Origin of the sequence: Streptomyces blattellae (genome assembly GCF_009709555.1) — a bacterium.
Taxonomy (GTDB): Bacteria; Actinomycetota; Actinomycetes; order Streptomycetales; family Streptomycetaceae; genus Streptomyces; species Streptomyces blattellae.
Window position 1 is genome coordinate 1 of record NZ_WJBG01000227.1, and the last position, 56,515, is coordinate 56,515.

General features: G+C 70.2%; 50 protein-coding genes, 1 tRNA gene, 4 pseudogenes and 1 riboswitch (1 of these 56 cut by a window edge). Of the genes and pseudogenes, 27 read left to right on the forward strand and 28 right to left on the reverse strand.

Annotated features, from left to right (window positions below):
- Nucleotides 1-492: helix-turn-helix domain-containing protein (locus GFH49_RS33125; RefSeq protein ID WP_155059756.1), on the reverse strand; the 492-nt coding region annotated here is incomplete at its 3' end.
- A 226-nt stretch (nt 493-718) separates the two neighbouring features.
- Nucleotides 719-990: pseudogene (locus GFH49_RS33130) on the reverse strand (low temperature requirement protein A); the annotation flags it as partial.
- A 194-nt stretch (nt 991-1,184) separates the two neighbouring features.
- Between GFH49_RS33130 and GFH49_RS33135 the strand changes: the two are divergent.
- The gene (locus GFH49_RS33135) at nt 1,185-1,400 is read left to right on the forward strand and encodes a hypothetical protein (RefSeq protein WP_408055981.1); all 216 of its coding nucleotides are present in this window, start codon (nt 1,185-1,187) and stop codon (nt 1,398-1,400) included.
- Between the two features lie 52 nt (nt 1,401-1,452).
- Here GFH49_RS33135 and mscL read toward each other — a convergent pair whose 3' ends face one another.
- The 6 genes from mscL to GFH49_RS33165 form a co-directional block, all read right to left on the reverse strand.
- Entirely contained in the window at nt 1,453-1,911 is a 459-nt protein-coding gene (mscL, locus tag GFH49_RS33140; RefSeq protein ID WP_155059757.1) for a large conductance mechanosensitive channel protein MscL, read from the reverse strand.
- Between the two features lie 138 nt (nt 1,912-2,049).
- A complete protein-coding gene (locus GFH49_RS33145) occupies nt 2,050-2,664 on the reverse strand; it encodes a CpaB family protein (RefSeq protein ID WP_230396639.1) in 615 nt (204 codons plus the stop codon).
- A gap of 183 nt (nt 2,665-2,847) precedes the next feature.
- Nucleotides 2,848-3,681 carry an S-methyl-5'-thioadenosine phosphorylase gene (locus GFH49_RS33150; protein WP_155059758.1) on the reverse strand — a complete coding sequence of 278 codons (834 nt, stop codon included), beginning with the start codon at nt 3,679-3,681 and terminating at the stop codon, nt 2,848-2,850.
- A gap of 181 nt (nt 3,682-3,862) precedes the next feature.
- Complete coding sequence (locus tag GFH49_RS33155) at nt 3,863-4,216, reverse strand: FmdB family zinc ribbon protein (protein ID WP_155059759.1); 354 nt, start codon at nt 4,214-4,216, stop codon at nt 3,863-3,865.
- Between the two features lie 215 nt (nt 4,217-4,431).
- The gene (locus tag GFH49_RS33160; RefSeq protein WP_155059760.1) at nt 4,432-5,736 is read right to left on the reverse strand and encodes an MFS transporter; all 1,305 of its coding nucleotides are present in this window, start codon (nt 5,734-5,736) and stop codon (nt 4,432-4,434) included.
- A gap of 235 nt (nt 5,737-5,971) precedes the next feature.
- Nucleotides 5,972-7,501: a potassium/proton antiporter gene (locus tag GFH49_RS33165; protein WP_408055979.1), complete on the reverse strand. Its 1,530-nt coding sequence runs from the start codon at nt 7,499-7,501 to the stop codon at nt 5,972-5,974.
- A 253-nt stretch (nt 7,502-7,754) separates the two neighbouring features.
- On the opposite strand from GFH49_RS33165, the gene GFH49_RS33170 reads away from it, so the two are divergent.
- On the forward strand, nt 7,755-10,514 hold the full coding sequence (locus GFH49_RS33170) for a penicillin acylase family protein (RefSeq protein WP_155059762.1): 2,760 nt from the start codon (nt 7,755-7,757) through the stop codon (nt 10,512-10,514).
- Between the two features lie 63 nt (nt 10,515-10,577).
- On the opposite strand, the gene GFH49_RS33175 is transcribed toward GFH49_RS33170, so the two are convergent.
- A complete protein-coding gene (locus tag GFH49_RS33175; RefSeq protein WP_155059763.1) occupies nt 10,578-11,198 on the reverse strand; it encodes a 5-formyltetrahydrofolate cyclo-ligase in 621 nt (206 codons plus the stop codon).
- A 94-nt stretch (nt 11,199-11,292) separates the two neighbouring features.
- Here GFH49_RS33175 and galU point away from each other — a divergent pair, with 94 nt between their 5' ends.
- The 7 genes from galU (at nt 11,293) to GFH49_RS33210 (ending at nt 16,976) form a co-directional block, all read left to right on the forward strand.
- Nucleotides 11,293-12,219, forward strand: a complete 927-nt coding sequence (galU, locus tag GFH49_RS33180) for a UTP--glucose-1-phosphate uridylyltransferase GalU (RefSeq protein ID WP_155059764.1) — start codon at nt 11,293-11,295, stop codon at nt 12,217-12,219.
- Between the two features lie 5 nt (nt 12,220-12,224).
- Nucleotides 12,225-13,547: a molybdotransferase-like divisome protein Glp gene (glp, locus tag GFH49_RS33185; protein WP_155059765.1), complete on the forward strand. Its 1,323-nt coding sequence runs from the start codon at nt 12,225-12,227 to the stop codon at nt 13,545-13,547.
- Nucleotides 13,548-13,629: 82 nt separating this feature from the next.
- Nucleotides 13,630-14,142 carry a cyclic pyranopterin monophosphate synthase MoaC gene (gene moaC, locus GFH49_RS33190; RefSeq protein ID WP_155059766.1) on the forward strand — a complete coding sequence of 171 codons (513 nt, stop codon included), beginning with the start codon at nt 13,630-13,632 and terminating at the stop codon, nt 14,140-14,142.
- A complete protein-coding gene (locus GFH49_RS33195) occupies nt 14,139-14,645 on the forward strand; it encodes a MogA/MoaB family molybdenum cofactor biosynthesis protein (protein ID WP_155059767.1) in 507 nt (168 codons plus the stop codon). Before moaC ends, GFH49_RS33195 begins: the two co-directional genes overlap by 4 nt.
- A 20-nt stretch (nt 14,646-14,665) precedes the next feature.
- On the forward strand, nt 14,666-15,304 hold the full coding sequence (locus GFH49_RS33200; RefSeq protein ID WP_196218204.1) for a GNAT family N-acetyltransferase: 639 nt from the start codon (nt 14,666-14,668) through the stop codon (nt 15,302-15,304).
- 199 nt (nt 15,305-15,503) lie between these two features.
- Nucleotides 15,504-16,808 (forward strand): divisome protein SepX/GlpR, encoded by a 1,305-nt coding sequence (gene sepX / locus GFH49_RS33205; RefSeq protein ID WP_155059769.1) that lies wholly within the window; start codon nt 15,504-15,506, stop codon nt 16,806-16,808.
- Between the two features lie 94 nt (nt 16,809-16,902).
- A tRNA-Ala gene (locus GFH49_RS33210) sits at nt 16,903-16,976 on the forward strand.
- 229 nt (nt 16,977-17,205) lie between these two features.
- On the opposite strand, the gene GFH49_RS33215 is transcribed toward GFH49_RS33210, so the two are convergent.
- A complete protein-coding gene (locus GFH49_RS33215; protein WP_155059770.1) occupies nt 17,206-18,243 on the reverse strand; it encodes a hypothetical protein in 1,038 nt (345 codons plus the stop codon).
- A 113-nt stretch (nt 18,244-18,356) separates the two neighbouring features.
- On the opposite strand from GFH49_RS33215, the pseudogene GFH49_RS33220 reads away from it, so the two are divergent.
- Nucleotides 18,357-18,941: pseudogene (locus GFH49_RS33220) on the forward strand (class I SAM-dependent methyltransferase); the annotation flags it as partial.
- A gap of 74 nt (nt 18,942-19,015) precedes the next feature.
- Here GFH49_RS33220 and GFH49_RS33225 read toward each other — a convergent pair.
- A pseudogene (locus tag GFH49_RS33225) lies at nt 19,016-19,294 on the reverse strand (IS5-like element IS4811 family transposase); the annotation flags it as partial.
- A 141-nt stretch (nt 19,295-19,435) separates the two neighbouring features.
- On the opposite strand from GFH49_RS33225, the pseudogene GFH49_RS33230 reads away from it, so the two are divergent.
- Nucleotides 19,436-19,843, forward strand: a pseudogene (locus GFH49_RS33230) (nuclear transport factor 2 family protein); the annotation flags it as partial.
- Nucleotides 19,844-20,247: 404 nt separating this feature from the next.
- On the opposite strand, the gene GFH49_RS33235 reads toward GFH49_RS33230, so the two are convergent.
- Complete coding sequence (locus GFH49_RS33235; RefSeq protein WP_230396640.1) at nt 20,248-21,423, reverse strand: amidohydrolase family protein; 1,176 nt, start codon at nt 21,421-21,423, stop codon at nt 20,248-20,250.
- A gap of 800 nt (nt 21,424-22,223) precedes the next feature.
- Nucleotides 22,224-22,310, forward strand: a riboswitch (ZMP/ZTP riboswitch).
- Between the two features lie 22 nt (nt 22,311-22,332).
- On the opposite strand from GFH49_RS33235, the gene GFH49_RS33240 reads away from it, so the two are divergent.
- Nucleotides 22,333-23,199 carry a bifunctional 5,10-methylenetetrahydrofolate dehydrogenase/5,10-methenyltetrahydrofolate cyclohydrolase gene (locus GFH49_RS33240; protein WP_155059772.1) on the forward strand — a complete coding sequence of 289 codons (867 nt, stop codon included), beginning with the start codon at nt 22,333-22,335 and terminating at the stop codon, nt 23,197-23,199.
- Between the two features lie 226 nt (nt 23,200-23,425).
- Here the strand turns inward: GFH49_RS33240 and GFH49_RS33245 are convergent, their stop codons facing one another.
- The gene (locus GFH49_RS33245) at nt 23,426-26,137 is read right to left on the reverse strand and encodes a SpoIIE family protein phosphatase (RefSeq protein WP_230396641.1); all 2,712 of its coding nucleotides are present in this window, start codon (nt 26,135-26,137) and stop codon (nt 23,426-23,428) included.
- A 37-nt stretch (nt 26,138-26,174) separates the two neighbouring features.
- Complete coding sequence (locus GFH49_RS33250) at nt 26,175-26,666, reverse strand: GNAT family N-acetyltransferase (RefSeq protein ID WP_196218206.1); 492 nt, start codon at nt 26,664-26,666, stop codon at nt 26,175-26,177.
- A gap of 69 nt (nt 26,667-26,735) precedes the next feature.
- On the opposite strand from GFH49_RS33250, the gene GFH49_RS33255 reads away from it, so the two are divergent.
- A complete protein-coding gene (locus GFH49_RS33255; RefSeq protein WP_155059773.1) occupies nt 26,736-27,527 on the forward strand; it encodes an exodeoxyribonuclease III in 792 nt (263 codons plus the stop codon).
- A 50-nt stretch (nt 27,528-27,577) separates the two neighbouring features.
- Nucleotides 27,578-28,177 (forward strand): DinB family protein, encoded by a 600-nt coding sequence (locus tag GFH49_RS33260; RefSeq protein ID WP_155059774.1) that lies wholly within the window; start codon nt 27,578-27,580, stop codon nt 28,175-28,177.
- A gap of 70 nt (nt 28,178-28,247) precedes the next feature.
- Here GFH49_RS33260 and GFH49_RS33265 read toward each other — a convergent pair whose 3' ends face one another.
- Nucleotides 28,248-28,868 (reverse strand): MerR family transcriptional regulator, encoded by a 621-nt coding sequence (locus GFH49_RS33265; RefSeq protein ID WP_155059811.1) that lies wholly within the window; start codon nt 28,866-28,868, stop codon nt 28,248-28,250.
- A 172-nt stretch (nt 28,869-29,040) separates the two neighbouring features.
- Here GFH49_RS33265 and GFH49_RS33270 point away from each other — a divergent pair, with 172 nt between their 5' ends.
- From GFH49_RS33270 to GFH49_RS33285, 4 genes are all read left to right on the forward strand, one after another.
- Entirely contained in the window at nt 29,041-30,564 is a 1,524-nt protein-coding gene (locus GFH49_RS33270) for a flavin-containing monooxygenase (RefSeq protein ID WP_155059812.1), read from the forward strand.
- Nucleotides 30,561-31,490, forward strand: a complete 930-nt coding sequence (locus GFH49_RS33275) for an alpha/beta fold hydrolase (protein WP_155059775.1) — start codon at nt 30,561-30,563, stop codon at nt 31,488-31,490. Before GFH49_RS33270 ends, GFH49_RS33275 begins: the two co-directional genes overlap by 4 nt.
- Nucleotides 31,487-32,371, forward strand: coding sequence for an SDR family oxidoreductase (locus tag GFH49_RS33280; protein WP_155059776.1), 885 nt, complete (start codon nt 31,487-31,489; stop codon nt 32,369-32,371). Before GFH49_RS33275 ends, GFH49_RS33280 begins: the two co-directional genes overlap by 4 nt.
- 77 nt (nt 32,372-32,448) lie before the next feature.
- Nucleotides 32,449-32,685 (forward strand): hypothetical protein, encoded by a 237-nt coding sequence (locus GFH49_RS33285; RefSeq protein WP_155059777.1) that lies wholly within the window; start codon nt 32,449-32,451, stop codon nt 32,683-32,685.
- A 162-nt stretch (nt 32,686-32,847) separates the two neighbouring features.
- Here the strand turns inward: GFH49_RS33285 and GFH49_RS33290 are convergent, their stop codons facing one another.
- Nucleotides 32,848-36,075, reverse strand: a complete 3,228-nt coding sequence (locus GFH49_RS33290) for a S41 family peptidase (RefSeq protein WP_155059778.1) — start codon at nt 36,073-36,075, stop codon at nt 32,848-32,850.
- Nucleotides 36,076-36,268: 193 nt separating this feature from the next.
- On the opposite strand from GFH49_RS33290, the gene GFH49_RS33295 reads away from it, so the two are divergent.
- On the forward strand, nt 36,269-36,871 hold the full coding sequence (locus GFH49_RS33295; protein WP_155059779.1) for a TetR/AcrR family transcriptional regulator: 603 nt from the start codon (nt 36,269-36,271) through the stop codon (nt 36,869-36,871).
- Nucleotides 36,872-37,055: 184 nt separating this feature from the next.
- On the opposite strand, the gene GFH49_RS33300 is transcribed toward GFH49_RS33295, so the two are convergent.
- Nucleotides 37,056-37,700, reverse strand: a complete 645-nt coding sequence (locus GFH49_RS33300) for a GNAT family N-acetyltransferase (RefSeq protein ID WP_155059780.1) — start codon at nt 37,698-37,700, stop codon at nt 37,056-37,058.
- An 84-nt stretch (nt 37,701-37,784) separates the two neighbouring features.
- Between GFH49_RS33300 and GFH49_RS33305 the strand changes: the two genes are divergently transcribed.
- The gene (locus tag GFH49_RS33305) at nt 37,785-38,360 is read left to right on the forward strand and encodes a YceI family protein (protein ID WP_155059781.1); all 576 of its coding nucleotides are present in this window, start codon (nt 37,785-37,787) and stop codon (nt 38,358-38,360) included.
- Between the two features lie 37 nt (nt 38,361-38,397).
- Here the strand turns inward: GFH49_RS33305 and GFH49_RS33310 are convergent, their stop codons facing one another.
- Complete coding sequence (locus GFH49_RS33310; protein ID WP_155059782.1) at nt 38,398-39,093, reverse strand: maleylpyruvate isomerase N-terminal domain-containing protein; 696 nt, start codon at nt 39,091-39,093, stop codon at nt 38,398-38,400.
- A gap of 73 nt (nt 39,094-39,166) precedes the next feature.
- Nucleotides 39,167-40,684: a purple acid phosphatase family protein gene (locus tag GFH49_RS33315; protein WP_155059783.1), complete on the reverse strand. Its 1,518-nt coding sequence runs from the start codon at nt 40,682-40,684 to the stop codon at nt 39,167-39,169.
- 186 nt (nt 40,685-40,870) lie between these two features.
- Here GFH49_RS33315 and GFH49_RS33320 point away from each other — a divergent pair, with 186 nt between their 5' ends.
- Nucleotides 40,871-41,146, forward strand: a complete 276-nt coding sequence (locus tag GFH49_RS33320) for a DUF1876 domain-containing protein (protein WP_155059784.1) — start codon at nt 40,871-40,873, stop codon at nt 41,144-41,146.
- Nucleotides 41,147-41,278: 132 nt separating this feature from the next.
- A complete protein-coding gene (locus tag GFH49_RS33325) occupies nt 41,279-41,833 on the forward strand; it encodes a twin-arginine translocation signal domain-containing protein (RefSeq protein WP_155059785.1) in 555 nt (184 codons plus the stop codon).
- A 24-nt stretch (nt 41,834-41,857) separates the two neighbouring features.
- Here the strand turns inward: GFH49_RS33325 and GFH49_RS33330 are convergent, their stop codons facing one another.
- The 6 genes from GFH49_RS33330 to GFH49_RS33355 all read right to left on the reverse strand — a co-directional run bounded on the left by GFH49_RS33330 (nt 41,858) and on the right by GFH49_RS33355 (nt 46,764).
- Nucleotides 41,858-43,030: a serine hydrolase domain-containing protein gene (locus GFH49_RS33330; RefSeq protein ID WP_155059786.1), complete on the reverse strand. Its 1,173-nt coding sequence runs from the start codon at nt 43,028-43,030 to the stop codon at nt 41,858-41,860.
- A gap of 87 nt (nt 43,031-43,117) precedes the next feature.
- Nucleotides 43,118-43,588, reverse strand: coding sequence for an organic hydroperoxide resistance protein (locus GFH49_RS33335; RefSeq protein WP_155059787.1), 471 nt, complete (start codon nt 43,586-43,588; stop codon nt 43,118-43,120).
- Between the two features lie 91 nt (nt 43,589-43,679).
- Entirely contained in the window at nt 43,680-44,141 is a 462-nt protein-coding gene (locus tag GFH49_RS33340; protein ID WP_155059788.1) for a MarR family winged helix-turn-helix transcriptional regulator, read from the reverse strand.
- 46 nt (nt 44,142-44,187) lie between these two features.
- Nucleotides 44,188-44,955 (reverse strand): energy-coupling factor ABC transporter ATP-binding protein, encoded by a 768-nt coding sequence (locus GFH49_RS33345; RefSeq protein ID WP_155059789.1) that lies wholly within the window; start codon nt 44,953-44,955, stop codon nt 44,188-44,190.
- Entirely contained in the window at nt 44,943-45,704 is a 762-nt protein-coding gene (gene cbiQ / locus GFH49_RS33350) for a cobalt ECF transporter T component CbiQ (RefSeq protein WP_155059790.1), read from the reverse strand. Before cbiQ ends, GFH49_RS33345 begins: the two co-directional genes overlap by 13 nt.
- A 1-nt stretch (nt 45,705) precedes the next feature.
- Nucleotides 45,706-46,764: an energy-coupling factor ABC transporter permease gene (locus GFH49_RS33355; RefSeq protein ID WP_155059791.1), complete on the reverse strand. Its 1,059-nt coding sequence runs from the start codon at nt 46,762-46,764 to the stop codon at nt 45,706-45,708.
- A 177-nt stretch (nt 46,765-46,941) separates the two neighbouring features.
- Here GFH49_RS33355 and GFH49_RS33360 point away from each other — a divergent pair, with 177 nt between their 5' ends.
- Nucleotides 46,942-47,289 (forward strand): SsgA family sporulation/cell division regulator, encoded by a 348-nt coding sequence (locus GFH49_RS33360; protein ID WP_155059792.1) that lies wholly within the window; start codon nt 46,942-46,944, stop codon nt 47,287-47,289.
- Between the two features lie 154 nt (nt 47,290-47,443).
- Here GFH49_RS33360 and GFH49_RS33365 read toward each other — a convergent pair whose 3' ends face one another.
- From GFH49_RS33365 to GFH49_RS33375, 3 genes are all read right to left on the reverse strand, one after another.
- On the reverse strand, nt 47,444-49,126 hold the full coding sequence (locus tag GFH49_RS33365; RefSeq protein ID WP_155059793.1) for a penicillin-binding transpeptidase domain-containing protein: 1,683 nt from the start codon (nt 49,124-49,126) through the stop codon (nt 47,444-47,446).
- Nucleotides 49,127-49,237: 111 nt separating this feature from the next.
- Nucleotides 49,238-50,866, reverse strand: a complete 1,629-nt coding sequence (locus GFH49_RS33370; protein ID WP_155059794.1) for a penicillin-binding transpeptidase domain-containing protein — start codon at nt 50,864-50,866, stop codon at nt 49,238-49,240.
- A 91-nt stretch (nt 50,867-50,957) separates the two neighbouring features.
- Nucleotides 50,958-52,700, reverse strand: coding sequence for a dolichyl-phosphate-mannose--protein mannosyltransferase (locus GFH49_RS33375; RefSeq protein ID WP_155059795.1), 1,743 nt, complete (start codon nt 52,698-52,700; stop codon nt 50,958-50,960).
- Between the two features lie 62 nt (nt 52,701-52,762).
- Here GFH49_RS33375 and rsmI point away from each other — a divergent pair, with 62 nt between their 5' ends.
- From rsmI to GFH49_RS33395, 4 genes are all read left to right on the forward strand, one after another.
- Nucleotides 52,763-53,620 (forward strand): 16S rRNA (cytidine(1402)-2'-O)-methyltransferase, encoded by an 858-nt coding sequence (gene rsmI, locus GFH49_RS33380; RefSeq protein ID WP_155059796.1) that lies wholly within the window; start codon nt 52,763-52,765, stop codon nt 53,618-53,620.
- Between the two features lie 253 nt (nt 53,621-53,873).
- Complete coding sequence (locus GFH49_RS33385; RefSeq protein ID WP_155059797.1) at nt 53,874-54,305, forward strand: hypothetical protein; 432 nt, start codon at nt 53,874-53,876, stop codon at nt 54,303-54,305.
- A 47-nt stretch (nt 54,306-54,352) separates the two neighbouring features.
- Nucleotides 54,353-55,234, forward strand: a complete 882-nt coding sequence (locus GFH49_RS33390) for a TatD family hydrolase (RefSeq protein WP_155059798.1) — start codon at nt 54,353-54,355, stop codon at nt 55,232-55,234.
- 228 nt (nt 55,235-55,462) lie between these two features.
- Nucleotides 55,463-56,515, forward strand: partial view of a resuscitation-promoting factor gene (locus tag GFH49_RS33395; RefSeq protein WP_456243060.1) — the 5' portion only. The gene runs 348 nt beyond the window's last position; only the first 1,053 of its 1,401 coding nucleotides appear in the window; the start codon lies at nt 55,463-55,465; its stop codon lies off the right edge, out of view.

Below are 56,515 nucleotides of genomic sequence, written 5' to 3' on the forward strand. Positions count from 1 at the left end.
GGTGACGTGCCGGCCGTCCGGCTCGACACGGATCGTGCCGGTGGTGAACCGGCAGGCCAGACGGGCCTTCCGCTTCGGCTTGCGGCGCGGGATGCCCACCCTGGCACCCTTGCGCTTGCCCTGCTTGGACCTGGCGTAGTTGTCGAACGCGGCAGCCGCGTTCGCCAGGCCGGTGCTGTAGGCCTCCTTGGAGTTCTCCTGCCACCAGTCGGCGAATCTCGGGTCGGCGGTCTTGATGCGGTTGAACTCCTTGCGCAGCGCGGGCAGCGACCACGGTCGCCACGGGGTGAGTTCGTCTTCACTGATGCCGTAGGTGGCTTCGGCCTTGCGCTGCCACCATGCGGCGGTCACCCAGGACACGGCCCAGTTGTAGGCGGCGCGGGCGGCACCGCAGTGCGAGCGCAGCGCCCGCTCCTGCCCGGTGTTCGGATCGAGAGCGAACTTGTAGGCCTGCACCACACAGCCGGACCGCGGCCGGAACTTCGCCCTCACTCGACACCCCCCGTTTCGTAGATCCCCTCACCGCACCCAACGAGCACCCGGCCCGAAGGTCACGCATTCGGTGAAGGAACCCTTGTTCCCCTCCAGAGTGAAAGACCCGGACCACACCGGGCAGGGCACTCCACGACGCCCCATCCCTCACTCGGAGAGTTCACGCCAGCACGACACGAGCCGACAGAGGCTGAGATGCGCTGATGGACCGTTCAGCAGCTGTCAGCCCCCACAGGAACGCCTGCCCGTTGGACCGCAGGTGGCCGTGGATCGGCACCACGAAGTAGATCCACCGCGCGGCGAAGATGATCAGCAGCCCCCCGCCGCGATCGGCACCAGTTCGCCCAGCGCGTCGTTCTCGTCGATCCCGGTCTTCACCCCGATCGTGGCCGCCGCGGTCGTCTCGCCCAGCACGATCATGGTGAACAGCCCGTACCGCTCGGAGATGTGGTGTGGATGCCATGACGTGGTGAAGTCCTTCTCCGCATACGGCGGTACCCCCAGAGGCGGGCCCCAGAGTTCCCGCGAAAGGCCAGGTCAGCCGCGATATGGGCGGGAGCGGTCGCACCCCGCCGTACTCTGAAGGCATGAGCACCGCCCCCGATCCCATGAGCACCGGATCCGACCCAATGAGCACGGGATCCGACCCCATGAGCACCGGCCCCGACCCCATGAGCACGGGATCCGACCCCATGAGCACCGGCCCCGACCCCATGGGCACCGAATCCGACCGGTGCTCCGACCCCGGGCAGCCCGCCCCGAGGCCCGCGTTGATCTTCGACGACCCGCTGGACCAGCAGTCCCCGGACGACACGGACCGCGGCTGGGGCGAGTGGCCCGGCGCCGGCGGCGGCAGCGCGGCAGACCTGAGGCGCTTCCTGGACGAGAAGCCGCCGCACCACCTCTGAGTCCGGCGGGCCCAGCACGCCCGCGCCCGCCGGATCTCCCGCACCAGTGCTGCTACTGCTCGTTGTGCCCCGAGCCGCGCTGTGCGACCAGCGCGTCGCGGATCTCCTTGAGCACCTCCAGCTCGGTCACCTCGATGACCTCGTGTGTGCCTTCCTTGGCCTTCCGGCGGGCCTCCATGCGGGCCAAGTACTTCGCCATCGGCAGCACCATCAGGAAGTAGACGACCGCCGCGGTGATCACAAAGCTCAGGGTCGCGCCGAGGACCGAGCCCCACAGCAGCCGGATCCCCTGATCGCCCTGGCAGTTGTCGCTCAGGCAGGAGCTGTAGTTGTCCAGGTTCTTCGTGCCGATCGCTCCGACCAGCGGGTTGATGAGCCCCCTCACCACCGCGTTGACGATGTTGGTGAAGGCGGCCCCGATGACCACCGCGACCGCCAGGTCGACCACGTTCCCGCGCATCAGGAAGGCCTTGAAGCCGTCCCAGACGCTCGGTTCCTTCTTCTCGCTCACCGCGGAGCCTCTCCTCACACACACAGGCTGTGGAACAAAACGCTCCGCAACTTACGTCAGCCCGCGGCGGCCCTGTCCAATTGGCTAGTGGGAACGCGGGACTTGACACCCGTACACGCAGAAAGCGCACCAACCGGCTCAGCACAGCGTCACCGCCAGCCGCGCCATCGTGCTCGCACCGGCGAGACGCGCCGCCGTGGAGCGCGGCACCGAGAGGACGACCAGCGCCCCGCTCTCGGTGGCGCCGTCCAGCGGCTCGGGCACCTTCGTCACCCGCGCCCCGCGAGCGACCACGCGTGCGTCACCGCCCGTCGCGGTCTCCTCGGCGGCGATGACATCCACCCGGTCGCCGGGCCGCAGCAGCCGGACCGTCTCCGCGTCGGCGATCCGCACCGGTGCCGTCACCGACTCGACGGCGTGGTGTTGCCGTACCGGCTCGGACACCGGGTGCCCGCGCGCCCGATCGGCCTCCCGCGGGCCCGCCGCCACGAGCGCCGCTGCGGTGACGGCGAGCCCGGCTGCCACGGCCCGCCTCCGGTGCCGTACGAGACGGCGCAGTTGATAGCGACCGCCGCGCACCCGCACCGGGGCGAAGTGCGGCACCTCGCAGGTGGCGGGGGCGTCGGTGCCGAGAGGACGAGGCGAAATATGAGCGGGTGAGGGAGAGGACAGAGAAGACGGCAAGGGCAGAGAAGACGGCAAGGACGGGGAAGAAGGAGAGGACGACGAAGAGGGCGAAGGAGCGAAGGACATGCGGATCACCACCCGTGACGAGGAATCGGCTTCCACGCCACGATGAGGCTTCGCGCCGTCGCCCGCTGACGCCGGTGCGCTACTGGCCGGTTGTGGACAACTCCCTCACCCGAAGGGGAAGTTCCGCCCTCAGACGGTCGGCAGCAGAGTGGTCTACAGCAGAGTGCCTCCAGGCAGAGTGGTCTACGGCAGCGCGAACCCCGGATCCACCCCACCCAGCGCCGCCGTGCACAGGCAGTCCCGCTCCCCGGTGGCGGGCAGCGCGGCGACGGCGTCGAACAGTACGCCGCGCAGCCGGTCCACATTCGCCGCGAACACCCGCAGAACCTCGTCGTGCGAGACGCCTTCGCCGGTCTCGGCGCCCGCGTCGAGGTCGGTGACCAGCGTCATCGAGGTGTAGCAGAGTTCGAGTTCACGGGCCAGCGCAGCCTCGGGATGCCCGGTCATCCCCACCACGGACCAGCCCTGCGCCTGGTGCCACAACGATTCGGCACGGGTCGAGAAGCGCGGCCCCTCGATCACCACCAGTGTGCCGCCGTCCGCCGCCTCCCAGTCGCGCCCCCGCGCCGCCTTCAGCGCCGCCGTCCGTCCGGTGGGGCAGTAGGGGTCGGCCAGGGACACATGCACCACGTTCGGCGAGGTGCCGTCGGGCAGCGGAAACCCGTCGAAGTACGTCCCCACCCGGGACTTCGTACGGTCGACCAGCTGATCCGGCACGAGCAGCGTGCCGGGTCCGTACTCGGGGCGCAGGCCGCCCACCGCACAGGGGCCGAGGACCTGACGTACGCCGACCGACCGCAGCGCCCACAGGTTGGCCCGGTAGTTGATGCGGTGCGGCGGCAGATGGTGGCCGCGTCCGTGCCGGGGCAGGAAGGCGACCTGCCGCCCGGCCACCTCGCCGAGGAAGAGAGAGTCACTGGGCGCACCGTAAGGGGTGTCCACCTGGATCTCGGTCACGTCGTCGAGGAACGAATAGAAGCCGGAGCCCCCGATTACACCGATCTCTGCGTTCGCCATGACCAGCACACTAGCTGGCCCCGGCCGGGCGTAGAGAGGGGCCCGGGAAATGCCGGGAACCCTGCCGTCGTACGACGACAGGGTCCGGTGAGCGGGTCTTGCGCGCCTACAGGCATTGCACGCCTACGTGCATGCACGCCTACGCGCCTTGCACGCCTACAGGCATTGCGCGCTACACCCCTTACGCGGCGGAGCTGCTGCTGGACGAGGTCCCGGAACTCGACGAGGTGCCGGTGCCCGACGACTTCGTGTCCGAGGACGACGAGCTGGTCGAGCCGGTCGAGGAGGATGAGGAGTCCGAGGAGTCCGACGAGGACGCCGACGGCTTCGACGACGCCGGGGAGCTGCTCGACGAGGAGCCGCGGCTGTCGTTGCGGTAGAAGCCGGAGCCCTTGAAGACGATGCCGACCGCGGAGAACACCTTCTTGAGGCGGCCCTGGCAACTGGGGCACTCGGTCAGGGCGTCGTCGGTGAACTTCTGCACCGCCTCAAGGCCCTCGCCGCACTCGGTGCACTGGTATTGGTAGGTGGGCACTGTCTTCCTCCTGGCACTCTCACTCGATGAGTGCTAACGATCGTCCATACTAACCCGCGCCGCCAGCAAATGGAGTAACGCGCGTCACCTGCTACAAGGCAGCGGTCAGGGCTTGACCGCCGCGAGGGTACTTGTGCCCAAGGGGGAAGCCGTGCAGCGGCGGAGTCACAGTGACGTATTCCTCGGGAATGGGAATGCGGGAATGAATTGGTGATTCACCGTCGCATCTCGCCGATCGCGACAGGCTCGCGATGGGCCGCGCCGCGAGCGACCACTTTGGTCGCGCGCGGCGGCACCAGCCGCGAGCGCAGCGCCAGAAGGGCCACGAGGGCGAGCGCGGTGCCGCCCATCGGGACGAGGAACCCGGCACCGTCCCAGAAGCGGTCCTCGAACTGGCCGGCGGCCGTGACGGCGGCCGCCTGCCCGAGGGCCACCGCGCCGGTGAGCCAGGTGAAGGCCTCGGTGCGGGCGCCGGCCGGGACGAGGCCCTCGACCAGCGTGTAGCCGGTGATCAGCGCGGGCGCGATGCACATGCCCACGAGCAGTCCGAGGCCCGCGAGGACGGGCACGGAGTGCGCGGCCCACAGACCGGAGGCGGTCAGGGCGAGCGCGCCGTAGGCCACCAGGAGGCGGCGCTGCGGAGCGGCCTTCCAGGCGATCGCGCCGCAGACGAGGCCGGAGAGCATGTTGCCCGCGGCGAAAACGCCGTACAGGACGCCGTTCAGGCCGGGTTCGCCGATCGACTCGCTGAACGCGGCAAGTGAGACCTGCATGCCGCCGAAGACGGCGCCGATGCCGAGGAACGTCATGATCAGCACGCGCACTCCAGGGACGCGCAGCGCGGAAGCGTGCGCCACGCGCGCGTGCCCGGCTGCCGTGACGCGGGGCTGGGTGCTCTTCCGCGCGGCGAACAGCAGTCCGCCGATGAGCGTCAGGGCCGCCTCGGCCACCAGGCCCGCGGCGGGGTCGACGGTCGTGCACAGGGCGGTCGCCAGCAGGGGGCCGACGACGAAGGTCAGCTCGTCGGTGACGGACTCGAAGGCCGCCGCGGTCGTCATCAGGGGCGAGTCCTGGAGCTTCACGCCCCAGCGGGCCCGCACCATGGGCCCGATCTGCGGCACGGAGGCGCCCATGGGCACGGCCGCCGCGAACAGCGCCCACAGGGGCGCTTGTGCGAGCGCGAGGGCCGTCAGGGTCAGGCCCGACAGTGTGTGCGCCAGCACGCCGGGGATCAGTACGGCGCGCTGTCCGCAGCGGTCCGCAAGGCGCCCGGTGCAGGGCGCGAACACTGCCATGGAGACACCGGTGGCCGCCGCGACGGCGCCCGCGGCACCGTACGAGCCGGTGGTGTGCTGCACCAGCAGCACGATGGAGAGGGTGAGCATCGCGAACGGCTGGCGTGCGGCGAAGCCGGGGAGCAGGAACGTCCAGGCGCCGGGGGTGCGCAGCAGTTGCCCGTAGCCCGGGCGGGAGGAGGCCGGCGAGTCCTTCGACGGCTCGGTGGTGACCGTGGATGCCACGGTCCTTGCCTTTCTGCCACCTGGTAGCGCGCCCTGCGAGTGGGGGGCGGCGCCGAGAGCTGTCCTCTTGCGCGGAACTGCGGTAGATGCCGGGCGCTCACTGCTTGAGGGCGTCCCGGCCGCCATACGGTCGCGCCAGCTCTGCGTCAGGCAGAGTTGGTTCGATCAAGGTGCGCCTTCATCGTACAGGGATCAGTGGCTGGTGCACCTGTGAAAGTGAGCACCATGGCGGTGTTCACCTGTCATTGTTGTCACCGTTGGCCCCCAGCCACCCGGCCAGCTTGCCGCCGTGTCCCACCGCCCGCAGCCGTCGCTCCGCCGCGTCCCGAACGGGGTCGGTGGCGACCACGAGCAGTTCGTCCCCGTGCCGCAGCACGGTCGTCGGCAGCGGAACAAACGATTTTCCGTCACGTACGACAAGCGTGACGGCGGCCCCGGCCGGCAGCCGCAGCTCGTTGATCTCCACGCCGTGCATCCTCGACCCCTCGGGGATCGACAGGGACAGCAGGTGCCCGCGCAGCCGCTCCAGCGGCGCCGACTCGATGCCGAGGTCGGCGGCCTCGGCCTCCTCGCCCAGATGCAGCCTGCGGGCCAGCCACGGCAGCGTCGGCCCCTGGATCAGGGTGTAGACGACGACCAGGACGAAGACGATATTGAAGATGCGGCGGCTGGCGTCGACGCCCTCCACCATGGGGATCGTCGCCAGGATGATGGGCACGGCGCCGCGCAGCCCGGCCCAGGACATCAGCGCCTGCTCCGTCCACGGCACCCGGAACGGCACCAGGCAGAGCACCACGCTCAGCGGACGCGCCACCATGGTCAGCACCAGCCCGATGACCAGCGCAGGCCAGATGTCGTCGCCCAGCTCGTGCGGGGTGACCAGCAGGCCGAGCAGGACGAACATGCCGATCTGCGCGATCCAGCCGAGCCCGTCCGCGAAACCGCGCGTGGCGGGCCAGTGCGGCAGCTTCGCGTTGCCCATGACCATCGAGGCGAGGTACACGCCGAGGAAGCCGCTGCCGTGGGCCATGGCGCCGGCCGCATACGCGGTGACGGCGATGGCCATGACGGCGATCGGGTAGAGGCCGGAGGCGGGCAGTGCCACGTGCCGGAGCCCCCAGGAGCCCAGCCAGCCGACCGCGAGACCGATGGCGGCGCCGATGGCCAGTTCCAGGAGTATTTCGCCCAGCAGCACATACCAGTGCTCGATCGGTCCCGCCGTGGAGAAGGCGATCACCAGGATGACCACGGGGGCGTCGTTGAAGCCGGACTCGGCCTCCAGGGTGCCGGTCACGCGCGCGGGGAGGGGGATTTTCCGCAGCACCGAGAAGACGGCCGCCGCGTCCGTCGACGAGACCACCGCGCCGATGATCAGTGCCTGACGCCACTCCAGCCCGATCAGATGGTGCGCGGCCGTCGCCGTGATGCCGACGCTGACCGCGACCCCGACGAGGGCCAGCAGGGTGGCGGCCGGCAAAGCCGGCTTGATCTCTTTCCACTTCGTGCCGAGACCGCCTTCGGCGAGGATCACGACCAGTGCCGCATACCCGATCACCTGCGTCAGCTCGGCGTCGTTGAAGTGGATGTCACCGATGCCGTCCTGGCCCATGAGGATGCCGATGCCCAGGTAGACGAGCAGGCCGGGGAGCCCGCTGCGCGAGGAGATCCGGACCGCTGCGACGGCGACGAGCAGGACGAGCGAGCAGACGAGCAGAAGTTCGTTGAGTTCGTGGACTGTCAGCGGCCGTTCCCTTTCCTGGCTCACACACGGCACGCGCGCGTGGGCGTCAGCTCATGTACATCGGACACGAATGTGCGGTGCTCCGTACCCAAGTACTTCGTTACCTTACCTAACTCTTGGCGATTTCTTGACGTTCCGGGGGCGGGATCGAACGCTCATCCGCCCCGGTTCCCCACTCCGCGTCAAGTGGCGCCGGGCCCTGCGCCTATGGTTGCTCCAGCGCTCATTCAAAAGGACAGCCGGCCCTGCCGCTCGCGTAAGGACAGCAAGGACAGCGATGCCCCCCAATACCACCGCCTCATCGGGTCAGCAGCCCGGCAAGTCCCGGAGGAAGAAGGGGCGCACAGCCCGTCTGATCGTCCTCGTCCTCGTGCTGGCCGTCGTCGGAGGCGTCGCCTACGGGGGGTACTGGTCCATCAGCACCGTCCGCGCCTCCTTCCCGCAGACCAAGGGCTCAATCTCGCTCGACGGCCTGTCGGCGCCCGTCGACGTCAAGCGTGACGGCAACGGCATCCCGCAGATCTACGCCTCCACCGACGAGGACCTGTTCATGGCGCAGGGCTTCGTCCAGGCGCAGGACCGGTTCTACGAGATGGACGTGCGCCGGCACATGACCTCCGGTCGTCTGTCGGAGATGTTCGGCAAGGACCAGGTCGACAACGACGAGTTTCTGCGCACCCTGGGCTGGGACCGCGTGGCGAAGGAGGAGTACGACACCAAGCTGTCGCCCGCCTCGAAGAAGTACCTCCAGGCGTACTCCAAGGGAGTCAACGCCTACCTGGAGGGCAAGGAAGGCAAGGAAATCTCCCTGGAGTACGCGGCTCTCGGGTTCAGCAACGACTACAAGCCGGAGCAGTGGACCCCGGTCGACTCGGTCGCCTGGCTGAAGGCGATGGGCTGGGACCTGCGCGGCAACATGCAGGACGAGATCGACCGCGCCCTGATGACCAGTCGGCTGGGACCCCAGCAGATCGAGGACCTGTACCCGGAGTACCCGTACAGCCGGAACCAGGCGATCGTCGAGGAGGGCCAGTACGACGACCTCACGCAGACCTTCGAGCAGAGCGACAGCGCGAGCGGCACGTCAGGGACGTCCACGAGCGGCACGACGGGCCAGACCTCCGACACGGCCTCCTCGGCCCTCCAGACCCAGCTGTCGGGCCTCTACGACGCCCTGGACGACCTCCCCGCGGCAGTCGGCGTGAACGGCAGCGGCATCGGCTCCAACGCCTGGGTCGTCTCCGGCCAGCACACCATCACCGGCAAGCCGCTGCTGGCCAACGACCCGCACCTGTCGGCCTCGCTGCCGTCCGTCTGGTACCAGATGGGCCTGCACTGCCGCAGCGTCTCCAGCAAGTGCCAGTACGACGTCAGCGGCTACACCTTCGCGGGCATGCCCGGCGTGATCATCGGCCACAACCAGGACATCTCCTGGGGCATGACCAACTCCGGCGTCGATGTCACCGACCTCTACCTGGAGAAGCTCACCGGCGACGGCTACCTGTACGACGACAAGGTCAAGCCGTTCACCACGCGTGAGGAGACCATCAAGGTCGCCGGCGGCCCCTCCAAGAAGATCGTCGTCCGTGAGACCAACAACGGGCCCCTGCTGTCCGACCGCGACGACGAGCTGGTGAAGGTCGGCAAGAAGGCCACCGTCGACACCGCCGCCCCCGACCGCGGCGACGGCTACGGCGTCTCCCTGCGCTGGACCGCCCTGGATGCGGGCACCACCATGGACGCCGTCTTCGCCATGAACAAGGCGGCCGACTGGGACGAATTCCGTGAGGCGGCCGAGTTGTTCGAGGTGCCCTCGCAGAACCTGGTCTACGCCGACACCGAGGGCAACATCGGCTACACGCTGCCCGGAAAGATCCCCACGCGCTCCGCGGAGCACACCGGCGCGATCCCGGCGCCGGGCTGGGACCCCGCGTACCGGTGGACCGGCTACATCGACCAGGACGAACTGCCCTACGAGCTCAACCCCCAACGCGGCTACATCGTCACCGCCAACCAGGCCGTCATCGATCCGGACAGGTATCCCTACACGCTCACCACGGACTGGGGCTACGGCACCCGCAGCCAGCGGATCACCGACCTGATCCAGTCGAAGATCGACGACGGCGGCAAGATCTCCACCGACGACATGCGCCAGATGCAGCTCGACAACAGCAGTGAGATCGCCAAGCTGCTCGTGCCTCAGCTGCTGAAGATCGACGTCGCCGACAAGGACGTCCGCGAGGCCCAGAAGCTCCTCGAAGGCTGGGACTACACCCAGGACTCCGACTCGGCGGCGGCCGCCTACTTCAACTCGGTCTGGCGCAACATCCTCAAGCTCGCCTTTGGCAACAAGCTGCCCAAGGAGCTGCGGGTCGAGGGCCAGTGCCTGTGGGTCGACCCGGTCGACACCACCGGCCCGGCGGACGAGACCCGGAAGGTGCGCGAGTGCGGCCAGCGCGATGCCTCCCAGGCACAGCCGGACGGCGGTGACCGCTGGTTCGAGGTGGTGCGCAACCTCATGGACGACCCGAACAGCGACTGGTGGACGACGCCCCGCTCGGGCACCCGCCCGGCCGCCGACAACCGCGACGAGCTGTTCGAGCGCGCCATGATCGACGCCCGCTGGGAGCTGACCGCCGAGCTCGGCAAGGACATCGACACCTGGAGCTGGGGCCGGCTGCACCGGCTGTTCCTGGACAACCAGACCCTGGGCACCGACGGCCCCGCCTTCCTGCAGTACGTCCTCAACCGCGGCCCCTGGAGGCTCAGTGGCGGCGAAGGGGCGGTCAACGCGACCGGCTGGAACGCCGCTGGCGGCTACGGCGTCGTCTGGGTGCCGTCGATGCGCATGGTGGTCAACCTCGCCGACCTCGACAAATCGAAGTGGATCAACCTGACCGGCGCGTCAGGGCATGCCTATAACGCCCATTACACCGATCAGACGGACAAATGGGTCAAGGGTGAGCTGCTCGACTGGTCCTTCTCGGACAAGGCGGTCGAGGAGAGCACCAGTGACACGCTCGTGCTGAAGCCCTGAGGAGTTGAAATGGCCCTCCACGCGCGCGTGGAGGGCCATTTCCTTTTCATGGGCGACTGCTCTTCATGGGCGACTGAAGCGACGTACGCCCGACGGCGTCACCACCGCGTGCACCGGCCGGTCGTGGGCCTCCGCGGGAACCCGCTCGACGACCTCCGAGTCGTACAGGAGCACCACCAGCGCCGGATGCGCGCCCGCGCGCTCCAGGCGGGCCAGCACCCGGTCGTACGATCCCCCGCCGCGCCCCAGCCGCATACCGTGCGCGTCGACGGCCAGACCGGGCAGCAGGACGGCGTCGGCGTCGGTCACCGCGTCCGGACCCAGGCGCTCTCCGGTGGGCTCGAAGAGGGCCATTCTGCCGCCGTGTTGGACCCGTGCGAGGGAGTCCGCTCCGGCATAGGCGCCCCAGTCCAGGTCGTTGTCCGGCAGGAGCGCCGGGAGCAGAACACGTACGCCCCGCGCGCGTAGTGCGTCCAGCAGCGCGAGCGTTCCGGGTTCGCTCCCCACGGACACGTACGCCGCCACCGTGCGGGCCTGTGCCAGCTCGGGCAGCTCCAGCGCGCGCTCGCCCAGCGTGTCGGCGGCCTCCCGCAGGTCATCCGCCGTCAACCTGCTTCTCACCGTGACGAACCCTCGGCGCAACGTTCGCTTGTCAGGCTCAGTCGGACGTTCGATGTGACTCACAGGTCGCACCCCGAATCCTTCCAATACGCTCATATGGCAGCCAATTGACCGGAGCCACAGATTCCCTACAAAGGCACCGGATAAGGTTGCGGGCATGACTGAGTCGCACCCAAGGATCACCAAGGCTGTCATTCCCGCGGCGGGCCTCGGCACCCGGTTCCTGCCGGCCACCAAAGCCACTCCCAAGGAGATGCTGCCGGTCGTCGACAAGCCGGCGATCCAGTACGTGGTCGAGGAGGCCGTGTCCGCCGGTCTCGACGACGTCCTCATGATCACAGGCCGCAACAAGCGCCCCCTGGAGGACCACTTCGACCGCAACTACGAGCTGGAATCGGCCCTTCAGAAGAAGGGCGACGCCGGCCGGCTCGCCAAGGTGCAGGAGTCCAGCGACCTCGCCACCATGCACTACGTGCGCCAGGGCGACCCCAGGGGCCTCGGCCACGCCGTGCTCTGCGCGGCCCCGCACGTGGGCCAGGAGCCCTTCGCCGTCCTCCTCGGCGACGACCTGATCGACCCGCGCGACCCGCTGCTCAAGCGGATGGTCGAGGTGCAGAAGCAGCGCGGCGGCAGCGTCATCGCACTCATGGAGGTCGCGCCCGAGCAGATCCACCTCTACGGATGCGCGGCCGTCGCGGAGACCGAGGACAGCGATGTCGTCAGGGTGAGCGGCCTGGTCGAGAAGCCCGACCTGGCGGACGCCCCGTCGAACTACGCCATCATCGGCCGCTACGTCCTCGACCCGCACATCTTCGGCATCCTGCGCGAGACCGAGCCGGGCCGCGGTGGCGAGATCCAGCTCACCGACGCCCTCCAGCAGCTCTCACAGACGCATACATCAGCGGCTACCGCCGCGGGGAAGGCCGGCGGCCCGGTGCACGGCGTCGTCTTCAAGGGCCGCCGCTATGACACCGGCGACCGCGGCGACTATCTGCGTGCCATTGTCAGACTCGCGTGCGAACGTGAAGACCTGGGCCCGGACTTCCGGGCCTGGCTTCGCAGTTACGTAGCCGAGGAGATGTAGCAACGTTGAGCAGCGCCGCGCCCCGCACCGCCGGTCAGGACCACCTCTGGTCGGTGGACGAGCACTTGGAGGACATCCTCGCCACCGTCCGCCCCCTCGATCCCATCGAGCTGCAACTCCTCGACGCCCAGGGCTGCGTCCTGGTCGAGGACGTCACAGTGCCGGTGTCCCTGCCGCCGTTCGACAACAGCTCCATGGACGGGTACGCGGTGCGGGTCGCGGATGTCGCGGGCGCGAGCGAGGAGTTCCCGGCGGTCCTGGAGGTCGTCGGGGACGTCGCGGCGGGCCAGGCCGAGCTGCTCCAGGTGGGGCCCGGCCAGGCCGCCCGCATCATGACCGGCGCCCCGCTGCCGCCCGGCGCCGAGACCGTGGTCCCCGTGGAGTGGACCGACGGAGGCCTCGGCGAGGGCCCGGTGACCGGGATGCGCGCGCGCAGCCTGGCCCCCGCGGGCGCCGACGGGCATGTGCAGGTGTACCGGCCGGCCGAGGCACGCGCGCACGTACGCGCGAAGGGCAGCGACGTGAAGGCCGGAGACCGCGCCCTGGAAGCCGGCACCGTCCTCGGGCCGCCGCAGATCGCGCTGCTCGCCGCCATCGGCCGCGGCACGGTGCGGGTGCGCCCGCGCCCGCGCGTGGTGGTGCTGTCCACCGGCAGCGAACTCGTGCAGCCCGACGAGGAACTCGCCAGCGGCCAGATCTACGACTCCAACAGCTTCGCCCTCACCGCCTGCGCCCGCGACGCCGGCGCCATCGCCTACCGCGTGGGCGCCGTCGCCGACGACGCCGAGACGCTCCGGTCCACCATCGAGGACCAGCTCGTCCGCGCCGACCTCATGGTCACCACCGGCGGGGTGAGCGTCGGCGCGTACGACGTCGTCAAGGAGGCGCTGTCGCACGTCGGGGACGAGGACGAGGCGGGCAGCGGAATCGACTTCCGCAAGCTCGCCATGCAGCCCGGCAAGCCCCAGGGCTTCGGCTCCATCGGCCCCGACCACACACCGCTGCTCGCGCTCCCGGGCAACCCGGTGTCGTCGTACGTCTCCTTCGAGCTGTTCGTCCGCCCCGCGATCCGCACCCTCATGGGCCTCGACGACGTCCACCGGCCGACGACCCGGGCCACGCTCACCGCGGACCAGGCGCTGACCTCGCCGAAGGGGCGCAGACAGTTCATGCGGGGGACGTACGCCGACGGCAAGGTCACCCCGGTCGGCGGGGCCGGATCCCACCTGGTCGCGGCCCTCGCGCACGCGGACGCGTTGATCGTGGTCCCCGAGAACGTGGAGTCCGTCGAGCCCGGCACAGAGGTCGAGGTGGTCCTGCTCCGCTGAGCGTCCCAGGTTGGGAGTACCGTGTCGCGCACAACAGGCCCGGCGCCGTACCGCCCCGGGCCCGGACCGGGAGCGCCGCACGATGACTGTGCCTTCCCGGGGGGAGACCCCCGGACCCCCTATGCAGGACCGACTGACGCATATCGACGACGCGGGCGCCGCGCGCATGGTCGACGTGTCCGGGAAGGACGTGACCGCGCGCACGGCCAGCGCCAGTGGCCGCGTCCTCGTCTCGCCTCGCGTGGTCGAGCTGCTGCGCGGCGAAGGGATGCCCAAGGGCGACGCCCTGGCCACCGCGCGCATCGCGGGCATCATGGGCGCCAAACGCACCCCGGATCTGATCCCGCTGTGTCACCCGTTGTCGGTGTCGGGTGTGAAACTGGATCTGTCGGTCGCGGACGACGCCGTGGAGATCCGGGCCACCGTGAAGACGACGGACCGCACGGGTGTCGAGATGGAGGCGCTCACCGCGGTCTCCGTCGCCGCACTCACCGTGATCGACATGGTCAAGGCGGTCGACAAGGGAGCGGTCATCACGAACGTACGGGTGGAGGAGAAGACGGGCGGCAAGTCGGGCGACTGGAGCCGGGCATGACGTATCGCGCTCTTGTGGTCACTGCCTCCAACAGGGCGGCCGCCGGGGTCTACGAGGACAAGGGCGGCCCGCTGATCGCCGAGGGCCTCAAGGGCTTCGGCTTCGCGGTCGACGGACCGCAGGTCGTCCCCGACGGGGACCCCGTGGAGGCCGCCCTGCGCGCCGGTGTGGACACGGGATACGACGTGATCGTCACCACCGGCGGCACCGGCATCTCACCCACCGACCGCACGCCCGAGGCGACCCGCAGGGTGATCGACCACGAGGTGCCGGGTGTCGCGGAGGCGATCCGGGCGTTCGGTCGGGAGAAGGTGCCGACGGCGGCGCTCTCGCGCGGTCTGGCCGGGGTGGCGGGACGGACGCTGATCGTCAATCTGCCCGGATCCACCGGCGGGGTGAAGGACGGACTGGCCGTCCTTGAGCCGCTGCTGGTGCACGCCGTCGAGCAGCTCCGCGGCGGGGACCATGCCAGACCCGGCGCCGGTAGTGGGGGTGCGAGCTGAACACCCCATCCTGGCCGGTCGTGCTGGCGGACGGCGATGTCGTCCTCCGGCCGATAAAGCTGCGCGACCAGCGCGCCTGGCGCGAGGTGAACCGGCGCAACCGCGACTGGCTGCGGCCCTGGGAGGCGACGATTCCGCCGCCCACACCGAGCGGGCCGATCGCGCACCGACCGACCTACCGGCAGATGGTGCGCCATCTGCGGTCCGAGGCGAGCGCGGGCCGGATGCTGCCGTTCGTGATCGAGTACCAGGGGCGGCTGGTGGGCCAGTTGACGGTGGCCGGGATCACCTGGGGCTCGATGTGCTCGGGGCACGTCGGCTACTGGGTGGACGAGGCGGTGGCCGGCCGCGGTGTGATGCCGACGGCCGTGGCGCTGGTCGTGGACCACTGTTTCCGGACCGTCGGTCTGCACCGCATCGAGGTCTGCATTCGCCCGGAGAACGGGCCCAGCCGCCGGGTCGTGGAGAAACTCGGATTCCGCGAGGAGGGGCTGCGTCCGCGTTATCTGCACATCGACGGCGCCTGGCGCGACCACCTCGTCTTCGCGTTCACCGCGGAAGAGGTCCCCGAGGGGCTGCTGAGCCGCTGGCGCCGGGCGCAGCGCTCCCAGCAAGCGCCGCGTACGAACCCGCACAACACCCAGGGGAACCCCGCGTAGCTCAGAAATTGAATATGTGTTCGAGTGAATAAGTGTTCGAAATTAATCGCCGATGACCGGCTCGGGGCATTAAATTCCCGCCCTCGGTGGCCTGCTGATCGCATCGGTCACAAAAAAAGTTCGAAATATCAGCCAGATCGTGCGACACACCGGCTCAATTGGCAGATGGCCTCACGCAAACCCCTCTACCGTGTGAGGCGTGAGCAGCAGCGGCCTCATCTACGCAGTCATTGTCGGGGCCTGGGCCGCCTACTTGGTGCCGATGTGGCTCCGTAGGCAGGACGAGCTGAACGAGGCCCGTCCGACGGAACGCTTCAGCACCGCCATCCGGCTGCTGTCCGGACGGGCGGCGATGGAGCGCCGATACGCCAAGGACCTGCGGGCGCGCTCCACCGACGAGGGGGAGCCCAGCGCCGACGACCCGGGCACGGTCACCGATTCGGTGGACGTCCGGGCCTTCGCCGTGGCCCCGGCCCGCCCGCAGGCACGCGCGGCGGTTCAGCCGGCGGCTCAGAGGCGCTCGGAGCCGGCGCGTGAACAGGCGCCCGCGCCGCAGCCGAAATCCACGCATGCGTCCGGGCACGAAGCCAAACCCGCACCCGAATCCGCCGCCGCGCCGCCGCGCAAGCGGGTGCCGTCCGCCCGGCGTGCCCCTGACGCGGAGGCGGCCGAGGCGCGGGCCCGGCGCTCGAAGGTCCTCGCGCGTCGCCGGCGCACCACGGTGGTCCTCTTCCTCGCCTTCACCCTCGGCGCGATCGTCGCCGCGGTCGGCGGGCTCGCGTTCCTCTGGGCGCCCGGCGTGCCGGCTGTGCTGCTCAGCGCGTACATCGTCTACCTGCGCGCCCAGGAACGACGTCGCTTCGCCTACCAGATGGACCGGCGCCAAGCCGAGGCCGCCGCGCAGCGGCTGCGGGAGCGCGCCCGCCAGCCGCGTCGGCGAACCTCCGCCGAAGCCGGCGCGGGCGCGTGCGCGGGAACCGATGAGCACGACGAAGGGCCCGAGCCGGAGCAGGACGCCGGCCTCTCGGCCCTCGCCGCCGACCGCCGTGCCCTCGTCGAGCAGACCGACCACGCCGAGTGGGTCGACCAGCAGCGCGAGCGGCAGCGGCGGCCGGGTCAGGGCGACAGCTGGGACCCGGTGCCGGTGCCGCTGCCGACGTATGTGACAGCGCCCGTCGCTCCGCGGGCCACCGCCGACGTGGACCTCGGGGCGCCGGACGCGTGGAGCTCCGCGCGGTCGAGTTCGGCCGTCCGGGACGGCGAGGCGGGGGCAGCGGCGCGTGAGCGTGGCAACAGCGCCGACGCCGCTGCCGTACGCGAGGCCGCCGAGCGCGAGGCCGCCGAGCGCGAGGAGACGGGCGCCCGCGCCGAGGACAAGGAAGAAGGGGGCGGCCGCAGCAACGCCCGCCGCGCCGCGTCCGCCCGCCGGGCACGGGAGAGGGGCCGTACGCCCCTGTTCGACCAGTACGAGGACGGCGAGCGGCCCCGCGCGGCGAACGAGTAGCCCCCTGCCCGCCCCCGGGTGCTGTCCCCTCAACCAGCGCGGGAACGGATTTCCAAGCATCCGGATCGGGGTGCTAAGGTTTCACTCGTTGCAAGGGCCTGTGGCGCAGTCCGGTAGCGCACCTCGTTCGCATCGAGGGGGCCAGGGGTTCAAATCCCCTCAGGTCCACGCACGACTGTTCTTGAGTTCGCTCAAGGTCGGTTGACGAGATCCCGGCGATCATGATGATCGTGCGGGATCTTCGTCGTTTCCGGAGTCTGTTCGAGGGTGTTCGGCGTGGTGGATGGCGGCGAGTATGGAGCGTGGCTGTGTCATTGCCCCGCTTTTCCGCGTCGCGCGCATCACAGCCAGCCCCGGGGCGCCGGGGCTGGCTGTGGTCGTGTTCGCTTCTTGCGGTTCAGCGGTCTGTGGTGGGTGGCGGCGGCCGCCCGGCCTGTGCGGGTGGTTCCGTCTCACGCGGTGCCGGCGGCTGGGGATCGGTGTTGTCGAAGACGGTGTCGGTGAGTCGGGTGCCGGTGCGCTGATAAAGCCAGGTCTCGAGGATGTCGAGGTTCCCGGCGGTGACCAGGATGGCGACGAGGAGCGTCTGGGCTGCCTGGCCCGGTGCCGGGCGGTGCTTCGGGTTGCCGATGTCGATTTCCTCGCCCTTGAGACGCCCGTGGATCCCCTCGTTGTGCGAACGGATGGGCTTGTAGGCGGCGGTCCAGTCGTCGGACAGGTAGTGGCTGTCCTGCCGGAACTTGGCGGTCTTGAGGTCGCCGGAGGCGTCGGCGGGGACGGTGATGTCGGACTTGCTGCAGACGCGGGGCAGTTCGTCCGCTGGCGGTGGGTTGAGCCATTCGTCCTGGGGGAGTTGGACGGTGGGCCGGGCGGCGGGGTGGGCGGCGCGTTGGCGGCTGTCGCTGAAGTCGACCACTGCAGAGGGCGGGCCCGGGGTACGGGCTGTGCGGGGGCGGAGCCGGTCGCGGCGCGCGCAGTTCACCGACGGCGACGGCCCGGCGGCCGGGCACTGGAGGCGGATGGCGCCTCGCGCGTCGGGCCCTTGCTTGGTCTTGAGGTAGTGCGGCTCGCGGGCGGTGACGTGTTCGGTGAGCTGCTGGTTGTCGTGGATTTCGCGTACGGCTTTGTCGTCCAGTCCGCGGGTGGCCTGCACCAGTGCGGCGGGCATGTGGGGGCAGGCGGGGGAGCCGTCGACGAGCAGGGCGCCCTGCCGGCTGCCCTGCTGACCGCGGTCGTTGACCTTGTAGTCGAGGGCGAGGCGGTAGCCGTGGCGGCGGACGGGGATCTGGAAGTTCTCGGGAGAGCACCCGGTGTAGGCGCGGTCGGCCGCGCAGGTGCCTGCCGGCACTCCGAGTGCGGACAGTTCTTCCAGGGCGAGGACCGCGTTGCGGCCGGTGCGGACGGTGGGGGTGTCCAGGACCAGGCCGACGCACATCTGCGGGTAGGCGGTCGGTTTGCCCGCGCTTTCGCCGGGGCGGCGGCGGTGGGCCGCGACGACGAAGGTGGCGCTGTAGCCGAAAGGTGCCTTCCCCGGAGCCGCCGCTGTAAGTAGCGGTTCCTCTCGCGCAGCGAGGAGTGCCTGTCACAGGCATCGAACTGTCTCGGCCGATGGTAGAGCAGCTGCGTTCCAAGGCTGATGAAGCAACCATTCCCGTGATCATCGGCGACATGGCGACTACGGTCGCCCCCGGAAAGTTCACCCTGGTCTACCTCGTCTACAACACGCTCTCCAACCTGCTCACCCAGGCCGAGCAGGTTGAATGCTTCCGTAACGCTGCCCGTCACCTCACGCCCGGTGGGCGGTTCGCGATCGAGCTCGGGGTACCCGATCTGCGCAGGCTCCCGCCGGGCCAGACGGCCGCGGTGTGGCGGTCCGACCCCGGCTACGTCAATTTGGGCACCTACGATGTTCTGCGTCAGCAGGTCGTATCCCACCATTTCTCGTTCGACAAGCCCGGGCAGGCTCGGCTGTTCCGCAGTTCCCACCGCTACATCTGGCCGGCCGAACTCGATCTGATGGCCCAACTGGCCGGATTCGAGCTGGAAAGCAGGCATGCGGACTGGTCTGGTGGCGAATTCACCGCCGAGTCGAGTTCCCACGTCTCCGTCTACCGGCTCCCACCCATACAGTAGTTTCCGGGGCAGGCGCCCCGCTTCTGCCTCTGAGGAACGTGCGTCGGTCAAGCGGCAGCCGCCAACGCCACCGGCGCGACCGGTGTCCGAGTCGATCGCCGTGCCGGTTTGCGGGTGAGGCGGCGGGTCATCAGCGTGATGGACGCCCACGTGATGAGCGACTCGCTGACCTGCGGCAGTCTCTCGTGGTCCCGGCAGTGCCGACGGGCCCGCATGATCGACGATAGCGACCTCTCGACCACCCAGCGACGGGGCAGGACCACGAAGCCCTGGGCGTCCAGAGGGCGTCGGACTGTCTTGATCTTGATGTCGAGGCGCTGCTTGGCCCAGTCGACCAACGTCCCCCTCAGCGCCGGTCTGTGGCCCGCGGGTGCCCCGTACCGGCGAAGGTGATCCAGCAGGTCTCCCGGGCGGTGTCCAGGAGGTACCAGATGCGGCCGCCGCCGGTCGCCTCGATCTGCCACTCATTCGTGCCCGCGAAGTCCCTCTGTCCTCGCCTTCTGGTCGCCGCCGAACGGGACGCACTCGACCGAGTCCGACCGGTTCTGGAAACGCTGGGCACCGTCCGGCGCGCGGACGACGCCTCCACCGCCGCCGCGCTCAAGCTGATCGCCAACAGCAGCCTCGCCGGAGCCGTCCTCGCGCTGCGGGACTCGCTGAGGCAAGCCGACGCTCTTGGCCTGCCCCGTACCCAGGCGCTGGACGTCCTCGAACTCGGCCGGCTCGGCGGGCTCGTGGTCCGCAAGCGACGCTTCCTCCTCGGTGAGCCAACCGCTGCCACCGCCGCGACCGCGACCATGACGCTCTCGCACGGCGCAGACACGTTCACGGACATCTTCCTGTTGGTCCGCGCCGGCGACAGGTGGCGCATCGCCAACAAGGTTTACCACCGGCACCCCTGAGAGAGCGGGAACCGATACGGGCACTTCGACAGCGCCCGCACCCGTGCCCGCCTGACCACCCCTGTCCCCCGCGGGGTCGGGCCGATGCCATTGCCGTCCTGCCGGCACGGACCGTCGACGCTGCCGCGAGACAACTGCGCCGGCCCGCGCTGGACGTCTCGGGCTTCAGACGCCCAGCGCGGCACGGACCGCCTTGGCTCTCCCCTCGGTGAGAATGCCCTGCTGCTCACCCCGGCGCCACCAGGGGCGGGGCAGCCGCGATCCGCGTCGGCTCGCGCGATGAGGCTGTCGGCGTCGAGCGCCAGGTGCAGCCCGTTCTGTTCCGTCGATCCGGGCGGCCCTGCGCGACGGGCCACGCACTCAGTGGACTTGACGCAGGTGACAGCGCTCGCACGGTGAACCGCTCACCGCTTGATACCGGCGATCAGCCCTTCCCAGTTGCCGGACGCGAACTTTGCCTGGTCCGCCGGGCTCAGGCCGGTGTCCCTGACGAACTCCGGCATCCCGCCTTCCGGCGGGGCTTGGAAGGGGTAGTCGGAGGCGAATATGATCCGGTCGGCTCCGACCATCTCGACCGTCCAGCGCAGATAGCGTTCGCTGTACATGCCGGACGGAGTGAAGTACATGTTCTCCCGGAAGTAGTCGATCACTGGACGCTTGAGGGGCGCGTTCACGAGGCGGGCGCCTTCCTCGATCCGCTCCAGGTAGAACAGCACGACCTCGCCCCAGTGGCCGCTGATCACCTGGAGGTTGGGGAAGCGGTCGAACACACCGTTGAAGATCAGGCGCAGCAACTGTACGCCGGTGTCGTAGTGCCAGCCGATCCCGAAGAGGGACAGTGCTGTGCTGACCGCCGGGCTGTCCACCTGGTAGTAGGTGTCGCGGACGGCGAGCGGCGGCGTCTGCGGGTGCAGGTACAGCGGGACGTTCAGCGCCTCCGCCGCTTCGAAGACCGGCCACATGTCCGTGTGGTCGAGGGTGTGCTCGCGGGTGCGGCCGAGCAGCATCGCACCGTTGAAGCCCAGTTCCCGCACCGCTCGCTCCAGTTCGGCGGCCGCCTTTTCCGGCGCGGACGTCGCCAGCGCGGCGAAAGCCTGCAGCCGGTCGGGATGGGCACGCACCAGTTCGGCGAGCCGGTCGTTGCCGATGCGCTGCAGGGCCACCGCGTCGGCCTGGTCCAGGATCTGCAGGCCGGGAGGCGGCAGGGAGAGCACCTGGGTATCGATTCCGGTCGCGTCCATGGCCGTGATGCGCGCATCCCCCGCATCGGCCAGAGGGCCGGCGAACTGAGGCATCGCCGACACCTGCAACGCGGGATCTTCGCTCCAGGGGGCGCCGAGCTTGCTCCACGCATCCAGGAGTTCGGGGATGGTGCAGTGCTCTTCGATGCCTGTGATTCGCGTTCGGCTCTTCGTCATCCCGTCGCGTACGGCAGCGGGTGAGGCGGATGCCTCCTTGGCCTCGGCTGCGTCACGGGCCGTGAGCGGGACCGCACCGCCGACCGCTGTGGCGCCGGTCACCTTCAGCACATTTCGTCTGCTGAACCGGCGGCGTGCAGGTAAGCGCTCTTCTCTGGTCATGAGAAGTCCTTTCAGTCGTCGGCGAAGCGAGGCCGACAACATCCATGAGGTGGGTACATATGACGACAAACTGGAGATCGACGACAGCGGTCGACCGGCCCGACCGGTACAGCCCACTCGGTCAGGTCTCAGCAGGTCTCAGCAGGTCTCAGAGGGTCGAATCAAAATGCGCCGGCCCCGTCCAGGAGGGCTGGCCACTGACGCTCCGTGGCCTCGTCTCCGGCATCGAGCGTCAATCGGTGAGCACGGCTGCGGTGGATGCATGCGTCACCGCGGCCTGGCAGGTACATGAGTCTCTCAGCAAGGCAACCCAGGGTCTCCGGGGTGCGTAGGAAGGCCGTGGCCGAGTCAACGGATCGCAGGGTCAGGCCGACGACATGGTGTCCGGTGGAGCGGTCACGCCCAGGATGAGCAGCTTCATGGCGGCGGAATCTTCCGTGTGGGGTGGGGGGAAGACTCGGAGAACGCTGGTCCTGGTCGGCTACCGCATTCGCCCGCGACGACGAAGTGAATCGGACAACTGTCCAACACGAGAAAATTTAGCGGACAGTCGTCCCGCTATCAAGCCGACTCACACCTGCAACTTCCGGTCGGCCTCGTACCCGCACCGCACTCGGGCAGGCGGGTCACCCGGGCGCCGGGCGGGCTCCATGACCCAGTAACTACACGGGATTCTCAGAGAGTTGTCACAGCCGCGCTCGCTGGCCGGACGGTCGTTCACTGCGCTTTCTCGGGTAACCGACCGCTGTCCGCTCAGCCCCGCCAGAAGCGGACAACGGCCAGGCGGGTTAGGCGTCCACTACAGTGCGGGTGACTGGCGCTGAGGTGGAGCACCACCGGGGAGCGGCCTGACGAATCGGTCGATGCCGTGCGCCTGGGCGAGTGGTCAACGACGCCTGGGAGGCGACCATGTCCCCGACACAGACGGCCGAGCTCATGAACGGCACCGCACTCGCCCGGCGCGTCATCGAAGAGGCCGCCGCCCGTGCGGCGCAGATCTCGCGGCGCACCACCGTGGCGCCGTGCCTGGCGACGGTGCTCGTGGGCGAGGACCCGGCGTCCGTGACATACGTCCGCATGAAACGGGCCCGCTGCGCGAAGGCCGGCATCACCTCCCGCCATGTCCCTCTGCCCGCCACCACCACGACCGCCGAACTGGTCGACACACTCGCCGCCCTGTCCCAGGACCCCGGCGTGCACGGCATCCTGCTGCAGCACCCCGCCGGTGAGCACATCGACGAGCGCGCGGCCTTCGAGGCCATCGCACCGGAAAAGGACGTCGACGGCGTCACGATGCACTCCTTCGGCGCGATGAGCTTCGGGCTGCCCGGCTTCGTATCGTGCACGCCCGGCGGAATCATGCGGCTGCTGGACGAGTACGACGTCGACCTCACGGGCCAACACGCCGTCGTGATCGGCCGCAGCGCGATCCTCGGCAAACCGGTCGGGATGCTCCTGCTCGCCAAGGACGCCACGGTGACGTACTGCCACTCCCGCACCGCGGACCTGTCCGCGGTCGTCCGGGAGGCGGACATCGTGATCGCGGCCGTAGGGCGGCCCCGGCTGATCCGTGGAGAAGACATCAAACCCGGCGCGGTGGTGATCGACGCCGGATACAACCCAGGCAACATCGGCGACGTGGACTTCGACACCGCCCGCACCCGCGCCCGCCTGATCACCCCTGTCCCCGGCGGGGTCGGGCCGATGGCCATCGCCGTCCTGCTGGCACAGACCGTCGACGCTGCCGCGAGACAACAGGGAGTCCCGGGACGCTGACGCCATCCTCGGCAGCGGACGGGACAGGGCGATCACCGGATCAGTGGGGAACGATCAACAGCCGACCGGGGGGAAATCCTCAAGAGGCCGGATCACGTATCGGTGTATCGCCCGCGGTGAACGCCCAAGGGGCCGAGCAGGGTGGCGTGAATCGGCTGGCCTGGTCCGCCGCCCACTCCGCTGTCAGCGCTGGGTTTGGGATGGTGTCGCCGTTTCTGATGGTGCGTCATCCATGGTTCGGTTCGGGCGGGTTGTGAGTTTCTTGCAGGGCGCACTCGGCCCAGATCGTTTTGCCTGCCGTGGTCTGGCGGGTGCCCCAGCGCTGGGAGAGCTGGGCGACCAGGAACAGGCCGCGACCTCCCTCGTCGAAGGTGCGCGCCCGGCGCAGATGCGGGGCGGTGGCGCTGGCGTCGGAGACCTCGCAGATGAGGGCCTGGTCGTGGATCAGCCGCAGCACGATGGGCGCGTATGCGTAGCGGATGGCGTTGGTGACCAGTTCGCTGATGACCAGCTCTGCGATGAAGACGGTGTCGTCCAGTCCCCATGCGGCCAGTCGGGCGGCCACGTTCTTGCGGGCCTCGGCGACGACAGCGGGGTCGGCGGGCAGATCCCAGGTGGCCACCCGGTCGGCGTCCAGCGCATGGGTGCGGGCGATCAGCAGGGCGACATCGTCGGCGGGATCATCGGGGAGCACGCTGTCCAGCACGTTGTCACAGATGCTCTCCAGCGGTCCGGCAGATCCCTCCAGGGCGCGGCGCAGCCGGCCAAGGCCCAGATCGATGTCTCGGTCCATGGATTCGACCAAGCCGTCGGTGAACAGCACGAGCAGGCTCCCCTCCGGCAGTTCCAGCTCGGTGGTCTCGAACGGCAGACCGCCCAGGCCCAGCGGAGGGCCGGCCGGTACGTCGATGAAGTCGACGGACCCGTCGGGGGTGACCATCGCAGGCTGCACATGTCCGGCACGGGCCAGACTGCAGTGGCGGGAGATCGGGTCGTACACCGCGTACAGGCAGGTGGCACCGGTCTCACCGGGAACGTCGCCGTCCTCGTCGCCTTCGTCGCCTTCCAGGTCCGCGGACCGGCTGATGACCAGGTCGTCCAGCTGGGTGAGGAGCTCATCCGGAGAAAGGTCGACGTCGGCAAGGGTCCGGACCGCAGTCCGCAACCCCGCCATCGCCGCGGAGGCATGGATACCGTGCCCCACGACGTCCCCGACGACCAGGGCGACCCGGGCGCCTGACAAGGGAATGACATCGAACCAGTCGCCGCCCACGCCTACCCGGGAGTCTGCGGGCAGGTAGCGGCTGGCGGCTTCCACCGCCGGCTGGCTGGGCAGTCGGTGTGGCAGCAGACTCCGCTGGAGGGCGACTGCCGTCGCGCGCTCGCGTGTGTAGCGGCGTGCGTTGTCCACACACACCGCCGCTCTGGCCACCAGTTCCCCGGCAAGGACCAGGTCGTCCTCAGCGAAGGGCTCGGGGCGTCCTCGGCGGGCGAAGACGGCCACGCCCAGGGGGTTCCCGCGGGCGCGCAGCGGCACAGCCATCACCGAGTCGATGCCGGGGTCGCGGGTCTGTCCGGCGGGGGGCGGGAGCTGCGTGACCCAGTGCTCGAAGTCGGCATTCCCCGCTCTGACCAGGGCAGGAACACCGCAGGCCAGAAGGCGGCCCGAGGGAGAGTCGTCCGGATGGGCCTTCACCGTCCCAGGCGTCACGGCGGTCGAGACGGCATCTTCGAGAGCGGTCTCCCATGCGACGCGTCGCAGCAGTACTCCCCCCGGGGCCAGGCGGGAGACCGGTTCCTCACTGCGAAGCACCGATTCCAGAAGATCGATGCAGGCGACATCGGCGAACCGCGGAACGGTCACCAGGGCCAGTTCCCGAGCCGTACGCTCCACATTCAGCGTGGTTCCGATCCGGGCGCCGGCCTCGTCCAGCAGGGCGAGCCTCTCCCGGGCCTGGTGCTGATCGGTGATGTCGAGAGAGCACACCCATGCACCCCGTACGCGGCCGGATTCGTCCTTGAGCGGGCATACGGTGAAGTCCCATGCATGAGCACGGGATTCGCCCGGCGCCCGCACAAACATCTGCGTGTTCTGCGGCTCACCGCTCGCCAAGGCGGCGAAGATCATTTCTTCGCCCTCCGTGTAGGCGGGACCCTGGAGGAACTCGGTCACCCGCAGCCCGCGCACTTCGTCCTCGCTGAGGCCGAGCAATCTGGCGGCCGTATCGCTGACCCTGAGCACTCGGCCCTCGGCGTCGTAGATCACGGAGAAGAAGACCGACTGGTTGAACGCCCACTCCGTGAGTGCCTGCTCCTCGCGCGGGCGGCGCTCAGCCCTTGAGGCGGCCATCAGGAACCACCGAGAGTTGCCGTTCTCCCCGGTCGTGGGAACGGCGAGCAGGTCCACGGTGACGCTGCCGCCATCCCGCTGTCGCAGCTCGATCTCGCGGCTCCACGGCGAGCGCGTGCCGAGAGCTTGCCTGGCTGTCTCGGACAACCGCCCGACCACCAGATCGGTCATGGAATGCCCTACGGCTTCGGAGGGCGAGTAGCCGAGCAGCCGCTCGGCGCCCGTGCTCCACTCGATGAGAACGCCGTGATCGTCCATCACGGCCACAGCGACGCAGGCCAACGCCGAGTCCCGATCGGTCGGGACTCCAGCCGGGGTGACGCCGTGCCCGTCCATGATCACTCGTCCGTTCTCAGGCGTATGCCCATATATACGACGATGGCACGACGGTAAGTTTAGTTCCGCCCTGTCTGTCAGACCATGTCCGCTTTGGTGCCGGATTTTATCCGGCTTGAACGGCTTGAACGGCTTGAACGGCTTGAACGGCTTGAACGGCTTGAACGGCTTGAACGGCTTGAACGGCTTGAACGGCTTGAACGGCTTGAACGGCTTGAACGGCTTGAACGGCTTGAACGGCGCAGTCGTCAAGGCGCTCGTGGTGTCCGAGGTGGCCGTCTGGCGGTCCTCACCTTCCTGCGGGGTTGAGGGGCTTCGCGAAGCAGCGGCTGGAGTCGTGGAAGCGGTAGTAGCCGAACTTCTCGCACGGCTCATAGCCGCTGGACGTGTACAGGCCGATCGCCTCCGGCTGCTGGAGCCCGGTCTCCAGGACCATGCGGATGCGCCCCGCCGCGCGCGCGTCGTCCTCAAGGGCGGTGAGCATGCGCCGCGCCAGTCCCCGCCCACGCATCTCCGCGATGACGTACATCCGCTTGAGCTCGGCGTCCCCGTCCTGGTTGCCCTCGTCGTTCTCGTCCTGGCTGCGCCAGCCGCCGGTGGCCACGGGGCGGTCCTGCTCGTCGTACGCGATCAGGTACACGCCGTTCGGGGGCTCGAAGTCGGAGGGGGTGAGGGAGGTGGCGTCGCCGCCGTCGCCGTAGCGCTCGTGGTACTCGGCCTGGACCTCGGCGTCGAGTTTGACGGCGTCGGGGTGGTCGAAAAGGACGCGACGTATATGCATGCCATTGATCGTATATCTATGAGGTGAGGGAAATCTAGACTCTGTCCAGTGTGCCGGTAGGGTGCGCGCGTGCTCACTGTGACCTCTGTGAATGTGAACGGGCTGCGTGCCGCTGCGAAGAAGGGCTTCGTGGAGTGGCTCGCGCAGACCGAAGCCGACGTGCTGTGCCTGCAGGAGGTGCGTGCCGAGCCGCAGCAGCTGCCGGAGCATGTGCGCACGCCGGACGGCTGGCACGCCGTGCACGCCCCCGCCGCCGCCAAGGGTCGCGCGGGCGTCTCCCTCTATTCCCGCCGCGAGCCCGACCGCGTCCAGGTCGGCTTCGGCTCGGCCGAGTTCGACACCAGCGGGCGCTACGTCGAGGCCGACCTGCCCGGCGTCACCGTCGCCTCCCTCTACCTCCCCTCGGGCGAGGTCGGCACCGAGCGGCAGGACGAGAAGGTGCGCTTCATGGGCGAGTTCCTGGCCTATCTGAAGGGCCTGCGCGAGCGGGCCGCCGCCGACGGGCGTGAGGTCCTGGTCTGCGGCGACTGGAACATCGCCCACCAGCAGGCGGACCTGAAGAACTGGCGCGGGAACACCAGGAATTCGGGATTCCTGCCGGAGGAGCGCGAGTGGTTGTCCCGCGTGTTCGACGAGTACGTCGACGTCGTGCGGGCGCTGCATCCGGATGTGGCGGGGCCGTATACGTGGTGGTCGTATCGGGGGCGGGCCTTCGACCATGACGCAGGCTGGAGGATCGACCTGGCTGTCGCGACGCCAGGGCTGGCGGGGCGCGCGGTCAAGGGATTCGTGGAACGGGCCGCCAGTCATGGGGAGCGGTGGTCGGACCACGCTCCGGTGACGGTGGTGTTCGAGACCTGAGGCCGTCCAGGCGGCGCCCGGTTGTCAGTGCCGGGTGCGAGACTCCCGGCATGGTCGAAGCGAACCCGAAAGCGGATCTGGCCCACTACCTGCAACTCGCCCGTGAAGCCCTGTTGTGGAAGCTCGACGGGCTCTCGGACTACGACATCCGCCGTCCTCTCACCCCTACCGGCACCAACCTGCTGGGGCTGGTCAAGCATGTCGCCGGTGTGGAGCTGGGGTACTTCGGCGACACGTTCGGGCGGCCGTTCTTCGGCGAGGATCCACCGCCCTGGTGGTACACGCAGGACTATGAGCTGAATGCGGACATGTGGGCCACGGCCGACGAGTCGCGCGAGGAAATCGTCGGGCTGTACCGCCGGGCATGGGAGCACTCCGACAGCACCATCGAGTCGCTGGCGCTCGACGCGGTCGGTCATGTCCCGTGGTGGCCGCAGGAGAGACGGGAGACGACGCTGCACCACATCCTGGTGCGCATGGTCGGCGAGACGCATCGCCATGCCGGGCACGCCGACATCGTGCGGGAGCTGATCGACGGGTCTGCCGGGTGGGTGAAGGGGAAGGACAACATGCCGCCGGGTGATCAGGCGTGGTGGGAGACCCATCGGCGTCGGCTGGAACGGGTGGCTCGGGAAGCCGGCAACCGCTGATCCCGTCGGCACCCAAGCACCCGCTCCGGCTGTACCCGCTCCGGCTGCACCTGTCTCCGGCTGTACCTGTCTACCGCTGCTTGCGCATCCTGCGGTCCATCGCCAGCGACAGTTCCGCCTCCACCACGCTCCGGGCCAGCGGGCGCAGGCGTTGCATGTCGTCCTCCGTGGCGTGGCGGAGGACCACGTCGGCGAAGAGTTCGGCGAGGGCGTCGACGTGTTCGCGTACCTGCTTGCCCGCTGCCAGGACCTCCGCCAAGGGGATGCCCTCGCGGACGAGGGTGGCCGACACGTCCAGGAGGCGGCGGCTGACGTGGACGATCTCGTCGCCGTCGGTGCCGAGGTAGCCCAGGTCCATCGCGGCGGCGAGGTTCTCGGGGGTGACCTCGCCCTCGAAGCGGGCGGCGAGTTCCTCGGGGGTGAGGTGGACCGGCTCCTCCTCGGTGGGGGCGTCGACGCCGAGTACGTCGGCCACGTCGCGGCCGTGTTCGAGGGCTTCCGCCAGTTCCGCGATGCCGTTGAGGGTGTGGCCGCGCTCCAGTAGCGCCGAGATCGTACGCAGACGGGCCAGGTGGTGGTCGTCGTACCAGGCGATACGGCCCTCGCGGCGGGGCGGCCGGATCAGCTTGCGTTCGCGGTAGAAGCGCAGGGTGCGGACGGTGATGCCGGCCAGGCGGGCCAGCTCCTCCATGCGGTACTCGCGTCGTCCTCCGTCTTCTGCCACGCCGGAAGCCTATGTCGTACCGCCGGTAGCTTTCCCCGCGCACGCCCCCTACCCATGAGTACGGTCCCTGGCCTACTCTCCCATTGCGCCAGTGCCCACTGGCATGGTCGCGAGCGGATGGGTGGAGGCGGGAGGCGGGATGGCCGAGCAGGAGCAGGAGCAGGATCGGGAGTACGAGCATGTGCGGGTGGCGGTGGTCGGGTCCGGGTTCGGCGGGCTCGGCGCTGCCGTACGGCTGCGGCGCGAGGGCGTCACCGACTTCGTCGTCCTGGAGCGGGCCGACAGCGTCGGCGGCACCTGGCGGGACAACAGTTATCCCGGGTGCGCGTGCGACGTTCCGTCCCATCTGTATTCGTTCTCCTTCGCGCCGAATCCGCACTGGCCCCGCACCTTCTCCGGGCAGCGGCACATCCGCGCCTACCTGGAGCATGTCGCCGACGTCTTCCGGCTGCGGCCCCACATCCGCTTCAACTCCGAGGTCAAGCGCATGACCTGGAGCGGCGAGCGGCTGTGCTGGGACATCGAGACGAGCGGCGGGAACCTGAGCGCGGACATCGTGGTCTCCGCCACCGGACCGCTGTCCGACCCGAAGATCCCGCACATTCCGGGGCTGGACTCCTTCCCCGGCAAGGTCTTCCACTCCGCCCGCTGGGACCACGACCACGACCTGCGCGGCAAGCGGGTCGCCGTGGTCGGGACGGGCGCCTCGGCCATCCAGATCGTGCCGGCCGTCCAGCCCCTCGCCGAGCGGCTCACCCTCTTCCAGCGCACCCCGCCGTGGGTGATGCCCCGCGCCGACCGGGCGATCAGCGGCGCGGAGCGCTGGCTGCACCGACAGCTCCCCTTCACCGCCCAGGCCCGCCGTGGACTGCTGTGGGGCATACGGGAGTTGCAGGTCCAGGCGTTCACCAAGCGCCCCCATGAGCTGGGGCTGGTGGAGCAGTTGGCCAGGCGCAACATGACCCGTGCCATCAAGGACCCGGCCCTGCGCGCCAGGCTCACCCCCGACTACCGCATCGGCTGCAAGCGGATCCTGCTCTCCAGCGACTACTATCCGGCGCTCGCCCGGCCCAATGTCGACGTGGTCGCGAGCGGGCTCAGTGAGATCAGGGGCGCCACCCTCGTCGCCGCCGACGGCAGTGCGGCCGAGGCCGACGCGATCATCTTCGGGACCGGCTTCCACGTCACGGACATGCCGATCACCGAGCAGGTGGTGGGCGCGGACGGGCGGACGCTCGCCGAGGTGTGGAAGACGGGGATGGAGTCGCTGCGGGGCACCTCGGCGGCCGGGTTCCCCAACTGGTTGTCGATCATCGGGCCCAATACGGGGCTGGGGAACTCCTCGATGATCCTGATGATCGAGTCGCAACTGAACTACCTGGCCGACTTCGTACGGCAGTTGAACGTTCTAGGCGGTCGTGTCGCCCTCGACGCCCGGACGGGCGCCGTGCAGGCATGGAACGACAAGGTCCAGGAGCGCATGAAGCGCACGGTGTGGAACACCGGCGGCTGCACCAGCTGGTACCTGGACGCCAGCGGCCGCAACACCACCGTCTGGCCGGGCACGACGACAGAGTTCCGGCGGGCGACACGGCGGGTGGATCTGAGGGAGTACGACGTCCTGCGCGTCGCGGCTGACAAGCGCGCGGAGGTGGACGCGTGAGCCGCCTGACACACGTGGCCTCCGGCCCGTACGCCCCGCCCGTCCCCGCCCGCGAACTCACCGCCGTCTCCGCCGACGGCGCCCGGCTGCACGTCGAACTGCACGGCCCCGACAGCGCCCCAGCGGTCGTCCTCGCCCACGGCTGGACCTGCTCGACCGCCTTCTGGGCGGCCCAGATACGCGAACTTGCCGTCGACCACCGGGTCATCGCCTACGACCAGCGCGGCCACGGACGCAGCCCGGCGAGCCGCGCATGCAGTACGGAGGCACTCGCCGACGACCTCGACGCCGTACTCGAAGCGACGCTCGCCCCGGGCGAGAAGGCGGTGATCGCCGGGCACTCCATGGGCGGGATGACGGTGCTGGCGTCGTCCGCGCGGGCGGGCTTCCGGAAGCATGCGGTGGCGGTGCTGCTGTGCAGCACGGGGGCGTCGCGACTGGTCGCCGAGTCGACGGTCGTACCGATGCGGGCCGGGCGGCTGCGGACCGCGCTGACCCGGCGGATCCTCGGCTCCCGGGCACCCCTCGGACCGGTCACGCCGCCGGCCCGGCGGATCCTCAAGTACGGGACGATGGGCCCGGCTTCGGCCCCGCACATGGTCGAGGCGTGCGCGCGGCTCGTGCACGCCTGTCCGCGCAAGGTGCGGTACGCCTGGTCGCAGGTGCTCGACCTGCTGGATCTCGCCCACGGTGTACGGGAGTTGACGGTGCCGACGGCCGTCGTCGTCGGTACGGCGGACCGGTTGACGCCGGTCGTGCACGCCCGCTCGCTGGTCGCCGCGCTGCCGAACTGCGTCGGGATCACCGAACTGCCGGGGCTCGGCCATATGACGCCGATCGAGGCTCCCGAGCTGGTCACCGGGAAGATACGGGAACTCGTCAGGACGTACGTGCAGGTGCAGGTGCAGGTCAAGGAGGGCGAATGAGCAGGGCCACCCTGGAGGGGCAGGTCGCCGTCGTCACCGGGGCCGCGCGCGGCGTCGGCGAGCTGCTCGCCCGGAAGCTGTCCGCGCGCGGCGCGAAGGTCGCGCTGGTCGGTCTGGAGCCGGACGCGCTCAAGCGGGTCTCCGAGCGGCTGCACGGTGACAGCGGCCACTGGCACGCCGATGTGACCGACCACGAGGCGATGGCGCGGGTGGCGCGCGAGGTCGAGGAGCGGTTCGGGAAGGTCGACATCGTCGTCGCCAACGCGGGCGTGGCGAGCGGCGGTCCGTTCGCGGACTCCGATCCGGACGCGTGGCGGCGGGTGATCGAGGTCAATCTCATCGGGTCGGCGGTGACGGCCCGCGCCTTCCTGCCGGTGCTGCGGGAGAGTCGCGGCTATCTGCTGCAGATCGCCTCCCTCGCGGCCATCACTCCGGCGCCGATGATGACGGCGTACTGCGCGTCCAAGTCGGGCGTCGAGGCGTACGCGCACAGTCTGCGCGCCGAGGTCGGCCACCAGGGCGTGAAGGTGGGGGTCGGGTATCTGTCGTGGACCGACACGGACATGGTGCGCGGGGCCGATCAGGACGACGTGATGCGGGAGTTGCGGCAGCGGCTGCCGTGGCCCGCCAACAAGACGTATCCGCTGGCGCCCGCGGTGGACCGGATCGTCGCCGGGATCGAGCGGCGGGCCGGCCATGTGTACGGGCAGTGGTGGCTGCGCGGGATGCAGGGGGTGCGGGGGTGTCTGCCGGGCGTCATCGGGGCGGTCGGGCAGCGCGAGGTGAAGCGGTTCGCCCATCGGCTGGAGGGCATGCGGACGGGGCTGGTCGGCGCGGGAGGCGCCGCCGATGAACAGGAGCGCGCTACACGGCGTAACTGATCGACATGCGGAGCGTCATACCGCGTGTGACGCTGGTCGAGCCCGATCCCCCTCACCCATTTCGGGAGTGAAACCACATGGGCATGAAGGACAAGTTCCAGGACAAGTCCGAGCAGTGGCAGCAGCAGGCCAAGGACAAGGCGCAGCAGGGCCGCCAGCGTGAGGAGCAGGGCCGCCAGCGTGAGGAGCAGGGCGGCCGGCGTGAGGAGCAGGAGCAGCAGCGCCATCAGCGCAGTGGCCGACCGCAGGACGAAGAGACGGAACGCCTCCGGCGGGAGGAAGAGGACCGTTTCAGCCAGGACTACGACGCGTAGCCGCTGCGCTCGGCTTCAGCCGTTGACGTGGGGTGCCCTGTGTTTTTGGGGCGCCCCACGTTTGTGTTTCGGCTTTCCCGCCGTGGGGGCTGGTCGCGCCCACGCGGCGGAGCCGCACATCGATACAGGCCCGCGCCCCTGGGCAGGACAGCGCGCCCCTTCTCAAGACCTGGGCGGCAGTTTTGGTCTTGAGCGGTCCGGTACGTGTGAGTAGTCGGGGGGCGTTGCCGGGGGGTTCGTTGTCAGCAGGTCCAGTGCCAGCCTCACCGCGTCGTCCAGTTGGGCGTGCCTGCCCTCCGCCCAGTCCAAAGGCGTGCGGAGGATCTCCAAGTCCGGGGTGACGCCGTGGTTTTCGATGGACCAGCCGTACGCGTCGAACCAGGCCGCGTTCATCGGGACCGTGATCACCGTGCCGTCGCCGAGGCGGTGGCGGCCGGTCATGCCGACCACTCCGCCCCAGGTGCGCTGGCCGACCACGGGGCCCAGCTTCAGGAGTTTGAAGGCCGCCGTGATCATGTCGCCGTCCGAAGAGGTCGCCTCGTCGGCGAGGGCTACCACGGGGCCTCTGGGGGCGTTCGAGGCGTACGACACCGGCTGGGCGTTTCTCGTCAGGTCCCAGCCGAGGATGGTGCGGGTGAGTTTCTCGACCACGAGTTCGCTGATGTGGCCGCCGGCGTTGCCGCGTACGTCGACGATGAGGGCCGGGCGGGAGACCTCCATGCGCAGGTCGCGGTTGAACTGGGCCCAGCCGGAGCCGCCCATGTCGGGGATGTGGAGGTAGCCGCACCGGCCGCCGCTCAACTCCCGGACCACCGCACGCCGTTTGGCCACCCAGTCCTGGTAGCGCAGGGGGCGTTCGTCGACCAGGGGGACCACGGCGACCCGGCGTGAGCGGCCTTCGCCCGCCGCCGGGATGAACGTCAGCTCCACCGTCGTACCGCCTGCCCCCGCCAGCAGCGGGTACGGGCCTGTCACGGGGTCGACCGGGCGGCCGTCCACGTGGGTCAGTACCGCGCCCTCGCGGATGCCGGTGCCGGCCAGCGGGGAGCGGGCCTTGGAGTCGGACGAGTCGCCGGGCAGGATGCGCTTGACCGTCCAGCCGCCGTCCCTGCGGACGAAGTTGGCGCCGAGCAGGCCCTGCCGGCGCTGGTAGTGCGCGGGGCCCTCGTTGCGGCGGGCGGCCGAGACGTAGGCGTGGGAGGTGCCGAGTTCGCCCACCACCTCGCGCAGCAGGTCCGCGAACTCGTCGGGGGACGCCACGCGCTCCAGCAGGGGGCGGTACTGGTCCAGCACCGCGTCCCAGTCGATGCCGCACATGGCCGGTTCCCAGAAGTAGGCGCGGATCAGGCGGCCCGCCTCCTCGTACGACTGGCGCCACTCGGCGACCGGGTCGGCCTCGTGCAGGATGCGGCGGAGGTCGATCCAGACCGTCGTGTCGCCGTCCCCTGATTCGGTGGAGGGGACGGCCCGCAGGTCGCCCTCGTCGACGACGACCAGCCGGGTGCCGTCGCCGCTCACCGCGAACCAGTCCAGGTGCCCGACCAGTTCGGACTTCGTCGCCTTGGTGATGTTGAAGTATTCGAGGGTGGGGCGGCCGGTCGTGTCGTCGGGATTGGCGAACGTCTCACCCAGCGCGCCCGAGATCGGCCAGCGCAGCCAGACCAGGCCGCCGCCCGCGACCGGATACAGCGCCGAGTACTTGGAGGCGGCGACCGGGAAGGGGGTGACTCTGCTTTCCAGGCCTTCCACTTCGACCGTCACCGCGCCGTCGCCGCCCTCCTCGTCCTCCACCGGGTCCAGGCCGCCCGCCGCCGGGCGGCCCTCCGGGTTCAGGGCGAAGGGGGAGGGGGTCGCCGAGGACAACGGGACCAGGTAGGGGCGGCAGCCGAGCGGGAAGGAGAGGTCGCCGGTGTGGACGTCGTACACCGGGTCGAAGCCGCGCCAGGACAGGAAGGCGAGGTAGCGGCCGTCGCGGGTGAAGACCGGGTTCTCGTCCTCGAAGCGGCCGTTCGTCACGTCGACGATGAAACGGTCCTTGATCCTCGCCATCTTGATCTGGCGCAGGGAGCGGCCGATGCCCGGGTGCGACCAGGTCAGCCAGGCTCCGTCCGGGGAGAACGCCAGGTCCCGTACCGGGCCGTTGATCGAGCGGATCAGCTCGGTGACTTCGCCACCCGAGTCCTCCGTCGCGTCGATGAGCAGGAGGCGGCCGTCGTGCGAGGCCATCGCCAGGCGCTCGCCCTGGGGGTCGCAGACCAGTTCCAGGACGCGGCCCAGCTCGCCGGAGGCGAGGCGGCGGGGCGCGCGGTCGCCCGTCGCTCGCGGCAGGTACGCGATCTCGACGGCGTCCTCGCCCTCCGCGTCCGTGACGTAGGCGACCTGCCCGACCTTGCCGAGCATCTCCGGGAGCCGGACCCGTACGCCCGGGGTGTCGGTGATCGTGCGGGCCGGGCCGTCGCGGTGGGTGAGCCAGTAGAGACTTCCGCGTACGATCACCGCGCTCGCGCGGCCCGTCTCGTCGACGGAGATGCCGTCGACGTGCTGGGCGGCGGGCACCTGGTACGTACGGCGGCCCGCCCGGGGACCGCTCAGGCGTACGTCGAGCCTGCGCGGCGCCGAGTCCGCGGTCAGGTCGTCGACGATCCACAGGTCGCCCGCGCACTGGTAGACGACGCGGGTGCCGTCGCTCGCGGCGTGCCGGGCGTAGAACGCGTCGTGGTCGGTGTGGCGGCGCAGGCCGGAGCCGTCGTAGGCGCACGAGTAGAGGTTGCCGACGCCCTCGTGGTCGGAGAGGAAGGCGATCCGGCCGCCGACGAACATGGGGGAGTCGAGGTGGCCGGCCAGGTCGGCGAGGAGCCGGTCGCCGTGCAGCCAGAGGCGGCCCATGGCGCCGCCGCGGTAGCGCTTCCAGGCGGCGGGCTCGTGCGGCGGGGTGCCGGTGAGGAGCAGGGTCCTGCGCTCGCCGTCGATGTCGGCGACCTGGATGTCGGAGACCGGGCCCCAGGGGAGCTTGCGGCCGGGGTCGCCGTCGAGGGTCACCTTGTAGGCCCAGGTGAAGTAGGAGAAGGGCTCGCCGTGGGAGGCGACGGCGAGGATCGTGCCGTCGGGGGTCCAGCCGCAGACGCGGGTGTCGGCGGAACCCCAGTAGGTGAGCCGGCGGGCCGGTCCGCCGTCCACGGGCGCCAGATGGAGTTCGGGGACGAGGCTGCGCCAGGTCGTGTACGCGATGTGGCGGCCGTCGGGCGAGAAGCGGGGGTGACCGGCCTTGGTACGGTCGACGGTGAGCCGCCAGGCGCGGCCGGGTCTGTCGAGGGGGGCCAGCCACAGGTCGTCCTCGGTCACGAAGCACAGCAGGTCGCCGCTGAGGTGCGGCAGGCGCAGATAGCTCACCTCCCCATGCTTTTCCGCTGGGTGGGCGCGGGCAACTCCTGAGAAATCTGTGGGCGTGACCCAGTGCACGTACGAAACGGTTTCGTTTCGAGGTTGCCTTGCGCTACATTCGTTGACATACGAAACCGTGTCGTTCGAAGCCGCGTTCTCGAAGCCGCGTCGCTCGGGCGAGGAGCAGGAGAAGGTGAGTGGCATGGCCGAGACCGCAACGGTGCGTCGCAGCCGGATCACGCCCGAGCGTGAGGCCGAGCTGTACGAGGCCGTGCTCGACCTGCTCCGCGAAGTCGGCTACGACGCCCTCACCATGGACGCCGTGGCCGCCCGCACCCGGTCCAGCAAGGCCACCCTCTACCGCCAGTGGGGCGGCAAGGCCGAGCTGGTCGTGAAGGCCATCCGGCACAACAAGCCCGGTGATTTCACCGTCGTCGACACCGGCTCGCTCCGGGGCGACCTGTACGCCCACCTGGAGCAGACGGACGACTCCGAGATGGAGCAGAACGCCGGGCTCATGCGCGGCCTGGCCATGGCGGTGCACCACAACCCCGATCTCCTGCAGGAGTTCCGGGAGAAGCTCATCCAGCCGGAGATGGCGGAGTTCGGCCGTGTGCTGCAACGAGCCGTCGATAGGGGCGAGATCCAGGCGGACAACCCGGCGCTGGGCTATGTGACGCACATGATGTTCGGTGCGTTCGTCGCCCGCGGACTGATCGAGGATCTGCCGCCGACCCGGGCCTTCCTCACCTCGTACATCGACGCGGTGGTCCTCCCCGCCCTCGGGGTACCGGCTGCCCAGTAACCCCCCGTTCTGCACAGCAAGCCCCACCTCTGTCCACCGGCGCTGACGCTGGGGTCGGCGATCGGGCGGTGGGTGGTCGGTGCACGCACCAGCGGGGTGAGGGCACGCGGGGGACGCCCGCGGACGCGGCCCGTGCCGGCCTGGATCAGCGTCTGACGGCCGGTGGTGGGGGCGCGGTCACATCTCACCTGCGTGCCGGGTCAGCCGTGCTGCGCCCGAGATACGTGACGGGCCCGGGGTCCGGCACCTCGATGTCGTGGAAGCCGAGACGGTCGTAGAAGGCTCTCGCGGGCGTGTTGGCGGTCAGCATCGACAGATGCACGGCCGGTACGCCCCCGCTGTGCAGCGCCCGCAGGAATGCCCGCATCAACTTCCGGCCGTAGCCGCGTCCTTGCCACTCCGGGAGCAGGTCGATGTGCAGATGGGCGGGGTAGTCGGCGACCTCCGGCAGCAGCAGCCGCTCGGGGCGGCGCAGCAGCGTGACGATCTCCTCGTCGAGCGTGCGCGGCGGACCGCTGGGCTCCGGATAGCGGCCGGCCACCATCGGCAGCCACTTCGCCCGGAAATCCTCGACGAAGCGCGGGGTGTCCGCGGTACCCAGGATGTAGCCGACGGCTCGTCCGTGCCCGTCGTCCAGAACGAAAGCCAGCTCCGGCTCCAGGTGGACGTACGGCTGCGCGAAGATCACCGGGAAGATGCCGGGGTCGGCGTAGTGGGGGCGGCTGTCCTGGCCGACATGGGCGGTACGAACGCAGATGTCGTCGAGGGCGTCGCGATCGGCGGGGCGGTAGCCGCGTACGGCGGGTGCGGCGTCGGGCGTCGAGGTCATCACCGCATGCTGCCGGTCCGGCGGCAGTCCCACAATGCCGCTGACGAGAGGGCCGGACGCGGTTTTCGGACGTATGTTGGCCGCATGGACCCCGTAAGCGGAAAGCACCACATCGGCTCGGAGACAGGGCGGCTACGGCTCAAGACCGGCCGCGCCGGGCTGGGCCGCAAGGCCGGTCATGATCTGACGATCGAGGTCACCCGGTGGTCCGCGGATGTCGTGGTCGATGTCGCAGATCCCGGGCAGTCGTCCGTGGTCGCCACGATCGAGGTCGACTCCCTGGAGGTACGGGAGGGAGCCGGCGGACTGAAACCGCTCACGGACGACGACCGGGCGGACATCAAGCGGACGATGAGGGAGAAGATCCTTCATTCCGCGGAGCATCCGCGCATCACCTTCACATCGACCGAGGTCGCAGGCGCCCCGCACGCCTTCACCGTGACCGGGGACCTCACGATCATGGGCACGACCCGACCGATCACCATCGAGGCGGGCCTGGACGGCGAGGGCGGTGTGCACGGCACCGCCACCCTCGTCCAGAGCACCTGGGGCATCAAGCCGTACAAGGCGTTCGCCGGCACCCTGCGCCTGGCGGACGAGGTCCACATCGAACTCGACGCCACGGGACTGACCGGCACCGGCGGTGCGGCGGCGGGGTAGCCCTCCCACCGCCCGCACCGTTCTCCTGCTGACGCTCTCACCCCAGCGTGAGCCATCGGATGCCCAGTCGGCTGACGTCCGCTGCTTCCTCCCTGGTGATCGGCTCGCGCCCCGTCGCCTTGCGCAGGAAGCGGAGCTGACCCCAGCCCAGCTTCTCCAGTGCCGCCGCCTCAGCCGCCGCCTCATCCGGGCCGAGCAGAAGGTCCTGCAGCAAATCCGCGGCCTGGGACGTCAGCCACGGCTCGCGCCCCAGGGCGTCGGCCAGGTCCAGGCCGTGCACGGCGACCTCAACCACGCGCGTCAGCAGAAACTCCGACAGGAGCATCGGATCGCCGTGCCGGGTGCGCACCACACGCCCTTCGGGCTCGGCCCGGCACAGTCGGTCGACCTGTTGCCGGGTGGCGTCGAAGTCGGCGGCGAGCGCGGCACCACTGAGCTGCTGGGCCGCATGATCTTGGGCCAGAGCGATCCGAGCCGCGTTGGTGTCCGGAGCGAAACGGCCGTCGGGCCGGTAGTACCCCACCGCCGAGACCTCGGCACGAGTCGGTGCCGGCCCGGCCAGCATGCCCGGCAGCCACGCAATCACCACCCGGACATGAGCCAGCAAGTCGCTCACCGTCCACGGTGCACACCGCGTCGGCAGCTGCCACTCCGCCGCCGAGACCCCGGTCATCGCCTCCGCGAGCTGCCCCGCCTCCAGACGAAACGCTTCAACTACCCGCCCCTGATCCATGCCGCTCAAGCTACCGGCCTGTTCTTGCTGCGCACTGCTTACCGCTCTCCTCAGCCCCGCCTCCCGCTCGTCTTCAGGGCAGCCCCGCCGCGCCCGATGCGGTCAGCGGCACGCTCCGCTGGTGCGGGACGGTGATGCCGGAGAGGTCGTGTGTCCGCATGCTGTTGCGGTCGGCGGGGGAGCGGCCGAAGGCGTGGTGGGGCCAGAGGCCTCCGGCGACGCGGCGGCTGCGTTCGCTCCACTCGCGGGCCGGGTCGGTGCCGCACTTGTAGTAGTTGAGGGCGTAGCCGCCGGTGTAAATGCGCAGGAGGGAGAAGCCGCCCGGGTAGTCCTTCACCGCGCTGACTTCCTGCTGGGTGACGTGCGGTGCGCGCATCAGGACCGTGCGCTTGTTGCGGTGGGTGTGGCCCGCGTGGTGGAGGAAGACGCCCGGCGAGGCGGCGTACGCGTCGACGATCGCCCGGGCCTGGCGGCGGTCGAGGCGCTGTCCCCGCCCCATCGGGAAGACCGAGTCCCGCACGGTCAGCGGGTGATGGCCGAAGACGAGCGTGGGCTGCTCCCGCTGCTCCCGCAACCGCGCCCGGAACCAGGACAGTTGCTCGTCCCCGAGCCCGCCCGCGTCGCCGCCGTTGCCCTTCTTCTCGTAGGTGTCGAGCCCGATCAGCCGCAGTCCGCCCAGGTCGTGGACGAGAAAGCCGGGGCCCGCGCCGTCCAGGAAGCCGTCGCGGAAGGTGTCCCCGGCGGGCCCGGCGCGGTCGTGGTTTCCGCGTACGACGAAGTAGTCCCGCCCGTGGACGCCGAAACCGTCCAGGATCCGCCTCGCCTCGGTCAGGTCCCGCGGGGCGCCGCCCGCCGAGATGTCCCCGGCGGCCAGCAGCACGTCCGCCCCGCGCCGCCGCGCCTCCTCGACCATGGCCCGGCCCATGATCTCCGGATACGGGGCGAGCCCGGGATGCTGCGAGATGCCGCGCAGCATCGGCATCCCGGCCACCAGGCCGGCGGTGGTCTCGCCGAGGTGCAGGTCGTTGCAGAGAGCGATCGACATCACATGGCGGCCGGGCGGCGGCTGGGGCGTGGTGAAGGAGTACGGTCCGCCGCGCGAGCCGATGCCGTGCAGGTTGGTGCCGACGGCGTTGCCGCGCACCAGGTGCAAGGGTGTGGGGGTGGCGGCCGTACCGCGGGAGCGGGCCTGGTAGTAGTACGTCTGGCCCGGCTCCAGGCCGGTGATCTCCACCTGGTGGTGCGCGGTCAGGCGGCCTTCGGACGCGGTGCGGTTCAGGCGGCCGGGGTGCGTGCCGTAGACGACCTCGCCCTCGGTGAAGGCGGGCAGCATATGGCCCCAGCCGTCGTCGGTGCCGGGGATGCCGGTGAACCAGGTGATGATCGCGCGGTCCTCGGTCAGGGTGACCAGTTCGAGGTGTACGGCGGCCAGCGCGTCGGGGTGGTGGGGGAAGGCGTGCCGTGCGCGCTGAGCGCGCGTGATGGCACCGCGCAGCAGAGCGGGCGCCAGGAGTGCGCCGGAGCGCATGACGTCGCAGGGACTGGGGAGGGCGGCCAGGACCGCCAGGGGAGCGGAGAGGCAGCAGCGCATACTGCAGTTTGTGCCCTGTTGGCGTTGACTGCGGCGGTTTTGTCGGCAGCGTCATACGGTCCGGTGTGCGACATCCGTCACTATCACCGGTTTCGCTGGGGTCTGCCAGAACTCCGACCCGCCGCATGGATGCGTCCGTACGCCGGAAGGAGCACCCTGGAAGCAAGTGTTCCGGAGGTGATCGTCATGATGCACACCACAGTGGGATGGCATGTCGAGCTGGAGTTCCAGGAGGACGACACCCACACCCGGGCGGCCGCGCTGGTGCGCTTGCCCGACGGCACCGAAGTACGGGCCCAGGGTCACGCCACGCGCCACCACACGGACCCCAATCAGCCACGGGTCGGCGAGGAGATCGCCGCGGCTCGCGCACTCAACGAACTCGCCATGCAGATGCTGACCAAGGCGCACACCGAGATCGATACGGCGTCAGGGCGCACTTCGCATCCGATTCACGTCTGATCAGGGAGATACATCGATCAGGTACACCGATCAGGTACACCGGTCCGGGCGGGCTCACACGGCTGAGGGAAATCGGCCCGCCCGAGCGGGTCCGGGCGGATCGAGGGGGCCGCGGGGCGTCACGATCGCGGCATGACTGAGCGATCCATCGACACGGGGCGATCCATCGGTACGGGGCGATCCATCAGCCGGCGCGGCGCGCTCGGCACCGCAGCGGCCGCGGGACTGGCCGCCTTCTTCCCGGCCGCGAGTCCCGCCCACGCCGCCGTACCCCTGCGCAGCGGGCTCTACACGATCTCCCGCTTTCAGTGGCAGTTCCTCACCCTCAACGAAGCCGAAGGGGCTGTCGTGCTGCTGCCGGAGGGCATCGGCGGCGGCCAGGTGTGGGAGGTCCAGGTCCTGGCCAACGGCAACACGACCGTCCGCAACGTCAAAGAAGGCAGCTACCTCGGCTATGCGCGCAGCCGGGAGATCCGCAAGCGGGTCATGGGACACGCCGTCCCCGTCGAGTGGTCCCTCGACAAGACCGCGAACGGCCATCACCTCAAGGCCCCCGGCACCGCGCTCGCCCTGGACGGCAGCCCGCTGCGGATCTACCCGCCGCACATCGACCTCACCGCCCTGCGCCCCGAGGACCCGGCCCAGGTCTGGCAGTTCCGCGCGACCTCCCTGTCCTCCAGGCCCTGAGCGGCGGCACTTCCCGCGGAGCGCTTACCCGGCCGTCGCCTGCCGTACCGCCCGCACCAGCGCCTGCGCTCGGGGATCCGCGGTCACGCTCTTGCGGAAACCGTTCGTGACATAGCCGAGGGCGATGCCCGTGCCGGGGTCGGCGAGGCCGAGGGCGCCGCCGCGGCCCGGGTGGCCGAAGGAGGCGGGGGTGAGCAGCGGGGAGGCGGCGCCCTGCAGCATGTAGCCGAGACCGAAGCGGGTGTGGACGACGAGGGTGCGGTCGGGGCCCGCGGACCGCTCGCCCCGGGCCAGCTCCACCGTCTCCGGCGTGAACAGCCGTGTCCCGCCGTCCACTTCGCCGATGAGGGACGCGTAGAAACGGGCCAGGCCGTCGGCGGTGGCGATGCCGTTGGAGGCGGGGAGGACGGCGGCGCGGTAGGCGGGGTCGTTCTCATCGGGCTGCGGGGTGATCGCGGCGAAGGCGCGGCGGGTGAGGGAGTCCGGGTCGGCGTAGGCGTCCGACACCGCACGCTTCGGCCGGATCCTCAGGCCGCCCGCCCGATCCGGCGTCTCGACGCGGCCCACCCGCCCCACGCGCGGTATCTCCCCGTCGGGCAGCCCGATCCACAGGTCCGCCCCGACCGGCCCCGCGATCTCGTCCGCGACCCACTCGCCGATCGACCGCCCGGTGACCCGCCGGACCAGCTCGCCGGTCAGCCAGCTGTACGTCTGCGCGTGATAGCCGTGGTCCGTCCCCGGCTCCCACACCGGCGCCTGCGCGGCGACCGTCTCCGCGCCGAGCACCGGATCGGCGGCCTGCGCCGGCGTCAGCGGCCGGTCCAGCACGGGAACGCCCGCCCGGTGCGCGAGCAGCTGCCACACCAGCGTCCGCTCCTTGCCCGCCGCCTTGAACTCCGGCCAGTACTCACCCACCGGCGCGTCCAGGTCCAGCTCCCCGCGCTGATGCAGCAGCAGGAGTACGGCGGCGGCGACGCCCTTGGTCGCCGAGCGCACGATCTGCGCGGTGCCTTGAGTCCAGGGCTCGGTCCCGTCTGTGCCGTCGACGTTCTTGGCGCCGCCCCACAGGTCGACCACCTTGTGCCCGTCCCGGTAGACGGCGACGGCCGCGCCCCGGTCGCCGAGCATCTCGAAGCCGGCCGCGAACGCGTCCCTGACCGGCTCGAAGCCCTCGGCCACCGCACCGTGCACGTCCACGCCCGTACTTCCCTCCGGATCGCCTGCGACAGTGGGTGCAACACCCGCCGGAAGCCTGCGATTCCTTCGTCGCCTCAGCCCAGGAGGTCAGCCCAGGAGGATCGCTACGTCGATGTTGTCGCGGGTCGCGTTGGAGTACGGGCACACCTCGTGGGCCGCGTCCACCAGCTTCGCAGCGATGTCCGCGTCGAGCACCGGGAGCGAGACGCTGAGGGCGACCGCGAGGCCGTAGCCGCGCTGCCGGTTGGGGCCGAGACCGACCTTCGCGGCGACCGTCGAGCCGCGCAGGTCGTAGCCCTCGCGGCGGCCGACCAGGACCAGCGCGTTGTGGAAACAGGAGCTATAGCCGGCCGCGAACAGCTGCTCCGGGTTGGTGCCGTTGCCGTCGCCGCCCAGTTCGGGCGGCATCGCGACCTTCAGCTCGATCTGACCGTCCTGGCTGGTGACATAGCCGTCCCGGCCGCCGTGGGCGGTGGCCTCGGCGACATAGACGATCTTCGTCGGACGGCTGTCGATACGGCTGTCGGGACGGGTGTCGGCATCGGTGCCGTCGATCATGGCGGGACCTCCCAAGTGCATCGCGCACAAGGTACTCGCCAGTAACGGCGGGTGCGGTCAGGAGGGGGAGGAAACCCGCGGTTACCGAAGCTCAGCGGGAGCGCTCGGCCGCGGCCCGCGCCCGTTGCGCGAGCTGCCACAACTCCCCGCGGAGCCGGGTGACCTCCGCGCCGCCGAGCTGGGTGGCCGTGAGAAGCGCGCCGGGTATGCACACCGCGCGTTCCCTGAGTTCCGCTCCGCGCTCCGTGCACGCGACGACCACCGAGCGCTCGTCGCGTGCCGCGCGCTCCCGGCGCACCACCCCCGCGCTCTCCAGCCGCTTGAGCAACGGGGACACCGTGCCGTAGTCGAGCCGCAGCGCCGCCGCCAGCTCCTTCACCGTGGTCTCGCCGCGCTCCCACAGCACCAGCAGCACCAGGTACTGCGGGTAGGTGAGCCCCAGTTCGTCGAGGAGCGGACGGTACATGGCCGTCACCGCGTGCTGGGCGGCGTACAGCGCGAAGCACAGCTGCTCGTCCAGCAGCAGCGATCCGGCGTCCTCTTGGTTCGTCACGCGCCCATTGTTCCGGACGACCGCGGACGGCCGTCACGGAAACGCGTTACGGCCCTACCGGCGCCGTGGCCACCGACCGCGGGTCGAAGCCGAACGGCAGCTCCAGGCGGTGCGCCCGCATCAGCTCCTCGTCGGCGAGCAGCTCGCCCGTCCTGCCGTCCGCCGCGATCACGCCCTCACTCAGGATCAGCGAACGGGGGCACAGCTCCAGGGCGTACGGCAGGTCGTGCGTGACCATGAGCACGGTCACGTCCAACGAGCGCAGGATGTCCGCCAGTTCGCGGCGGGAGGCGGGGTCGAGATTGGAGGAGGGCTCGTCGAGGACGAGGATCTCCGGCTCCATCGCGAGCACGGTCGCGACGGCGACCCGGCGACGCTGGCCGAAGGAGAGGTGGTGCGGCGGGCGTTCCCTGAACTCCGCCATGCCGACCAGCTCCAGCGCGTGGTCGACGCGCGCCTCCAGCTCGGCCCCCTTCAGCCCGGCCGCCGCGGGCCCGAACGCCACGTCCTCCCGCACGGTCGGCATGAAGAGCTGGTCGTCCGGATCCTGGAAGACGATGCCGACCCGGCGCCGGATCTCGGCCATGTGCTGCTTGCCGACGGGCAGTCCGGCGACGTGCACGCTGCCGGTTCCGCCGGTCAGGATGCCGTTGAGGTGCAGGACGAGCGTCGTCTTGCCGGCGCCGTTCGGCCCCAGCAGCGCGACCCGCTCGCCGCGCGCGATGGAGAAGTCCACGCCGAACAGGGCCTGATGGCCGTCGGGGTAGGCGAAGGCGAGGCCCGAGACATCGAGAGAAGCGGTCACAGCGTCCATCCCAACAGGCATACGACAAGGGCGGTGAGGGGCAGAGCGAGAGCGTACGACCACTGCGTCCGGTCCGCGGTCACCTCGTCGATCACCGGCATCGAACCGGCGTACCCGCGGCTCACCATGGCCAGATGCACCCGCTCGCCGCGTTCGTAGGAGCGGATGAACAGCGCGCCCGCGGACTTCGCGAGCACGCCCCAGTGCCTGACCCCGCGCGCCTCGAAGCCCCGCGACTCCCGGGCGATCCGCATCCGCCGCATCTCGTCCGCGATGACATCGCCGTACCGGATCATGAAGGACGCGATCTGCACCAGCAGCGGCGGCAGCTTCAGCCGCTGCAGCCCCAGCAGCAGTTCGCGCAGCTCGGTGGTGGAGGCGAGCAGTACGGAGGCGGCGACGCCCAGGGTCCCCTTGGCGAGCACGTTCCACGCGCCCCACAGCCCGCTGACGCTCAGCGAGAGCCCCAGCACCTCGACCCGCTCGCCCTCCGCCACGAACGGCAACAGCACCGCGAACGCGACGAACGGCACCTCGATCAGCAGCCGCTTCAGCAGAAACCCGGCGGGCACGCGCGCGATGTACGCGACCGTCGCGAGCAGCACGGCGTACAGCCCGAACGCCCACATCGCCTCCCGCGGCGTCGACACGACGACGACCACGAAGGCGAACACCGCCGCGAGCTTGGTGTGCGGCGGCAGGGCGTGCACGGGCGAGTGCCCGTGCCGGTAGAGCCGGTGTGCGTGTCCCGCCCCCATGTCAGACGCTCGTGCCGACGCTCGTACTGACAGGAGAGGCGGCGTCGCTCGTACGACGCCGGCGCACCGCCCAGAAGACGCCGGTACCGGCGACCACGGTCACGCCCACCCCGATCACGCCCGCCAGCCCCCCGGACAGGCGGGCGTTGTCGATGTTCTCGATGCCGTAGTCGGCGAGCGGCGAGTCGGCGGCGGCGTGCTCCTCGGTCTTCTGGTCGATGCCCTTGTCGGCGGCGACCTTCTCCAGGCCGTCCGGGTCGGCGGACGCGTAGAAGCTGACGAACCCGGCCAGCACCAGGGAGGTGACCAGACCGCCGATCCACACCTTGCGGTGGGAGGTGCGCGCGGCCACGGCGACCTCGGGCGCGGGCGCGTCGACGAGCTCGCCGTTCACCCGCAGCTTCAGGCGCTGGCGCAGGTCGCGCGCGCCGTAGACGAGATCCGGGCGTACGGCGATGACGGCGCCGACCGTCAGCGCGGTGATCGCGGCCTCGCCGATGCCGATCAGGATGTGCACGCCGACCATGGCGGTGGCGACCTTGCCGATGGAGACGTCGGTGGTGCCGCCGATCCAGTACAGGAGCGTGAAGGCGAGCGCCGAGGCCGGCACCGAGACGAGGGCGGCGACGAAGGAGGCGGCGGTCACGGTGCGGCGGGTGCGCGGCAGGAGCTTGACCAGGGCGCGGAAGACGCCGTACGCGACGACCGTCGTGACGATCGCCATGTCCGTGATGTTCACGCCGAGCGCGGTCAGGCCGCCGTCGGCGAAGAGGATGCCCTGCATGAGCAGGACGACGGAGACGCACAGGACGCCGGTACAGGGGCCGACGAGGATCGCGGCGAGCGCGCCGCCGAGGAGATGGCCGCTGGTCCCCGCCGCGACGGGGAAGTTCAGCATCTGTACGGCGAAGATGAACGCGGCCACCAGGCCGGCCAGCGGCGCGGTGCGCTCGTCGAGCTCCCGGCGCGCGCCGCGCAGGGACACGGCGACCGCCGCCGCGGCGACGGCTCCGGTCACCGCGGAGGTGGGGGCGTCTATGAATCCGTCAGGTACATGCACCGTTCGATGATAGTGGCTTGTTGCGAATACCTTGCAAGAGCGAGTGGCTCGTACATCCGTACATCCGCTACGTGAGATGTACGGGGCCGGAGGGCGTAATCCGCAGAATATGGGACATTGGAGGGGAAGCGGATGCGCGATTTCCGCATAGGTTACGCAGCGTGAGAGGGCCGTCCGATGTCTGCAGTCGAACAGTACGCACGAGCCCATATCGTCACGGACGCGCCCATCGAGGACAGCGACACGATTCCGGTGGTCCTGCGCTACGACCCCGAGGCCGACCCGCGTTCGGTACGGGTCGGCCTGCCGGGCAGCTCGCACGAGTGGACGTTCTCCCGGGCCCTGCTGGAGCAGGGGCTGCGGGCGCCGGCCGGTACGGGGGACGTACGGGTGTGGCCGTGCGGGCGGGTGCAGGCCGTGGTCGAGTTCCACTCGGCGAAGGGCGTTTCGGTGGTGCAGTTCGAGACGAAGGCGTTGATGCGGTTCCTGCGGCGGACGTATTTGGCGACGCCGGTGGCGCGGTAGGCGCTGCCGGTTGCGCGCGGGGAGGTGCCGCGGTAGGCCGTTGTGCGTCTGCGGGCTCGTTGTGGCTGGTCGCTCCCCCAAGTTCTCGGCTTCGCTCGAACCCGGGGGGACCCCCATCGCGGCGGAGCCGCATATTGATACAGCCCCGCGCCCCTTATGGGGCGCCCAGCTTCAGCAGGTCCGCCACGATCGGGCCCGCCGTTTCGCCGCCGTGGCCGCCTGCCTGGACCACGCCCGCGCCCGCGAGGTCGTCGCGGTAGGCGGTGAACCAGCCGTTGGGCTTCTGCTGGCCGTCGACCTCGGCGGAGCCGGTCTTCGCGCCGACGTCGCCGGTGACGCCGGACATCGCCTCCGCCGCCGTGCCGTAGGCGGCCGTGTACGACATGAGTTCGCGCAGCTGGGACACCGTGGCGGCGGACATGGTGCGGGAGGCGGTGGCGAGCGTGCGGTTGTCGACGTCCGGGGAGACCAGGTACGGCTGGCGGAAGACGCCCGTCTGGATCGTCGCCGAGACGGAGGCCATGTTCAGCGGGTTCATGCGGACGCCGCCCTGACCGATCAGCGAGGCCGCCATCTGGGCGTCCGACTGGACCGGCACGGAGCCGTCCATGGAGGGGACGCCGATCGCCCAGTTGTCCATGGACAGGCCGAAGACCTCCTGCGCCTGCCGGGTCAGGTCGTCGTCCGCCAGCTCCGGGGCCTGGCTGATGAAGGCCGTGTTGCAGGAGCGGGCGAAGCTCGTCTTGAAGGTGCCGCCCTTGATCTGGAACTTGTCGTCGTTCTGGAACTTCCAGCCGCCGTACGTGAAGTACTTCGGGCACGGATGCGCCTCGTCCGCCGACGCGAGCCCCTTCTCGATCAGCAGCGACGAGGTGATGACCTTCATCGTGGAGCCGGGCGCGAGGGAGCCCTGGAAGGCCGTGTTGAAGCCGTGCGAGGCGTTGGCGGCGGCGAGGATCTCGCCGGTCGACGGGCGCAGCAGGACGACCGACGAGTTCGCCTTCTTGGCCACCTCCGCCTCGGCGGCGGCCTGGAGTTCCGGGTCCAGCGTCGTCTCGACCGTGCCCGGGGTGCCCTCGCTGAGTTCGAGGACCGTCTCGTCGGAGAGGTCCTTGGCCTTGGACGCCTTGCCGCGGATCACCCGCAGCTCGATGCCCGCCTTGCCGCCCGCGATCTTGCCGTACTTCTCACGCAACCCGTCCAGCGTCGTGCCCAGCGACGGGTACTCGGCGGTCGTGATCTCCCCGCCGTCCCGGTCCAGGGCCTTGACCGGCGGGGTGCCGGACTCGCCGGTGACCAGGGTGTCGCCGTCCGCGAGATCCGGGTGGACGACGGCGGAGTGCCAGTCGACGTAGGGCTTGCCGTCCTCGGCGTCCCGGACGACGGTGAGCGAACTGCCGTACGTCAGCGGCTTGCTGGTGCCCTTGTACGACACCGTCCCCTTCACGGTGAAGGGCACCTTGTCGCCGGTGCGGGCGCCCGCGGTGAGGGTGACGTCCTCGATGTGGGCGTCCTTGGTGTAGCCGGTGAGCAGGGCGGTGGCCGCCGTGGAGTCGTTCGTGGCGGCCGCCGCCGTGGTCACCTTGCCCTGCTGCCAGGCCGTGAGGAAGGTACGGGCCGCCGTGGTGACCTCGGTCGCCGACAGCGGGCCGGTCTTGACGGCCTTCTCGTCGGCGCTCGCCGCCGTCGGGGTCGTACGGTCGTCGGCCGCGGCCCCGCCGCCGTACAGCGCGTAGACGCCCACTCCGGCGCCGGCCACGACCAGCGCGATCGTCCCGCCGATGACGGCGGGTTTCTTCGTGCTCCGTCGCTCGGCGACGCGCCTTCTCGTTCCCACAGCTTCCGAATCCTCCGCGAGTCCCCAGGGTCCCCGTTGCCCTCGTGCACCTCATCAACGACGGCAACCACCCTAGAGTCCCGTCCTGTGGGGGTGAGTTCCTCCGCCCGTTCAGCCGCCGGTCCGTAGCACAGCTGCGACAATCGGTCCGGCCGCGTCGCCGCCGTGCCCGCCCTCCTCGGTCATGGCCGCGGCCGCGATGTCGTCCCGGTACCCGGTGAACCAGCTATTGGACGTCTGCTGCCCGTCGACCTCGGCGGAGCCGGTCTTCGCACCGACGCTGCCGGTCAGCCCGGACATCGCCTCGGCCGCGGTGCCGCTGGTCGCGGTGCGGTTCATCATGGCGCGCAGCTGGCCGACGGTTTCCGCGGACAGGCCCCGCGCGCTTGCCAGTTCACGGCCGTCGAGCTTCTGCGGCACGATGACCGGCTGCCGGAAGGTGCCCGTGATCGAGGTCGCCGTGACGGACGCCATGTTCAGCGGGCTCATCTGGACCTGGCCCTGGCCGATCATGTTGGCCGCGGTGTCCGGTCCGCCGGACGCGGGGACCCGGCCGTCGAAGGACGGGACGCCGACCTTCCAGTTGTCCTTGCCGAGCCCGAACCGGTCCTCGGCCTCCCTGGTCAGGGAGTCCACCTCGACCTCGTCCGCGTACTTCACGAACGCCGTATTGCAGGAGCGGGCGAAGCTCTCGGAGAGGGTCGCGTTCTCGTTCGGGTCCATGCCCTCGATGTTGTGGAAGGTCTGGCTCTGCCAGACCGCCTCGTCCGGGCAGGAGGCCGGGCCGTTCATGTCGGTGATCCCGTTGTCTATGAGCGTGGCCGCGCTGACGATCTTCATCGTGGAGCCGGGTGCGAGCTGCCCGAGGAAGGCCGCGTTAAAGCCGTCCTCGCGGTTGTTGGCCACCGCGAGCACCTCTCCGGTACTGGGCTTGACGGCGACCACGGACGATTCGGCATGGTCCTTCACCGCCTTCTCGGCCGCCGCCTGGGCGCTCGCGCTGAGCGTCGTCGGCAGCCGGCCCGCCTTGCCCTCCGCGAGGGTCAGCAGCGAGGTGTCGGCGGCTTCGGCGGACTCGTGCCGGATCGCCAGCTCGATGCCGGGTGTACCGCCCGCCTGCTCGCCGTACTTGCCGCGCAGTTCGTCCAGGATCGGGCCGAGCGAGGGGTACTCGTCCTCCGTCAGCACGGTCCCGTCGCGGTCCACGGCCTCGATGGGCGGGCTCGCCGCCTCACCCGTGACGAGCGTGTCGCCCCGCTGCAGTTCGGGGTGGACGACGGACGGCTGCCAGTCGACCAGCGCCTTCCCGGTGGTCTTCCCGCGCACCACGGTGAGGGTGCTCCGGTACGTCAGCGGCTTGGACTTCCCCTCGTACGACACCGTCGCCTTCACCGTGAACGGCACGGTCGCACCGGTCGCCGCGCCGGGGGTGATCTTGACGCCGGTGATGTGCGCGGCCTGCCCGTAGGCGGTGAACAGCGGCTCGGCCACCGCCTCGTTGTTGGTGAGCGCCGCCGCGGTCGCCGCCTGCCCCTTCTCCCAGGCCGCGAAGAACTTCTCCGTCGTCTCCTCGACCTCGTCGCCGCTCGGTGGCCCGGTTCTCACGGCCTCCGCGTCGCTCGCCCCGATACCGCTGTCGCCGTTCACCGCGGACACGATGTTGAAGGCGCCGTACCCCGCCCCTCCCACCATCACCGCGAACACACTGCCGATGACGGTGGCCTTGACCCCCTTGCGCATGGATGCGCTCCCTCCCCGTACGTATGTCCCTGCACTGTAAGTGGACGGAGAGGAAGCTGTGCGGGGAGTTACCGAACTGGCTGGACCATGGCTAGACCCAGGTATCCAGCCACATACGTGAACGCCAGTCGTCGATGGGGATCGCCGTGCCGGTGAACAGCGGCCAGAAGTAGATGAAGTTCCAGGCGATCAGCAGCACCAGTACGCCCACGCCCGTCGCGCCCGCGACACGGCGGGCGTCGCTGGATCCCGGTGGGCCGACGACGGCGCCGAGCATCATGGCGACGGCGAGGCAGAGGAACGGCAGGAAGACGATGGCGTAGAAGAAGAAGATCGTGCGCTCCTGGTACATGAACCAGGGCAGGTACCCGGCCGCGATACCGCAGGCGATGGCGCCCGCGCGCCAGTCGCGGCGGAAGAACCAGCGCCACAGCACGTACAGGAGCGCGAAGGCGCCCACCCACCACAGCAGCGGAGTGCCGATCGCCAGCACCTCGCGCGCGCACTTCTCGCCCGCGTCGGCGGGGCAGCCGTCCTGTCCGGGTGCGGGGGACTCGTAGAAGTACGACACCGGGCGGCTGTCGACGATCCAGCTCCACGGGCTGGACTGGTACGTGTGCGGCGAGGACAGGCCCACATGGAAGTCGTACACCTGGTGCTCGTAGTGCCACAGGCTGCGCCACCAGTCCGGGAACAGCCAGGACCAGTCGCTGTTCCTGCCGTCGGTCGCGGCCCAGTTGCGGTAGTAGCCGCCGGTGCCGTCCGTCGGGGAGAGGATCCAGCCGAGCCAGGAGACGATGTACGTGACCACGGCGACCGGCACCGTCGACAGGAACGTCCAGCCCAGGTCGCGCCGGAGCACCGCCTGGTACGGGTGGCGGGCACCGGCCACCTTGCGGGAGCCGACGTCCCACAGCACGGACATCACGCAGAACGCCGCGAGGACGTAGAGGCCGTTCCACTTGGTGCCGACGGCCAGGCCCAGCATCAGGCCGGCCAGCAGCCGCCAGGGACGCAGGCCGAACCTGGTGTTCTCCGCCGTGTACACGTCGGGGCGGACCCGGCCGTCGGCGTCCCCCGGAAGCGCGGCGGCGAGTTTCTCGCGCGTCTTGTCGCGGTCGATCACCAGGCAGCCGAAGGCCGCGAGCACGAAGAACATCAGCACGCCGTCGAGCAGCGCGGTACGGCTCATCACGAGGTGCAGCCCGTCCACCGCCATCAGCGCGCCCGCCAGGCAGCCGAGGAAGGTCGAACGGAACAGCCTGCGGCCGATCCGGCACAGCATCAGCACCGACAGCGTGCCGAGCAGCGCCGTCATGAACCGCCAGCCGAACGGGTTGAAGCCGAACATCAGCTCGCCGAGCCCGATGACGTACTTGCCGACCGGCGGGTGCACGACGTACGACGCGTCCGTGGGGATCGGGACGTCGCCGTTCGAGGACAGGATGAGGTCGTTGACGTTCTTGTCCCAGTTGACCTCGAAACCGCGGTGGACCAGCGCCCACGCGTCCTTGGCGTAGTACGTCTCGTCGAATATCACCGCCTTCGGGCTGCCCAGGTTCCAGAACCGGATCACGCCCGCGACCAGCGTCACCAGCAGCGGGCCGCCCCAGCCCGACCAGCGGATCAGCCGCTCGACCAGCGTCTGCGGCAGTCCGAGGGCGGCCCACAGGCGGGCGCTGGGCCGGCTGTACGGCGGCACCAGCCGGTCCCGGATGTCGGTTCTGGGCCCCGCGGTGTAGCCGAAACGGCGCAGCCGTTGCTGCCACGACGGCCGCTGGTCGTCGGGGGCCTGGCCCTGCCGGAGGTCCGTGGAGGACGCGGTACTGGTCACCGCGCCATCGTAGGGAACCCTTCTGTGGGAGTCCCCTGCATCCGGGCTGCGAGGATGGAAACGTGACAGTCGCACCCGGAACCCTGGTCCTTGCCGGCACCCCCATCGGCGACATCGCCGACGCCCCGCCCCGGCTGGTGGAAGAGCTGACCGGCGCCGATGTCGTCGCCGCCGAGGACACCCGGCGGCTGCGGCGGCTGACCCAGGCGCTCGGGGTGACACCCAAGGGGCGCGTGGTGTCGTACTTCGAGGGCAACGAGTCCGCCCGTACGCCCGAGCTGGTCCAGGAACTCCTGGGCGGCGCGCGGGTGCTGCTCGTCACGGACGCGGGGATGCCGTCGGTCTCCGACCCGGGGTACCGGCTGGTGGCCGCGGCCGTCGAGCAGGACATCCGGGTGACCGCGGTGCCGGGGCCGTCCGCCGTGCTGACCGCCCTCGCGCTGTCCGGGCTGCCCGTCGACCGGTTCTGCTTCGAGGGGTTCCTGCCGCGGAAGGCGGGGGAGCGGCTGGCCCGGCTGCGGGAGGTCGCCGGGGAGCGGCGGACGCTGGTCTATTTCGAGTCCACTCACCGGATCGGCGAAACGCTCACCGCGATGGCCGAGGTGTTCGGCGCGGACCGGCGGGCCGCCGTCTGCCGGGAACTGACCAAGACGTACGAGGAGGTACGGCGGGGCGGGCTGGGCGACCTGGCCGCGTGGGCGGCGGAGGGCGTCCGGGGAGAGATCACGGTCGTGGTCGAGGGGGCTGAGGAGACGGGGGCCGCGGAACTGGACGCCGAGGAGCTGGTGCGGCGGGTGCGGGTGCGGGAGGAGGCGGGCGAGCGGCGCAAGGAGGCGATCGCCGCGGTGGCCGTGGCGGCGGGGGTGCCGAAGCGGGAGGTCTTCGACGCGGTGGTGGCGGCCAAGCACGCGGGGGAGTGAGGGGGAGTGAGCGGGGCGGGGTGCGGAGGGGTGTAGGAGGGGTGGGGTGTAGGAGGGGTGTAAACGTCCTCTGAGCAGGGCGCATCTCCCTTGAGCGGGCGCCCCATCGGCGGGTAAAGCGCCCCGGCCCTTTCGGCAAGGAACGCCCAAATGAACCCCAACACTGGACAGGTCCCGTGCTTTCGCTCCGGCCCGGCAGTCCACTGGATGACGGGACGCAACCCGTCCCCTCCAGCGGACAACAGGAGCTGGCATGACCGAGATCGCAGGGCAGACCGGCCTTCGCAACGGGGCGACCGCCGTCGTAAACGAGTCCTACTCTTTCGCCTGCATGCGCTGCGGGCACGGCTGGGAGCAGTCGTACGAGATAGAGCACCACCTGGACGCTCAGGGCCACGAGTTCGTGATGTACGTGGCGAACGGCCAGGTCGTCCCGTCCCCACTGTCCAGGCCCACATGCAGGAACTGCGACAACCACGTCGTACGGATCATGCGGGCGGGCCAGGTGTCGTCGGCGCGGGAGGCGGCGCGTCAGCCGCGCCGACTGCCGACTCGGACGGGGCACGTCGGGGTGCCCGCGTCGACCGGAGACACCGGGGGAACCGGGGGATCCGGGGGATCCGGGGAGGACCACCACTGGCACCTCTCCGACCTGTGGCACGCGTTCCAGCGCAAGGCGAGCTGATCCGAGCGCCCGCCGAGGAGGCATGCCCCCTTTCGTAGGATCGGGGCATGCCTTCGAACGCGTCCGACAAGAACGCCGCCCCGCCGCTGCCCGAGCCGCTCAGGGTGCCCGTCACCGACTCGCACACCCACCTCGACATGCAGTCCGGCACGGTGCAGGAGGCCCTGGCGAAGGCCGCGTCGGTCGGCGTCACGACGGTCGTGCAGGTCGGCTGCGACGTACGCGGCTCACAGTGGGCGGCGGACACGGCGGCGGCGCACGACGCCGTGCACGCGGCCGTGGCACTGCATCCGAACGAGGCGCCGCGCATCGTCCACGGAGACCCCGACGGATGGTCCCGGCAGGGTGCGCGGGAGCCCGGCGGGGATGCGGGGCTCGACGCCGCGCTCGCCGAGATCGACCGGCTGGCCGCGTTGCCCCACGTGAAGGCCGTCGGCGAGACGGGGCTCGACCACTTCCGCACCGGGCCCGACGGCAAGGCGGCGCAGGAGCGGTCCTTCCGTGCCCACATCGAGATCGCCAAGCGGCACGGCAAGGCCCTCGTCATCCACGACCGTGACGCCCACGCGGACGTGCTGCGCGTGCTGAAGGAGGAGGGGGCGCCCGAGCGGACGGTGTTCCACTGCTACTCGGGCGACGCGGAGATGGCGGAGATCTGCGCCCGCGCCGGCTACTACATGTCCTTCGCCGGGAACGTCACCTTCAAGAACGCCCAGAACCTGCGCGACGCCCTCGCCGCAGCCCCGCTGGAGCTGGTGCTCGTGGAGACCGACGCGCCCTTCCTGACGCCGGTGCCGTACCGCGGACGGCCCAACGCTCCTTATCTCATTCCGGTCACGGTGCGCGCCATGGCCGCCGTGCGGGGCATCGAGGAGGACACGCTGGCGGCGGCCCTCGGCTCGAACACCGCTACTGCCTTCGGCTACTGACGCATAACCGTCCGGTAACGCTCACGAGGTGCGAGCGCAGCCCGATCGCTACTCTGTGTAGTTGGGGCGCTTTGGAGAGTGATCAGCGCTCCGCTAGGTTCTGGGCCCGATCCGGACCCCGCTGGCCTTCTGGAGCGTCTCGGCGTGACCAACTCGCAGTACGCGCGGAATTCGCAGTACGCGCAGAACGTGCAGGACTCGCAGTACGCGAGGGAGTCGCCGTACGGAGTGGATGCCGCTTACGGAGTGCACGCGGCGTACGGGCCGTACGTGTCGTACGAGGCGTACGACCCGTCGGGCGGCGCGTTCGATCCGTACAGCGCCGAGACGTGGGGATACGGGGACACCTACGCGCCGGCCTACGAGGGGCTCGAACCGGTGGTGCCGCGTCAGGCCGGGAGCGCCGCGGAGGAGGGCGAGGAGGACGAGGGGGGCGAGGGGGGCGAGGAGGACGAGGAGCCGCCCGCGCCGGCGGTGCGTTCCGGTGCGCATCGGCGGTCCGCGCGTCGGCGCAAGGCGCGGTACGCCGAGCGCGCCGACGGTTCCATGCGCCGTCTGCTGCCCCAGGCGCTGGTCGTCGTCTTCCTCGCGGGCGGCACCTCCGCGTTCGTCGCCAAGGACAAGGCGATCGAGCTGACCGTCGACGGGGAGCCGCGGACGCTGCACACCTTCGCCGACGACGTGACCGAACTGCTCGCGGACGAGGGCCTGGAGACGGGCGAGCACGACGAGGTGGCGCCCGCGTCCGGTGCGGCACTCGCCCATGGTGACCAGGTCGCCGTGCGGTACGGGCGGCCCGTGCGGCTCACCCTCGACGGCCGGCGGCACGAGGTGTGGACGACCGCGCGCACGGTGGAAGGGGCGCTCAGACAGCTGGGGGTGCGTGCGGAGGGCGCATACGTATCCATCGCGCGCTCCCGGCGCATCGGGCGCGAAGGGCTCGCGCTGGATGTGCGCACCGAGCGCTCGGTGACGGTCATGGCGGACGGGCGGGCCCGCACCGTCCGTACGAACGCGGCGACGGTGGGGGAGGTCGTCGAGGAGGCCGGGATCACCCTGCGCGGACAGGACACCACCTCCGTGGCGCCGGGAAGCTTCCCGCGCGACGGGCAGACCGTCTCCGTACTGCGGATCACCCGGACCAGGGAAGTGCGGGAGGAGGCGATCCCGGTTCAGGTACGGCGGGTGGACGATCCCTCGCTGTTCCAGGGGACGGAAGTGGTCGAACGCGCGGGACAGGTGGGGCTGCGGCGGGACACCTACGTGATCCGGACCGTCAAC

Coding starts and splice junctions, on each gene's coding strand:
- GFH49_RS33135 (WP_408055981.1), top strand. CDS start 1,185: ATGAGCACCGGCCCCGACCCCATGGGCACCGAATCCGACCGGTGCTCC.
- GFH49_RS33145 (WP_230396639.1), bottom strand. CDS start 2,664: ATGTCCTTCGCTCCTTCGCCCTCTTCGTCGTCCTCTCCTTCTTCCCCG.
- GFH49_RS33150 (WP_155059758.1), bottom strand. CDS start 3,681: ATGGCGAACGCAGAGATCGGTGTAATCGGGGGCTCCGGCTTCTATTCG.
- GFH49_RS33170 (WP_155059762.1), top strand. CDS start 7,755: ATGCCCCCCAATACCACCGCCTCATCGGGTCAGCAGCCCGGCAAGTCC.
- galU (WP_155059764.1), top strand. CDS start 11,293: ATGACTGAGTCGCACCCAAGGATCACCAAGGCTGTCATTCCCGCGGCG.
- moaC (WP_155059766.1), top strand. CDS start 13,630: ATGACTGTGCCTTCCCGGGGGGAGACCCCCGGACCCCCTATGCAGGAC.
- GFH49_RS33195 (WP_155059767.1), top strand. CDS start 14,139: ATGACGTATCGCGCTCTTGTGGTCACTGCCTCCAACAGGGCGGCCGCC.
- GFH49_RS33215 (WP_155059770.1), bottom strand. CDS start 18,243: ATGTGCGTCGGCCTGGTCCTGGACACCCCCACCGTCCGCACCGGCCGC.
- GFH49_RS33235 (WP_230396640.1), bottom strand. CDS start 21,423: ATGACCAGAGAAGAGCGCTTACCTGCACGCCGCCGGTTCAGCAGACGA.
- GFH49_RS33240 (WP_155059772.1), top strand. CDS start 22,333: ATGTCCCCGACACAGACGGCCGAGCTCATGAACGGCACCGCACTCGCC.
- GFH49_RS33250 (WP_196218206.1), bottom strand. CDS start 26,666: ATGCATATACGTCGCGTCCTTTTCGACCACCCCGACGCCGTCAAACTC.
- GFH49_RS33260 (WP_155059774.1), top strand. CDS start 27,578: ATGGTCGAAGCGAACCCGAAAGCGGATCTGGCCCACTACCTGCAACTC.
- GFH49_RS33265 (WP_155059811.1), bottom strand. CDS start 28,868: ATGGAGGAGCTGGCCCGCCTGGCCGGCATCACCGTCCGCACCCTGCGC.
- GFH49_RS33270 (WP_155059812.1), top strand. CDS start 29,041: ATGGCCGAGCAGGAGCAGGAGCAGGATCGGGAGTACGAGCATGTGCGG.
- GFH49_RS33280 (WP_155059776.1), top strand. CDS start 31,487: ATGAGCAGGGCCACCCTGGAGGGGCAGGTCGCCGTCGTCACCGGGGCC.
- GFH49_RS33285 (WP_155059777.1), top strand. CDS start 32,449: ATGGGCATGAAGGACAAGTTCCAGGACAAGTCCGAGCAGTGGCAGCAG.
- GFH49_RS33295 (WP_155059779.1), top strand. CDS start 36,269: ATGGCCGAGACCGCAACGGTGCGTCGCAGCCGGATCACGCCCGAGCGT.
- GFH49_RS33300 (WP_155059780.1), bottom strand. CDS start 37,700: ATGACCTCGACGCCCGACGCCGCACCCGCCGTACGCGGCTACCGCCCC.
- GFH49_RS33305 (WP_155059781.1), top strand. CDS start 37,785: ATGGACCCCGTAAGCGGAAAGCACCACATCGGCTCGGAGACAGGGCGG.
- GFH49_RS33310 (WP_155059782.1), bottom strand. CDS start 39,093: ATGGATCAGGGGCGGGTAGTTGAAGCGTTTCGTCTGGAGGCGGGGCAG.
- GFH49_RS33315 (WP_155059783.1), bottom strand. CDS start 40,684: ATGCGCTGCTGCCTCTCCGCTCCCCTGGCGGTCCTGGCCGCCCTCCCC.
- GFH49_RS33320 (WP_155059784.1), top strand. CDS start 40,871: ATGATGCACACCACAGTGGGATGGCATGTCGAGCTGGAGTTCCAGGAG.
- GFH49_RS33325 (WP_155059785.1), top strand. CDS start 41,279: ATGACTGAGCGATCCATCGACACGGGGCGATCCATCGGTACGGGGCGA.
- GFH49_RS33335 (WP_155059787.1), bottom strand. CDS start 43,588: ATGATCGACGGCACCGATGCCGACACCCGTCCCGACAGCCGTATCGAC.
- GFH49_RS33345 (WP_155059789.1), bottom strand. CDS start 44,955: ATGGACGCTGTGACCGCTTCTCTCGATGTCTCGGGCCTCGCCTTCGCC.
- cbiQ (WP_155059790.1), bottom strand. CDS start 45,704: ATGGGGGCGGGACACGCACACCGGCTCTACCGGCACGGGCACTCGCCC.
- GFH49_RS33360 (WP_155059792.1), top strand. CDS start 46,942: ATGTCTGCAGTCGAACAGTACGCACGAGCCCATATCGTCACGGACGCG.
- GFH49_RS33370 (WP_155059794.1), bottom strand. CDS start 50,866: ATGCGCAAGGGGGTCAAGGCCACCGTCATCGGCAGTGTGTTCGCGGTG.
- GFH49_RS33385 (WP_155059797.1), top strand. CDS start 53,874: ATGACCGAGATCGCAGGGCAGACCGGCCTTCGCAACGGGGCGACCGCC.
- GFH49_RS33390 (WP_155059798.1), top strand. CDS start 54,353: ATGCCTTCGAACGCGTCCGACAAGAACGCCGCCCCGCCGCTGCCCGAG.